The organism is Pseudarthrobacter sp. NPDC092424 (assembly GCF_044754925.1).
GTDB lineage: Bacteria > Actinomycetota > Actinomycetes > Actinomycetales > Micrococcaceae > Arthrobacter.
The window spans coordinates 111,704-168,831 of the sequence record NZ_JBIVQC010000003.1; the positions used below are offsets into that span (position 1 = coordinate 111,704).

Sequence of the window (57,128 nt, forward strand, 5' to 3'; positions counted from 1 at the left end):
CGGCCCGGCGAGAAGATCGCCACGGACGGTGTGGTGGTCGACGGGAATTCCGCAGTTGACGCCTCCCTGGTCACCGGCGAATCGGTGCCGGTGGAAGTGGGACCGGACAGCCGCGTCACCGGCGCCACCATCAACACCTCCGGCCGGCTGCTGGTCCGGGCAACCCGGGTGGGCAGCGAAACCACGCTGGCGCAGATGGCCCGGCTGGTGTCCCAGGCGCAGACGGGCAAGGCACCCATCGCACGGCTGGCGGACCGGATCAGCGCCGTCTTCGTTCCGGTGGTCCTGGCCATCGCCGTGGTGACCTTCGCGGCATGGCTGGTCACGGCAGGGCCGGACATCACCTCCGGTGAGCTGCGCGCGGCCTTCACCGCCGCCGTCGCGGTTTTGGTCATTGCCTGCCCGTGCGCCCTCGGGCTGGCCACGCCGGTCGGCCTGCTGACGGGGACGGGACGCGGCGCCCAGCTGGGCATCCTGATCAAGGGCCCGCAGGTCCTGGAGGACACCCGGACGGTGGACACCATCCTGCTGGACAAGACCGGCACGGTCACCACCGGCGTCCTTGCCGTGGACGGCATCATCGCGTTCGGGGGCCTCGATGCCGCCCGGGTGCTGCGCCTGGCGGGCGCGGTGGAAGCCGCTTCCGAGCACCCCATTGCGCACGCCATTGCGGCTGCAGCACGGAATGCGGCCGACGGCGGACGCCTGCCTTCCGTGGACAAGTTCAGTTCCGCGCCGGGCGGCGGAGTGGCCGGAACCGTGGAAGGGCAGCTGGTCGTCGCCGGCCGCACCGGATGGCTGGAGCAGAACAGCGTGGCCATCAGGGCGGAGCAGCGCAAGGCCCTGGCGGCGGCTGAGGATGCCGGCGCAACCGCCATCTGGGTGGCCGTCGACGGGGAGGTGGCCGGGATCGTGAGCCTCCGGGACTCCATTAAGGACGGGTCCGCGCAGGCAGTGTCCCGCCTCCGGGAACTCGGGCTGCGGCCCATCCTGCTGACCGGCGACAACGCCGCCGTGGCCGCCCAGGTGGCTGCCGCCGTCGGGATCGCTGCGGCGGATGTCTACGCGGGCGTCCTGCCGGAGGGGAAAGTGGATGCCGTCCGGAAGCTCCAGGCCGCCGGTGCCACCGTGGCCATGGCGGGCGACGGCGTGAACGACGCGGCGGCGCTGGCTCAGGCGGACCTTGGCATTGCGATGGGGTCGGGAACGGATGTGGCCATCGAGGCCGCGGACCTGACCGTGATGGGCAACGACCTTGCCCAGGTGGCGCAGGCCATCGAGCTGTCCCGGCGCACGCTGGCCACCATCAAGACCAACCTGTTCTGGGCGTTCTTCTACAACGCCGTGGGCATTCCGGTGGCGGCCCTGGGGCTGCTCAACCCGATGATTGCCGGCGCCGCGATGGCCGCGAGTTCGGTGCTGGTGGTGGCCAACTCGCTGCGGCTGCGGAGCTTCGGCAAGTAGCCACGTCCGCCGCTGCCGGCCGGCGCGTCAGGCCGTGCCGTAGCGTACCGCGGCGCGCGCCTTGGCCTTGGCGGCCTCGGTGTCGCGGTCCTTGGGCGGCGCCTGGGTGACGAGGGCGTCCAGGAGGTGCTGGGTGATGTGCGCGATCTCATGGACGGCATGGTCGAACGCATCCTGGTTGGCCTTGGACGGCTTGGTGCTGCCGCTGATCTTGCGGACATATTGCAGGGCCGCGGCGTGGACCTCCTCGGAGGTGGCGTGCGGCTCGAAGTTGTGGAGGGTTCGGATGTTCCGGCACATAACCCCATGCTAGGCCCGCGCCGGTGGATGCGTCAGGGGACGGGTTCGACGTCGTTCGCGTGCTCCAGCGGTGAGGGCTGCCCGGGTGCCGCCCGCCGGAGTTCATCCAGCCGGACCAGGACCACGCCGCCCACGATCAGGACGCCGCCCAGCAGCTGGATGGGACCGGGCAGTTCGCCCAGCAGGAGCCAGGCCCAGAGGACGGCGAACAGCACCTCGGTGAGGGAGACGAAGGACGCCACCTTGGAGCCCAGGGCACGGGCGGCCATGATTCCGGAAACGTAGGCGAACACCGTGGCCAGGACCACGAGCCCGGCCACGGAGACCCACCAGGGCGTGACCCATGGACCGAGCCGGGTATCGGCTGTGCTGAAGGCCATGGGGAGCAGGCCGGTGGCTGCGGCCAGCCACATCACGGCGGCGCCCACCAGGAGCCCGCCGGAGGCCAGGACCAGAGGCGGAAGGGTGTCGTTCTCCTTGGCCGTGATGAAGAAGTAGATGGCCAGGCATACCGCTGCTGCCATGCCCCAGAGGACGCCCACCAGGTCGATCCGGATGGCGCCGGTCAGGTCCAGCACCAGCACCAGGCCGCCAAGGGACAGCAGCGTGCCGCCGAACGTCAGGGCGCTGGGCCGCCGCCGGCTCGCAGCCCAGAGCCACAGGACGATGAGGACGGGCGCCAGGTATTCGAGGAGGAGGGCCACGCCCACGGAGAGCCGGGCCACGGCGTTGAAGTAGAACAGCTGGCAGGCCGCGACGCCAATCAGGCCGAACAGCACGATGGTGAGCCAGTTGTCCCGCAGCTGGTGCCACCTGCCCCGCAGGGCGGGGAGGGCGGGCACGGCCAGGATCAGCGCCGCACCCGTAAGCCGTGCGGTGACCGCCGCCCCGGGGGACCAGCCGGTCTCCAGCAGCGCCTTTCCGAAGGACCCGGAAATCCCAAAGACTGCGGAAGAGAACAGCGCGATGCCCAGGCCGGACGCCAGGAAGCCGCCGCCTGGCTGCTGCAGCCGGGCGGAAGTGGACTTGTTAACGGCTGGCACCGCGGCCTCCTGTCAGGAGTAAAGTGGGGTAATGCCCCTGACATTACGCCTGCAGCCTGTAAGGAGTCAAGATGGTCTTTGCCCCTGACACTGAAGTGGCACTGCGCACGGTGGTGAACCTGATCAACTCCGCGGCCAACGGCACCGAAGGGCTTGCTTCCGCGGCCGATCTTGACGCGTTCCTGGCGGCGGAGGGGTTTACCGGTTCCCGGACGCACGACGCCACGGAACTGGCCAGCGTGCACGGGCTCCGCAGCCAACTGGCGGAGCTGTGGACCGCGGACCAGGATGCCGCGGTGGAGATCATCAACCGGCTGCTCCGGGAGGCCAATGCACTCCCGCAGCTGGTCCGGCACGACGGCTGGGACTGGCACCTGCACGCCACCACGCACGAGGCGCCGCTGGCGGACCGGATGGGCACGGAAGCGGCGATGGCCCTGGCGGACGTGGTCCGCGGCAAGGAGATGGACCGGCTGCGGAGGTGCGAGGCGGAGGACTGCAACGCGGCGGTGCTGGATCTCACCAGGAACCGGTCAAAGCGCTACTGCGACACCGGGAACTGCGCCAACCGCGTGCACGTCGCGGCCTATCGAGCCCGGCAGGCGGCCGCGGGCTAGGGGCTGGCGGATTGAAAACCGTCCCCTCGGGCCGCCAAGGGGCAGCGAAGTAAGGGCTAGCGGCCGGCGGGACCTGCGGGGCCGCCGTCGGACGCTGCCGGCGGCTCCTGGCCATCCTGAAGGCCTTGGTTGTCCCGGGTACCCTGCGCGCCGAATCCGTGGGACGGACGCTTGGCGGAGGAGAGGTTCACGCCGGAGCCCTTGCCCAGGTGCTCGGCATTTTCCTTGTAGCTCATGGATAACATCGCGGCAATCACCAGGGTGACGATGAAGGCAATGCCCGCTCCGGTGAACGCAAGGTCGAAGCGCGGCTCGCGGGCGCTTCCGCCAGACGCGAAGATCAGGACCGCCACGAAGGCCACAACGGCCCAAAAGGCGGAGAACATCAGCGGCCCCTTCACCGAGGTCCGCAGGTTGCGCGGTTTGCCTGGATGCTGGTCTGCCACGGTGGTTCCTCCCTGCAGGCGGCGCACGGCCAACCTGGATTGCGTGATGTGGTGGTGTTTCCCGGCGGTGTTTCTACAGGAAGTAGAACCGGTCCCCTCCTAGTTTACGGGTTACCCGCGGCGCCGCGGGCATCGTGCCGGAGGGTCAGGCCGGCCAGGATCCACAGGACGCCCGAAATGATTGCCCCGCCGCCGGTAACCCCCAGCAGCGCATGGGCGCCCAAGGCGGTAAAGAAGGGCAGGGCAGCAGCCGTTCCGAGTCCGATGACGCCGGAGGCGATCCAGTCGCGCGCCAGGACATGCCGGCCGCGGAACCTAAGGCCACACGCCAGTTCCAGGGTGCCGGCAACGCCCAGGCCGAGCGCGGCGATCACAGCGTAGAGCAGGTCACCATTCAGGAGTACGACGGCGAAGCCCGCTCCGGCGAGCACGGAACCGGTGGCGGACAGCAGCTTCCCCGGGGTGGACTTCGGGGCGAATCCCGCCGCCGGGACGCCCCGCAGGACGGTCAGGCCGGTGGCCAGCAGGTAGAGCCCCCCGACCCAGCCCATCACTTCGATGGAGGGAGAGGGCCAGAAGATCGTCACCGCGCCGAACACCAGTGCCGCTGCGGAGCGGAGCACGACGGGCTTCCAGAGGTCCGGGCGGGGGTCGGTGCCGGCTGCCATGCCTGCCGGGGTCAGTGGTTGTGTCACCGGTTCAGTTTAGTGCGCCCTCACCGGGCACCCACGCCTTGAAACTTTCCCCTGGCTTTGCGTGGTATTCACTTGGGCTCTCACTTCCGTTGGTGCGTTCTGGTTTTTCTTGATGGAAATGGGAGGTTTTGATGGTTTTGGAAATACCCGCACTACGGCTTGAGCGGTTGAAGGAACTGATTACCGACGGGGGTGCACTGTCCGTGCGGACGGCCATGTCCGTCCTCGATGTTTCCGAGATGACCGTCCGCCGGGATTTCGCCGCGCTGGAAGACCAAGGACTGGTGCAGCGCACCCGCGGAGGGGTGGTCGCGACCGGGCGTATCGCGGCCGACGTCTCCTACAGCCAGCGTGAGCAGCATGAAGCTGCCGCCAAGATGGACATCGGCGTCAAGGCGCTGGGCCTGGTCAAGGACGGGGACATCCTCTTTATCAGCGGCGGAACCACCTGCCTGGCCTTCGCACGGGCACTGCGTGGCAGGCGGCGCGTGACGGTGATCACCAATGCCGTCACGGTACTTACGTACCTGATGACAGACCCTGGCATGACGGTGCTGGCCACCGGCGGTGTGGTTTCCGCTCAGGACCAGGACATGACTGGACCGGTGGCCGCGGCTGCCCTGGCCCGGTTCCGCGTAAACAAGGCGTTCATCGGCGCCTCGGGCGTCAGCGCGGAGGGTGTCTTCAACTCCAACCAGGCCAGGGCCGCCACGGATGAGCTCATGGTCAAAGCCGCGCGGCACGCGTATGTCCTCGCGGACCGAACCAAGCTCGAAGCCGTAGCACTTGCGCTGGTTGCGGGACTGGAGTCAATCGACGGGCTTGTAACCGACTCAATCCCCGCGGACGCCACCCTTGAATGGCTGGACGACGCAGGCGTGCAAACACTCATCGCGGGCGGGGAGGGTGCCACCCCAAGCGAGGGAACCAACCCATGAGCGTGTTTGAACAGTCGAAGCGTATGAACGTCCAAAGTTCCGTTGACTTCTCCACAGCAGTTCGGCTCTCGGCGGAGGAGGCGGCCCTCAACGTCAGGGAGTTGCTCTGCGAAGGATTCCGCAGTCCGGGATCCCCCGACCTCAAGGGCGATCCCCACGACCTTGTCACCAAATATGACCGGCTGGCCGAGGAATCAATTAGGGCCACGATACTCAACGCGTTTCCCGAAAGCCGCGTCGTCGGCGAGGAAGGCGGCTCACGGGGCGGAGGCGACCTCACCTGGCACGTTGACCCCATCGACGGTACATCGAACTTTGCCGGCGGAGTGCCCTTCTTTTGTGTCTCCATAGGCGTCGAATACCACGGATCCCTCATTGCCGCCGTCGTTTTTGATCCGCTGCGGCAGGATCTCTTTTCCGCTGATCTGGCCGGCGCGTACCGCAACGGCGTCACCATGAAGTCCTCGGGAGCCGGCAGGGACCGCGACGCCGTCCTTGCCACGGACTATCCCGACCCGCGGCAGCGGGGTTTCGATACGAATGGGCGTCCCGAGACTGAGATCTTTGGTGAGCTCACCCACGCTTTCAGGACAGTGCGGCGCCTGGGTTCAGGAGCGCTGACCCTGGCCTACGTGGCCGCCGGCCAACTTGACGCGACCTTGGGGGTCAATGCCAAGTCCTGGGACGTAGCCGGCGGGATCATGCTGGTCCGGGCCGCCGGAGGCCAGTTCCATCCCGCTTCCCTCCCTGCTCTGCCCGCCGCGCCTGCATGGGCGTGCGAGGCATACGTCGCAACTGTCCAGGAGCTGGACATTAACACCTCCATCCTCAACACCGTCCTCGGGGGCCTCCATGCCTAGTCAGCTCTTCAACCGCCACAGCGGCACCGAACGACCATTACTGGTCGCGCACCGCGGCGATCAGTACGGGGCTCCCGAAAACACGATGGCCGCGTTTAGGCAGGCCACGGCTCTTGGCGCGGATGTCATAGAGCTGGATGTCCAGCTTTCGCGGGACGGCGTCCCCGTCGTCATCCATGACGACACCTTAGACCGCACGACTAACGGTTCGGGAGCGGTCAGGTGCATGGACTGGGACCAGCTGGTGCAGCTCGACGCGGGCAGCTGGTTTGGAAGCGGCTTTGCGGGAGAGGGCATCCCCGCACTGGGGGACGTCCTTGCGTGGGCCGCGGACTGCGGGGTTGGGCTCCTGATCGAAATCAAGACCCATCCGGTTCACGATCCCGACGCCGCGGAGCTGCTGGCCGCGTTCTTCGGGGCCCGGCAGCTTCCCAATTGTGCGATTTACAGCAGCGACCACGTCCTTCTCCAGGACCTGGCCACCGCTGTTCCGGAACTGGCGAGGGGCGCCGTCGTGAATGAACGAACACCCTTCCTGCCGCAAATCCTCCGCATCACGGAATCGAAATTGTTGAGCCAGTCCGTCTGGGTCCTCACACCGGACACCGTGCGGGATGCCCAGGAGGCGGGCGCCGTCGTCTGTTCGGAAGCCCGCTATCCCGCTGACGTTCGCATGCTCGCCGGCTGGGGAGTCGACCTCATCGTTTCCAACCGCATCCCGTTGGTCCACCTCGCCGGGGAACTCCGGCGTGTCAATGAAATGAGGCACCATGACACTGCCCGCCTTTAAGGTTCCGGTCGACGGCCCTCCGCTGATCTCCGCGCATCGGGGAGCCGGCAACATGGCGCCGGAAAATACGCTCGCCGCATTTGAAGCAGCCCTGGAAAAGGGGGCGACGATGATCGAGCTCGATGTGCACCTGAGCTCGGACGGCGTCCCCATGGTCATCCACGACGTCACCACGGCACGAACGACCGGAAAGAACGGATACGTTTCTGAGCAGACCCGCGCGGAACTGCAAGGTTTGGATGCAGGCTCATGGTTCGGGCCCGGCCACGCCGGGCAGCGGATCCCCTCATTTGAGGACATCCTCGACTGGGCCAAGGACCGTGTCTACCTGAACGTGGACGTCCGCAACTACCCCGGACTCAGTTCCTACGACACGGGTCTGACGGCCCGCGCCGTTACCGACGCAGTGGCACGCACAGGGATGCTGGAGCAGGCCGTCATCCAGTGCCTCGACCACCAACTGGCAGTTGAAGTCCGGCGGAGGCGCCCGGATGCCATCACGGGCATAACCTTTCATGGCCGGGCCGCCGATCTCGCGGGAATGGCCCGGACTGCCGGCGCCACCCTCATTAGTGGTGATGCGGCATTCAGCACCGGGGAGGTGGTCGCCGGCCTGCATGCAGCCGGTATCGGCTGGATGACCACTGCCGAGCTTCGGCTCCCGGGCCTCGCCGACAACCCCGACCTGATTGCCGCTTCTTCGCGGAGGTTGCGGGATATCGGCACCGACATCATTGTGACGGACGACGTTGACGCCACGCTGGCGGCCCTGCGGGAGGGCACGGCGTGACGCTCATGAAGGCTCCCGGCGCAATGCATGGAAGCGGAAATGCAGCCCCGTCCGCGCCGGCCAGGCGCAGAAAGCCGCGGACGGACTGGAGCGCGTACCTCTACGTGTTCCCTGCCACCGTCCTGCTGCTGGTATTCAGCATCTGGCCGCTCTTCTTTGGCTTTTGGATCAGCCTGTGGAAGTGGGGGATCGGGCCGCAGAAATTCGTCGGATTCGCCAATTACGCGGCCATCTTCACCCGCGACCTGGTCCAGGACAATGGTGCGGGCACCCTGGCTCCCGGCCCCATCGGCCAGGCACTCCTGAACACTGCGTACTACGTTGCCGGATCGGTCGCGGTTTCCATCGTGCTCGCCTTCGTACTCGCTTATCTCCTCTTTCGCATCAAGACGTTCCGGAACACGCTGCAGTCGCTGTTCTTCCTGCCGTACGCCACGACCATCGTGGCGAGCGCGCTTGTCTTCATCTGGATCTTCGACCCGCAGCGCGGCATCGCCAATGCCGTCCTCAAGGGCCTTGGCCTGCCTGCCCAGACCTGGCTGCTGGACCCAACCCCGGCAGCTGCCCGGTTCATCAGCCTCGTCACCGGAACTCCCGCCGCGGAGGTGGCCAATCCTTATATGGGACCCAGTGTGGCCATGTGCGTGGTCATCCTGTTCAACATTTGGAACACGCTGGGCTTCAGCATCATGATCTACCTCTCCGGGCTGGCATCACTGCCGGCCGAACTTCTCGACGCGTGTGCACTGGATGGTGCCGGCGAGCGGCAGACCATCCGACACATCGTGCTCCCGCTCATGAAGCCCACAACGCTCTTCCTGCTCATGTACAGCACCGTCCACTCGTTCAAATCCTTCACGCCAATTTTCTCCCTGACCCAAGGGGGCTTCAGCGGGGGCAACGGCACCCAGGAAGCGGGCGGTCCGTTAGGAACCACCAACGTCCTGACCACAGAGATCTTCAACAATTTCTACCAACGGCAGGACCAAGTGGGATACGCCTCAGCGGTGTCGTTCCTCCTCCTCGCGCTTCTCATCACGCTCACCCTCGTTCAATTCCGCCTTCTCGGCCGGAGGTCCGACTTTGACTAGTTCACCAACGCGGCGCAGGCCCCTTACGTCGCCGACCCTGATCCCACTGCTCATTCTGGTGCCGGCCGCCATCATCATGGTGTTCCCGTTCATGTGGATGGTGCTCTCTTCACTGAAATCCAGCTCCGAACTCACCCAGGTGCCACAAGCCCTGTTCCCCGAGACTCTCCTCTGGTCCAACTTCGCTGAAGTCTGGAATCAGCCGCCCCTTACCTTCGGGAGGTTCTATGTAAATTCCTTCGTCCTTGCCTTTGTTGGCACCATCCTTAAAGTCACGACGTCGGTGCTTGCCGCCTACGCATTTGCAACGATGCGCTTCCCAGGCAGAAACGTACTGTTCGTACTCTTCCTGGCCACCACGATGATTCCCGGGGAAGTAACCCTGATTCCGAACTTCATCACCATTCGGCACCTGCCGTTCCTGGGCGGGAACGACTGGACGGGCGCCGGCGGCCAGGGCCTGTACAACAGCTACGCCGGCATGATCGTGCCAGGCGCAGCGGACGCCTTCAGCATCTTCCTGCTTCGCCAGGCCTTCTTGTCCATCCCGGGCGACTACTGGGAAGCGGCGCGGCTGGATAACTGCGGACGGTTCCGCTACCTGGTCTCCATCGCTCTGCCGATGATCCGGCCTGCCCTGGCGGTGGTCATCATCCTCTCCGTCTTTGAGTACTGGAACTCGCTGCTGTGGCCCTTGGTCTCCACCGACAGCGATGAAATCCGCCCAGTGCAGGTCGGAATCCTGTACCTCCAGGGCCAATTCAACGCCCAGCCCAACCTGGTGATGGCGGCGGCTGCGCTCAGCATCATCCCAATTCTTGTCCTCTACCTCTTCGTCCAACGGCAGTTCCGCGAGTCTGTGGCGCATTCAGGCCTTCGCGGCTAAACAACAATCAAAGGAAAATCGATGCGATCCCCGAAATCCAAAACTATTGCCCTGGCTCTCACGGGCCTCCTGGCCCTCACAAGCGCAGGCTGCAGCATGGTGTCACCGGTTGCCCAGGAATCCGCCAGCGCTGCGGCCATCCCGTCCGAATTAACCGAACCGGTGACGGTCACGTTCTGGGAGCGGTATTGCGACGACGGCGTCAAGCAGGCCGTTGAGCGCTTCAATGAGATCCACAAGGGCAAGATCACCGTGGACAGCGTCTGCGTAGGCGGCGGAGAAAGCAACTTGGCCTCCAAGATCCAGGCAGCTGCGGCGGGCGGCGGCCTTCCCGATGTCGCCACAGCATCCGAGCAGTACGTTACCCAGTACCGCAAAGCCGACCTGCTGGTGCCGTTGGACCCCTACATCGAATCATCCAAGTGGGGCATTGGAACCCCGGAAAAGGATGATTTCCTCCCGGCCTCGCTGGCCAGAACGTCTCTTCCCGCGTACGGGGGACAAACGCTTACCTGGCCATTCGGGAACACCGCGAACGCCCTCTACGTCAACATGGACCTGCTCAACAAAGCCGGTGTCACGAAGGCTCCCACCACGTGGGATGAATTCGCCGCCGCAGCATCAGCCATCAAGACCAAGACCGGCATGGCAGGCTGGGCAGCGGGCCCCGGTGACGGCCCGGACCTGTTGAACGCTGTCTGGTCTTCTGGTGTCCCCTGGGTCAGCGAAGACGGAACCAAGGCGCAACTGGACAGCCCGGAAACAGTCAGCGTCCTGACGCAGTGGAAGGACCTGTTCGCCGCGGGCCACGCGGAGGTTTCGAGCAACTACAAGTCCATGTTCACCAGCGGCAACGCGGGGATGGTCTTCGCCAGCACCGGATACACCACCACGTGGGCCAAGGACCTTGGCAAGACGGAATGGGACATCGCCATGTTCCCCCACGGAAAGGGCCAGGAACCCCTCACTGAAATGTTCGGGTCAGTCACGGAAATGTTCCGCAGCACTCCCGAGAAGCAGCTCGCCAGCTGGCTCTTCATGAAGTATCTCGCGTCAGCTGAGAACCAGGCAGCGATGTGCCCGGTGGAAGGCTGCCTTCCGGCAACAAAGTCCAGCACGGACTCCGGCGAGATCGCCAAAGCGGCGCAGGCGGTTCCACAGTTCGGAGCAGCCATCACCGAGATCGCCCCGCATGCCCGGCTGCTGCCGCAAAGCCCCGCGTTGTCCGAAGTGCGCGGCAAGATCGCTGGAGACATCCTGGACCAGGTCCTTGCGGGAACACTGACTCCGGAACAGGCCAGCCGGCAGCTCCAGGCTAAAGCCCAACAGGCCATCGACAGGAACAACGGCTGACGCCAGATTGACCCGGCCGCGAATTCAGTTCGCTCCGGAACCGAGCACCATCCACCGGTCCGACCGGGCCCTGAATCCCAGGGTCAGGGCCCGGGCCGCCATGTAGCCCAGTGCGAAGGCGGCCCAGAGCCAGCCCAGCCCGGCCGGGCCGGTGGTGCCGGCCAGGGCGACGGCGCCCAGCAGCGGAGCGTACGCGGCAACGTTGGCCAGGCCTGCAAGGGCAAGGTAGCGGGCGTCGCCCGCGCCAATGAGCACCCCGTCCAGAACAAAGACATACCCGGCCATCGGCTGGCCCGCGGCTACGGCCCACAGCGCCACCGCGAGGGCCCACTGCACCTGTGGGTCCGGCGTGAAGAGGCGGCCCAGCCACGGGGCCGCGGCGGCCAGCAGCAGCCCCGTTGCCACGCCCAGGCCGATGCCCCAGCGGGTCATGGTCCGGGTCAGCAGCCCGGCACGGGCCGGGCGGGCGGCACCCAGCTCCTTGCCGATCAGCGCCTGCGCGGCGATGGCCAGGGCATCCAGGCCGAAGGCCAGGAAGGAGAAGATCGTCATGGCCAGCTGGTGGGCCGCAAGGTTGACCGCACCCTGCGCGGTGGCAACCAGGACGGTGGCCAGAATGGCCACGCGCAGGCTGAGCGTACGGAGCATCAGCCACGATCCCACCTTCGCCATTGCCCGGATGCCGCGCCATGAGGGGCGCAGCGGCACTCCATGGCCGGCAGCGTAACGCCTCACCATCAGCACATACACGAGGGCCATGGCCCACTGGGCCACGCTGGTGCCCGCCGCGGAGCCCGCCACGGACCAGCCCAGGCCGTAGACCAGCCAGAAGTTCAGGACAATGTTCAGTCCGAACCCGGCGGTGGCCACCACCAGCGGAGTCCGGGTGTCCTGCAGCCCCCGAAGCACGCCGGTCCCTGCGAAGACCAGCAGCATGGCCGCCAGGCCGGGCATCGACCAGCGGAGGTACTCCACCGCGAAGGTACGCACCTCCCCCTCGGCTCCGAGGAGGTCCACGAGCGGTCCCGCAGCGGCAAAGCCGGCCACGGCGAGGGCCGAGCCCAGCACCAGCGCCAGCCATACGCCGTCGCGCCCTGCAGCCAGTGCCTTGCCCGGCTGCCCCTCCCCCACGGCGCGCGCCACGGCGGGGGTGGTGGAGTAGGCGAGGAACACCATGAGTCCGACGGCGGTGTGCAGCACCGCGGATGCCAGGCCCACGCCTGCCAGTTGAGCCACGCCGAGGTGTCCCACGATGGCCGAATCCGCGAGCAGGAACAGCGGCTCGGCCACCAGTGCTCCGAACGCCGGAACGGCCAGGCGCAGGATGTCCCGCGCGTGCCCACGGGTGGACTGCGAGGCGGTAGCGGGAGGGATTGGCACGGTGCCAGCCTAAACCGTGCCGGCTGCCGGCACGGCGGAAGGTGAGAGAGCGTTCCGGTTCAGGGCGCATTAAGTGAGAGAGCGTCACAAGTGGGGCGGAGCGGGGCCACGTCCTACAGTGGGCACCATGACTGCGACCGGCCCCGCCAACTCCGTGACCCTCCGCTTCCTGGCAGCGCCCATGGACGTGGGACACAGCGGATCCGTCGACGCCGGGACCGTTCTCGAATGGGTGGACAAGGCCGCCTATGCCGCCGCCGTCGGCTGGGCCAAGTCCTACTGCGTCACCGCCTACGTGGGCAACATCCACTTCGCCGACCCCGTAAACAGCGGCGACATGGTGGAGGTGGAGGCAACCATCGTCTACACGGGCCGGTCCTCGATGCACATCCGCACCGTGGTCTCGTCCGGGGATCCCAAGGGCGGTCCGGCCAGGATGCGCAGCCAATGCCTGGTGATCTTCGTGGCCGTCGGCGAGGACGGCAAGCCCATCCCCGTCACCCAGTTTGAACCGCGCACTCCGCAGGAGATCGAGGAGCGCGACCATGCCCTGGCGCGCATCAAGGTGCGCGAGCAGATCGTCGAAGCCATGAACCGTCAGGAATATACCGACGCCGGGACCGCCGAGCGGGTGACCCTGCGGTTCATGGCCGCCCCCACCGATGTGAACTGGGGCGGCAAGGTCCACGGCGGCATCGTGATGAAGTGGATCGACGAGGCCGCCTATGTCTGCGCCTCCCGCTATTGCGGCCGGGACACGGTAGCGGTCTTCTCCGGCGGCGTCCGCTTCTACCGTCCACTGCTGATTGGCCACGTGGTGGAGGTGGAGGCGCGCCTGGTCTACACCGGCACCAAGGGGATGCACATCGCCGTCCATGTCCGCTCGGGCGACCCCAAGGGCGGGGAACTTCAGCTCACCACGTACTGCCTCACCGTGATGGTGGCGCGCGACGACGACGGGAACTCCGTGCCGGTCCCGGCCTGGGTACCGGTAACCGAGGAGGACAAGCGGTTGCACGCCCATGCCCGCGAACTGCTCGAAATCCGCGGCACCGCGCCGGGAAACAGGCTGCCCAACCACCTGCTGGCGCAGGCGGGCGAGCCCTAGAAGCCGCCTCCGCCGGCGTCTCCGGCCATGTTGGCGAACCGGGAGTAGTGGCCCTGGAACGCCACCACGATGTCCTTGGTGGGGCCGTTACGGTGCTTGGCCACCAGGATGTCCGCCTCCCCGGCGCGCGGAGACTCCTTGTCATACACATCTTCGCGGTGCAGCAGGATGACCATGTCCGCGTCCTGCTCGATGGAGCCGGACTCACGAAGGTCCGACACCATGGGGCGCTTGTCCTGGCGCTGCTCCGACCCACGGTTCAGCTGTGACAGCGCGATGACCGGCACCTGAAGTTCCTTGGCGAGCAGCTTGAGGGCACGCGAGAATTCGGAGACTTCCTGCTGGCGGGATTCAACCTTCTTGCCGGAGCTCATCAGCTGCAGGTAGTCGAGGATGACCAGCTTGAGGTCGTGCTGCTGCTTGAGCCGGCGGCACTTGGCCCGGATCTCCATGAGCGACATGTTGGGGCTGTCGTCGATAAACAACGGCGCATCGTTCATCCGGCCCATGGTGGTGGCGATCTTGGACCACTGCTCGTCCTTGATGGTGCCTTTCCGGAGGTCTTGGAGCCCGATGGTGGCCTCGGCGGACAACAGGCGCATGGCGATCTCGTTCCGGCCCATTTCGAGCGAGAACATAACCGTGGACAGGTTGTTCCTGATGGCCGCGGAGCGTGCGAAGTCCAGCGCAAACGTGGACTTACCGACGGCAGGGCGGGCGGCGATGACGATCATCTGGCCGGGGTGCAGGCCGTGGGTCAGCTCATCGAGCTCGTAGAAGCCGGTGGGCACACCGGTCATGCCCTCGCCCCGGTGGCCGGACGCTTCGATCTCATCGACCGTCGATTCCATGACGTCCTTGAGGACCACATAGTCCTCCGCGGTGCGTCGCTCCGCCACGGCGTAGACCTCAGCCTGGGCCTGGTTGACCAGATCCTCGACCTCGCCGTCGGAGCCGTAGCCCAGTTGGACGATCTTGGTGCCGGCATTCACCAGGCGGCGCAGCACCGCGCGTTCGGCCACGATCTCGGCGTAGTAGCCGGCATTGGCGGCGGTGGGAACGGTCTGGATAAGTTCGTGGAGGTAAGCCGGGCCGCCGATCCGGTTGATCTCGGCCCGCTTGGTCAGCTCATCGGAAACCGTGACGGCGTCGGCGGGCTCACCGCGGCCGTAGAGGTCGATGATCGCTTCGTAGATCGTTTCGTGTGCCGGCCGGTAGAAGTCCTGGCCGCGGAGGATTTCCACCACGTCCGCGATGGCGTCCTTGGAGAGCATCATGCCGCCCAGCACGGACTGCTCGGCGGCGATATCCTGGGGAGGCTTCCGGCCCGCGTCCGATCCCCGGGTGGTCTCGACCGTATCCAAGTGCGCGATTGACAATGCTGCCGTCCTCAATTTGTACCGGCCCCGGAGGCGCCGATGGTTGTCCATCCTGCCGGGCCGGCCCTGGTTTCCCGCCTCCGGTTCACCGCGCCAGCCCTACATGCACAGCTATACCCGCCTCCACCGACAACGGCCGCTGCCTGCCGGCGGGCCAGTTATCCCCAGTCTCCACAGGTTTTCCACAGAGGCTGCTTCGCCGGTCCGCAGGGGGTGCCCAAGACCGCCTTTCGGCAGCTGGGGCGGCAGCGTAAAACGAGTACCCCGCAACGGTAGCCGCCCTACAGTCCCCTGCAAAGCCGGGAAGCCGGGCAACGTGTGGATAACCTGTGCACTACAGGGCATACCTTGTGCACAGTCTGTGGGAAAGGCTGTGGACAAAGAAAAACTTTCATCGCGGACTCGGCGCTGACCTGCGGAAACGTCCCCTCCAGCATGTGGAGTAAATATTTCTTTTGTGGAATTTCATCCACAGACCGGGGGCGCCAGGAGCGCGCCGCGAGGGCAGCCTCATCGCCCTGACCCGCTGCCCGGAGGGGGCAGGCGGCCCTATATGCTTTCCATCGACCACATGGATGCGGGCCGGCGCATGAAGGAGCCGCATCCATGCAGCGCGGCGAATATTGCTGTGGAAAACCCTCACTGGCTTAAGCTTGGAGTATGGGTGAAACGCTTGTAGTCCCTGTCCTGATCCTCCTGGCAGTGGCTGCGGGGGTACTTCTTGTTGCCCGCGCCGCGGCGAGGCGGCAGCCGGCGGCGGGACCTCCGGCACCTGCCCCCAATACCGCGGAACTGGCCCGCAGCGCCGCCGCCAAACTGTCAGAAGATGAACACCGCCGGCTGTACGCCCTGATCGCGCAGGGACAGGCCATGGCTGCCATCAAGCTGTACTACGAAATCAGCGGAGCCGGCCTGCGCGCCTCGCGGGACGCCGTCGGCGCCCTCGCGGCCCATCCCCAGCCGTACCGGAGCCCCGAAACGGCCCCACCCGCCGTCGACGATGACGCGGACGAACCCGAGCGGTTCCCCTACCGGTACCGGGCCATCGCCAGCAAGGGCGACGTGACCCGCGAAGTGAGCAGCAACATGCTCAATGCCGAGATCTACGGCAGGATCCGCACCCTGGCCCGCAGCGGCGACCTTGAGGCCGCCGCTGCTGCCCTCAGCCGGCACTCGGACATCACGCTGGTCCAGGCGCGCGAGTTCATCTCGCTGCTGGAGGACTAAAAGAACGGCCACGGCCCCCGGAACTGGTGCAGTTCCGGGGGCCGTGGCGTTAGGGCCGGTTTGCTTAGCCCATCACCAGGTTGAGGATGAACAGCAGCGGAATCGAGCCCGCCCACACGGCCGTGGTGATGCCGGACCAGCCGCGCAGCGCCGCCGTCCCGTCCAGGCCGGTGAACCGGGTGACCACCCAGAAGTAGGAGTCGTTGAAGTAGCTCAGGATCATGGATCCGGCGGTGCAGGCGACTGCCGCCACCAGCGGGTCGATGCCAAGCGTTCCCACCAGGGGTGCGGTGACGGAAGCAGCGGTAATCATGGCGACCGTACCCGAGCCCTGTGCCAGCCGGACCAGCGTGGCCACGAGGAACGGTACCAGGAATGCCGGCAGGGCAGTCGCGGCAATGGCCTCGGCCAGCGCATCGCCCACCCCGGAGGTGCGCAGCACCTGGCCAAGGGCGCCGCCGGCACCGGTGATCAGCAGGATGAGGCCGGCGGAGGCGGCGGCATCGGCGAACCAGTGCTGCACCTTGTTGCGCGGGGTCCAGCGGGGCAGCAGGACATAGACGGCGAGCAGCACACCGATGGTCAGCGCGATGACGGGGTTGCCGATGAACGCGAAGGGGACCACCCAGTCGGAGGGCTCGTATTTGCCGCCCACAACACCCTGGGCGTTCTGGTCAATGGCGCCGGTCACCGTGTTGAGGATGATCAGCAGCAGCGGCACCAGCAGCGGCAGCGAGGCCAGGAAGGCGCCTACGCGGTGCGGCTTGGCACCTGCCGGCGGCGTGCCGAGCTCCAGCTCGGGATCGTCGGGGAGATCGGCAGCGTTATCCGCGTCGACGTCGTGATCTGCGATATCGACGGAGCCTCCGCGGTGCGAACCTTCAGCGGCACCAACCAGCGCCGCACGGCCATAAACTGCGGCGCGCACTTCTTCGCTGACCGAGGATTCCAGCTTGGGGCCAATCCACTTGGCGTAAACAACCACGATGGGCAGCAGCAGGACCGTGAAGGCAAGGCCCGTAAGAATGACCGCACCGAGGTCAGCGCCGAGGAGGCCGGAGACGGCGAGCGGGCCCGGCGTCGGCGGCACCAGGTGGTGCGTCAGGGTCATGCCGCAGCCGAGTGCCAGCGCCAGGGTCACGTAGCCGGCGCGCTTAACCCGTGCGATGGAGCGTGCCAGCGGGTTCATGATGACGTAGCCGGAGTCGCAGAACACCGGGATGGACACCAGCGCGCCCACCGTTCCCAGCGCCCACGGTTCGCGTCCCTTGCCAAAGAGGCGCAGGAAGGCGAGGGCAAGTGCGTTGGCGGCACCGGAGACCTCCAGGATCTTGCCGATGGCAACGCCCAGGCCGATCACGATGCCGATGGAGGCAAGCGTGTTCCCGAATCCGGTGGTGATGGCCTTGGTGATGTCCAGTGCGGACTGACCGGCCACGAGGCCTGTGACCAGTGATGCGATGAGCAATGCCACGAAGGCATCCAGGCGGGTGCGCAGGACCAGGACGACGATCGTCGCGATGCCCAGAACCAGCGCCAGTAAGAGTTGTAGATCCACGTTGATTTACTCCTTGGGGAAAGACCGACGGGCGACGTGCCCGGCCGCTCCTCGAAGGTGCCGCGACGTTTCGGCAACGAATTGACTCCATCGAGTGACTGGTGCCACACTACTTGCACATAAGACATCTGACAAGTGCAGCGATGGAGGTGCGTCGATGAGCCGGAATACGCTGGCAGTTGCGGTGTTTGAGGACCTTCTGGAGCGGATACTGAACGGGGAGCTCAAGCCCCGCGAGCCTCTGCCGTCCGAGCCGGAGATCGCCCGGGAGGCGGATGTCAGCCGCCTGACCGTGCGGGAGGCGCTGAAGACCCTTCAGGCGCAGAACATCGTCACGGTGCGCCGCGGCCTGGGCACATTCGTGAATCCCGTGGAAGAGTGGACTGGCCTGGAAGCCATCCTCCGGGCCGCCTCCCGCGGGACCGGCGGGGACGAGGTGGCGCTGCGCCTGCTTGAGGTGCGCCGAATGGTGGAAACGGGCTCTGCAGAACTCGCCGCCAAGAACGCCCGCCCGGAACACCTGGCGGCCATGCACGAATCGATCCGCGAACTGGAGGACGCCCACGCGGCCGGAGACCTGGACCGCGTCACGGTGGCCGACCTCGCGTTCCATGACATCGTGTTGCGCGCCTCGGCCAACCCTTTCCTGCCAGCACTTCTGGGGCAGCTGGGAAACCTGCTCTACTCCACGCGACGAGAGACCTCCGCCTTCGTGGAGGTGCAGCGCCACGCCATCGAGCACCACCACCTGGTACTGGCCGCGATCGAGACCGGAAACCCGGAGACGGCGCGCAAGGCCATGGAAGACCACATCAACCAGACATACGACGACTACGAACGTTTTATCAACAACCAGGAACCCGACACAGGAGCTGAATAGCATGACCGAAACGGCAACTTTCCCCGCCCAGCGCACCGCGGTACTCACCGGTGCGGCCTCGGAGCGCGGCATCGGCCGCGCCACTGCGGACCGCCTGGCCAGCGAAGGCTGGAGCATCGCCATCCTCGATATCGACGGCGAAGCTGCCGCGCAGGCGGCGAAGGAAATTGCGGAACGCCACGGCGTCCAGGCCCTTGGACTCCGCACCGACGTCTCCGACGAGGCGTCCATTGACGCAGCCGTCAGCCGCGTTGAGGCCGAGCTTCCGCCGATCGTTGGCCTGGCCAACATCGCCGGCATCAGCTCCCCGCGCCCATTCATGGAGGAAACCAAGGAGGGCTGGGAGCGGGTCTTCGCCATCAACATGACGGGCACGTTCCTGGTGACCCAGCGCGTCCTGGGCGGCATGATCGACCGGAAGCTCGGCCGCGTTGTGAGCATCTCCTCGATCTCCGCGCAGCGCGGCGGCGGAACCTACTCCAAGGTGGCCTACAGCTCCGCCAAGGCCGGCATCATCGGCTTCACCCGCGCGCTGGCCCGGGAGATGGGCGAGCACGGCATCACCGTAAACGCCATCGCACCGGGTCCGGTGGATACCGACATCATGGGCGGCACCCTCACGGACGAGCGCAAGAAGGAAATGTCCCGCGACATCCTGGTGGGCCGGGTGGGCACTGTGGGCGAGATGGCCGCCCTCATGTCCTTCCTCATGGGCGAGGACGCCGGTTTCATCACCGCCGCCACCTACGACATCAACGGCGGGCTGCAGGTTTCCTAGCGTCCATACAGCCTGCGCCGCTTACCGGCCTCCGCTGATTCCCGCCAGGAGTTCTTCGAACGGCAGGGATCCGGCGGGGGCCGGTTTGCGGTTCGGCTGGACACCTTCCAGCAGCCGGGAAAACTCCCCGGCGGCCCGGTCGATGCGCGCCGAAAGCGAGGAGCCGCCGTCGCCCGCGGTGCCCCAGTCCTGCGGCCCCGCGAAGACAGACGTGGCAGCCATCCTGGTGCGCAGGTAGGTGAACAGCGGCCGCATGGCATAGTCAAGCACCATCTGGTGGCGTTCCGTTCCGCCGGTTGCACCCAGCAGCGCTGCCTTACCGTCCAGCGACGTCGGATCGAGGACATCGATGAAGGACTTGAAGAGGCCGCTGTAGGAGGCGCTGAAGACCGGGCTTACGGCGATGATGCCGTCCGATGCCTCGACGCCGGCGATGACCTCGGCTAACCGGGGCGCGGCGTAACCGGTCACGAAGTTGTTGGCGATGTCCACGGCAAGATCGCGTAGTTCGACCGTCTCCACCTGCACGGCGTAGCCTGCTGCCGACAGCTGCCTTTCAGCTGCCGCGGCGAGCTGGTCGGCCAGCAGGCGGCTCGACGACGGGACGCCGAGGCCGGCGGACAGTACGGTGATGCGGCGGGTTTCCATGGGGCGCTCCTGGTACTTGCTCTGCCTTATATGCATATGCATCTACGTGGAGAACCCGCGCTCCGCCGGAAGTATTCCCGGCCATGAGAAAACCCCCGCCGCCGGAGTCCGGCGACAGGGGTTTTCGCGTGCAGCAGTAAAAACTACTTGCCAGCAACCACGTTGAGGTCGATCACAGCGGAAACGTCCTCGTGGAGACGGACGTTGGCCTGGTAGGAACCAACCGACTTGATGTGAGCCGGCAGTTCAACCTTGCGCTTGTCGATGCGGCCGAGGCCAGCGGCCTCAACAGCGTCAGCAACGTCGGCCTGCTTGACGGTGCCGAACAGGCGGCCCGTCTCACCGGCCTTGACAACCAGCTGGACCGGCTTGGCGGAGAGTGCAGCGGCCTGCTTCTGAGCGTCTTCCAGGGAAGCGTGCTCGCGGGCGGCGCGGGCGGCCTTGATGGACTCAACCTGCTTCTCGCCACCCTTCGACCAGGTCAGGGCGAAGTTGCGGGGCAGCAGGTAGTTACGTGCGTAACCGTCCTTGACCTCGACAATGTCGCCAGCAGCACCGAGACCGGTAACTTCGTGGGTCAGAATGAGCTTTGCCATGTTAGTTAATCCCTTTCCTTAACCGCGGCCAGCGCCGGAGTAAGGCAGCAGAGCAACTTCGCGGGCGTTCTTGATTGCCTGTGCGATCTTGCGCTGTTCCTGGACCGTAACGCCGGTGACGCGACGGGCGCGGATCTTGCCGCGGTCGGAGATGAACTTGCGCAGCAATGCTACGTCCTTGTAGTCGATGACAGTGATGTCAGCGGCCTTCAAGGGGTTGGACTTTGGTTTGGGCTTACGGAGTTCAGCCTTAGCCATCGTGGAGCTCCTATTCTAGGGAGCCCGTGGATGTTGATCCACGGGATGGTGGTGGTCCGACGGCGGCAGTCACCTTGGGCGCCTCAGGCACCCGGGCGGTCCCGGCGTCGGGCCTTAATAATGGTTTTTAGAAGGGAGGTTCGGAGTCGGGGCCGTTGCCCCAGCCGCCGGCGTTGGAGACACCGGGCGTGGCCCAGGGATCGTCCTGGCCGGACTGCTGGCTGTTGCCGCCGCCCCACCCGCCGGAGTTGCCGCCCTGGTTTCCGCCAGGGTTGCCGCCTCCGAAGCCACCGCCGCCGTTACCGCCACCGAAGCCGCCGCCACCCTGTCCGCCGGAGCGCTGGGTACGGTTGACCTTGGCATTGGCATAGCGCAGGCTGGGGCCGATTTCGTCGACCTCAAGCTCGATTACGGTGCGCTTTTCGCCTTCTTTGGTTTCGTAGGAGCGGCTCTTCAGCCGGCCGGTCACAATCACGCGCATCCCCTTGGTCAGGGATTCGGCGACGTTCTCGGCCGCTTCGCGCCAGACGGACGCGCGGAGGAACAGGGTTTCCCCGTCCTTCCACTCGTTGGACTGGCGGTCAAAGGTACGCGGGGTGGAAGCAATGGTGAAGTTCGCTACTGCCGAACCGGACGGGGTGAACCGCAATTCCGGGTCATTGGTGAGATTACCGACGACCGTGATAGTGGTTTCGCCTGCCATCTACTGCCTCCTTGGTTCCTGGGTGAAGAGTACGTTTCCTGCGGGGTAAAGAATGAAGATGGCGCTGAATTACTCAGCAACAACCTTCTGCTCTTCGGGGCGGGTGATCTTGGTGCGCATGATGGTCTCGTTAAGAGACAGCTGGCGGTCAAGTTCCTTGGCGGTTTCCGGCGTAGCGGTGAAGTTCACCACGGCGTAGATACCTTCGGACTTCTTCTTGATGTCGTAAGCCAGGCGACGACGGCCCCAGATGTCAACCTTTTCGATGGTTCCACCATCGTTGGTGATGACGTTCAGGAACTTCTGAAGCGACGGCTCAACGGTACGCTCTTCGACCTCGGGGTCGATGATTACCATCAATTCGTAAGGACGCATATGTGAACCCACCTCCTTTGGGCTAAGCGGTTACGGCATTTCCGTAACAGGAGGTTCATTTGCGATTCCGTGCCATGGCCGGCCACCGGAACGGAAGCAGGACGCAGCACAGACTTCAATATCTTAGTCCATTTGGACCCCATAACGCGATTCGCGCTTGACTCGAGCCTAGCCTCCGTGCCACACAGCCGCCCGCCGAGGCTCCGGCTATGTGGATAACGTGACGCAAGCCATGCCGGCGTCCGCTTCCCGCGGCCCACCCCAGCGTCCCCGGTCGCGCAGGAATCCAAGTAGTAGGGCGCCGAAAATAGAGTACCCGGGGGCCAGGAGTTCGCTGGTGCGCCCGATGATTGCCCACTATATTGACGTGACGGCTGGGTACCGCGCTGGACGCAACGAGGCGGCCAGGAACAAATAGGCCCGAACGGCCAGACCAATGGCAGCAAGGGTCATAACAACGTACGAAGACAGCATCGGTCTCCTTCTTCGATGAGTGGGGGCCCCATGCCGTTGGTAGGTCGAAGCAAGGAACTGGACCGCATTCTTACCGTGATTCGAGGGCCGCGGGATTCAGCTCTCGCCGTGGTGGGTCCGCGCGGCGCCGGAAAATCCGCCCTGCTCGCCGAGATCCCCTCGGTATGCGATTACCGGACCGTATTCCTTAACGCCAGCGCCTCTGAGTCCGAGTGGCCACTGTCCGGTCTTACCGCTCTGCTCAACGGCCTGGATGACCCCGTCCTGAACCGGGTTGCCGAGGAAGTTCTCAACGATGCCACGGGCTCAATGGACCTGGCGACTGTTTCCACCATGCTCCTCAACGCAGTCCACCAGCGGTCGTCGTGCCGGACGGTCATCGTGATCGATGATGCCGATCAGCTGGACCCGGGCAGCCAGGCCGTGATCGGATACCTGGCCCGCCGCCTGGCCGGCACGGACATCGCATTATTCGTCGGGCTCCGCACCGACGCTCCGGGCAGCGCGTTCAGCGGCTTGCCGGTCATGCAGCTCGAGGCGCTCGGCCACAGCGACTTGGTCCTGATGCTGGAAGCGATCCCCGCACACCACGCAACGCCGGCATCGGCCCATGCAGTTGCCGCAGTGGCTCAAGGGAACCCCCTTGCCGCCGTCGAGCTTTATCAGCGGCTGCTGGAACGGCAGGCGGAGGGGGAGTATGCGCTGCCCGTACCACTGCCCGGCAAGGGCTGTTTCGAAGGGGAGTTCGCGTTGGTGGTGGGCCGCCTTTCCCCCATCGCCCGCCGGGTGCTGGAGCTCCTGTCGCTTTCCTACCGAAGCGAGATCACCACGCTCGAGAAGATCTGCCCCGACGTGTGGGCGGGCGTGGAAGAGTTGCTCACCAGCGGCGCGGTGAGCCGATCCGGGTCCTGCCTTCAGATATCCAACCAGCTGCTGCGGGGGCATGTATTTGCCGAAACGCCGCCGGCATCCCGGACTGCGGATCATCGCGCACTGGCCGAGGCTGCTGAAGACACAGACCCCTACGGCAGGCGGTGGCATCTTAGCTTCACCGCCCTCGAACGGCAGACAGCTTTTGGCCTCCTGCGCTACGCCATTGAGCTGATTCGCGCCGGAGAAGTGCCGTTCGCGCTGGAATATGTCGAACGCGCCCTGACGATCAACCCCTGGGAAGCGGAGACGGCTGCCCGTCTGACAACCGTGGCGGAACTGCTCTTTAACCGTGGCCACCTCGCCTACGCCCAGCGCTACCTTGAATGGGCGCAGCGGGTCACCCGCAATCCGGCGCTGGTCCTGAGGTTGACAGGCCTGTCCTTCGAAATCGCCTTTATGCAGGGCGCTCCGGTGCGCTCCAGCATGGTACTGCGCCTCGTGAAGGAGTTCGGCCGGCACGACCCGTCCTATGCCGCCACCCTGCTGGCCCTTGCGGCCCTTTATTTCGCTGAGCGTTGGGAATTAATGGATGCGGTTGAGCTTCTCCGCTACCCCGAATTCCAAGTCTCGGCGTCGCCTGAATGCCTGGCAATCACCGAACGGGCAAAACTGATTGTCGAGTCCATCAGGGGCGAAATGGGAGCATTCGGCCGGGTGCATGAACCGCCCGGGAATGCGATCCTGCCCAGTCTCCTGGTCCAGGGTCGTGCCCTCAGCTACGCGGAGCGCTACGCCCCGGCGAACGAGGCGTTCACGATGGTTCTCAACTCCACCGAAGCGCATGGCGTCAACTGGCGGGAGACGGCTGCCCTCCTTGCAGCGGACAATGAAATCCGGGCCGGCCACGTCCGCACCGCCGTCAACCTGATCGGAGAGATCGAACGCCGCGACGATGGGATCAAGTATCACCGCGGGCTCCGGCACGTCTTCCGGCTCTGGCGGGCCCATGCAATGGGAGACGAGGCATCGGCACAGATCTGCGCTGCAGACGCTCAGCGCTACATAGGCGCCGCCAGCCACCCTGCCCTCACCGCCCAATTGGCTGCCTGGCAGGGCCACTTTGCACTCCTGCGGGGAGACCTGGCCGAGGCCTTGGCCCAGTTGTCCCGGGCGACGGAGATCGGGATGGGCTTCGGCAATCCTACGCTGTTGAGGTGTGAGCCCGACCTGGTGGAGGTGCTGATCCGGCTGGGTCGGCACCGCGAGGCTACACAGACCCTCCGCCGCCTGGAAAGCCGGTCGGTAGGGTTGCGCTCACCGTGGCTCATCATGGCAATAACCCGGAGCCGGGCCATGCTCGCGGACGGCGAACAGTCCCTGCAGCTCTTCACGCAGGCCCTCGAGTCCAGGCCAGGCCGCGAGTCTGTACTCGAACGTGCCCGGACTCTCATGTGCTACGCGGAGCGTTTGAACGCCTTCGGACGGGTCCGGGAAGCGCGTGACGCGCTGATGCGGGCCAAAGTGATGTTCGACGAAATAGGGGCGCATGCCTGGGTCCAGCACATCGACGCGCTGTTGCTCGACGAACGGGTGGAACCTGCCAACCCTCAGGGAAATCCAGCCCTGCTGATCCTTGCCGACCATGAACGGGCGCTTGCAAAGATGGTGGCGCGTGGAATGCGCAACAAAGAGATCGCGGCCACGCTTTTCGTTTCCGTCAGGACGGTCGAGGTGCGGCTGACCGCGATCTACCGCAAGCTCGGAGTTGAATCGCGGGCGCAACTGACCGCCCTGGCGGCAAACAAACAGCAGAGCTCCCCGGAGCCCTACGCACTACCTATCTACTAGAGTTCGCCAGCGGCTTCGGCGGGCACCCGCATTTTCCACAATGATGCCTATACGGACCCACAGCCTCCCTCCGGTATTGGACCCCTAATGCGGCGCTGCCGCTAAGTTTGCTTCACGGTGCCAGTGCCGGCAGACACTCGGGAAGGGGTCAGGATGACAGGCGTATCTGTGGCACGGAGCCAGCAAGGGGTTCTCCGCCGGGAGATACGTCCGGTCCAGTCTGTACGGGCGGAAACACCGCCAGCGCTAAGTCGAAAAGAATCAGCGGAATGGATCTCCACCCACATCAGCCTGCTGCGCCTCGCCGACTCTGTGCTGGTCGCGCTGGCGGTCTTGGCCGGCTACCTGTCTGCCGGCCCGGTGTCCTTTCCCGCCGGCTCCACGGGCGCCGGAACGGGAACCATGGATGTCGGGATCGCTGCCAGCGCCGGAGTTGCCCTGCTGTGGATGGCAGCGCTGGGGGTCCACCGCACCCGTGACTCGAAGGTGCTCGGTGTCGGCGCGCACGAGTACAAGCTCGTCGGCACCGCGACATTCCGGACGTTTGCAGCCGTGGCCATTGCCTCCGTCGTTTTTTCCGTCGACGGCGGAGCAGCCCTCGTCACGGTTTCTCTTCCACTGGGCATCTGCGCTCTCACTGCGAACCGCTGGGTCTTCCGGCGGAGGCTCGCTATGGAAAAGGCCAAGGGCCACCACCTCTCACGGGCCATCGTGGTAGGCGAACCCGAAGACGTCCGCTACGTCGTCCACCAGATCGAGAAAAAGTCCGGCGTGGTCTATGAGGTACTCGGTGTATGCCTTCCCGGGGCACGCCGGGGGGCGAAGTTCCGAGTTGATGATCATCACGTGTCGGTTCTGTCATCCACCGACGACATCGCCCGGACGGCAGGCACGGTTCAGGCTGACGCAGTTATCGTCGCCGGACCGCTGCCGGGCGGGAATAACTTCATCCGCGAACTGGGCTGGAAGTTGGAAGAATGCGCGGCGGAAATGGTTCTGGCGGCCACCCTCACCAATGTCGCAGGCCCTCGCATCCACTGGCGGCCGGTGGAAGGCCTGCCGCTTATGCACGTGGACATACCGCAGTACTCCGGTGCGAAGCACAGCCTGAAAAGGGTCATGGACATAGCCACGGCGGGCTGTGCGCTAGTGGCTTTGGCTCCCTTGTTCCTGGTTCTGGCCATCATTGTCCGGCTGGACAGCCCGGGCCCCGTCATCTTCCGGCAGGACCGCGTGGGAAAGAACGGCCGGACGTTCGGGATGTTCAAATTTCGGTCCATGGTCGCCGATGCGGAAGCCCTCAGGCCCGGCCTGGAGAAGGAAAACGAAGGAGCAGGAGTCCTGTTCAAGATGCGTCACGATCCACGGGTTACCCGGTGCGGCCGGTGGATGCGAAAGTACTCGCTGGACGAACTGCCGCAGCTGTGGAACGTCGTCATGGGCGACATGAGCATGGTTGGTCCGCGTCCTCCGCTCGCCAGCGAAGTCGAAGGCTACGGGCGGCACGCTCTTCGCCGCCTGTTGATCAAGCCCGGCCTCACCGGGCTGTGGCAGATCAATGGCCGCTCGGACTTGGACTGGGACGAAGCGGTCCGCCTGGACCTGTACTACGTGGAAAACTGGTCGATCGCCGGTGACCTGCTGATCGTCTGGCGGACGTTCCGCGTCATACTCCGGCCCGCCGGCGCCTACTGACCATGGAGCAGGAGGACGAAGGATGAATGCGGACGCAGGAAAGTCCATGGGGAGGGCCACCGATCCCGGCAAACTCGGCATCGCCGTCATCGGGGCGGGCGTGCGGGGAAGCAGGCTTGCCCGGACGCTGCAGGAGAGCAGTGACTGGAACCTGGCCGCTATCTGCGATCCGGACGCCCTGCGGGCCACAGCGCTTTCCAGGAAGCTCGGCGGCGCCCCGCGCTTCGGAACCATCGATGAAGCCTTGGACTGCGTGCCGCTGGACACGGTTGCCGTTGCCACACCACTTCGTTTCGTCCACGGAACGGCAATGACAGCGCTGCGGGCCGGTAAGCATGCCCTGGTTGAAAGACCGTTGGGAGACAGCCTGGAACGCGGTCTTGAACTGGTTGCAGAGGCAGAGTCCAACAGCGTCGTCCTCATGGCCAACCATGCCCATTCCTTCACCCCTGCGGTCCAACACATGAGAACGCTCGTCCTCAACGGCTCCCTTGGGGAACTGCTGTTCGTCGATGTCGTGCGGACAGGGCCACTTTCCGACCACGCACAACGGGATGTGTTTTGGGACTTGGCGCCGGAGAGCCTGGCCATCCTGGATCGCGTGCTTCCCGAGGGCTTGAATTCCCGGGAAGTCTCGGCATTTGGAGGAGATCCTCTCGGAACGGGCCGTGACTGCGTGGGCCACGTCAATTTCAGGCTTGGCAATGATGCCCTGGTCCATTTGTATGTGAACAGGCTGAGTTGCGTTACAAGGCACCAGGTGGTCATCGCAGGTTCCCGGCTGACTGTTTTGTGGGATGGCATGCGGCCCGGGAACCAGCTCTCTGTGATCGCCTCTACGCCGGGGCGGGATACAGGCATGCTTCCCGGTCACCGGTGTGAATCCGGGCAGCCCTATGACATGGAAATATTTCATGACGCGGTCCATGGACAGGAGACCCATCTCGTAGCCGAGTTCGCCCGGCGTATTCGCGAAGCGGACGGACTCGCATCACCTGACGCGTCAGCACTGCGCGTGCTCGCCATGCTGGACGCGGTGGCAGTCAGCTGCAGCAGGGAGGGCACGGCGTCGCCTGTTAAACCGCCGGCCGCTGCCGGGAAGGCCGTGGAACCATGACGGTGGAAACAGCACTCGCCCGCATCGATGTCACGAAACCTTGGCTCGGACATGAAGAGAGCCTTGCCCTCGCTTCCGTCATCGCCTCGGGGCGCCTCAGCCAGGGCCCCCGGGTAAAAGAATTCGAAGACGCTTTCGCTGTGGCACAGGAAGCCCGCCATGCAGTCGCCACCTCGAGCTGCACCGCTGCCCTGCACTTGGCGCTGCTAATAGCCGGTGTTGGCCGAGGGGATCACGTGGTGGTGCCATCCCTCTCCTCTATCGCCGCGGCAAACGCGGTGACCTACGTAGGGGCCCGACCAATCTTCTGCGACGTTGATCCTGCCACCGGCAACGTGACGGCTGAAACCATCCATGCCGCAATCACAATCGATACGCGCGCAGTCATCGTGGCGGACCACGGTGGAGTCCCGGCTGACCTTGAGCAGATCCGCCTGGTCTGCGACAGGCACGAAATAACCGTCATTGAAGACGCAGCCTGCGCTGCGGGCTCCAGGTACCGGAACCGGCCCGCCGGATCCGGTTCCGAAGTAGCCGTCTGGTCTTTTCATCGCACCAGCATCCTCACAACGGGTGAAGGCGGAATGCTCACCACGAACCGGTCGGACTGGGCAGCCCGGGCACGCATGCTCCGCGAACATGCAATCAGCGTTCCAGGCTCCTCCCGTGACGCCTTCCTCTCCCCCCGGAAAGTTTGCGTGGAGGTCGGGTATGACTACCGGATGACGGACCTTCAGGCGGCCGTTGGGACTGTCCAGCTCAAGCGGCTCCCGGAGATGGTGGACAGGCGACGGACCATTGCGGCGGCTTACTCAAGAGCCCTCGAGAACCTCAAGTTCCTCCGACTGGTGACCGACCCACCCTACGGCACCACTAATTTCCAGACACTGTGGCTGGAACTCCTGCCCGGCTTCCCTGCCAGCAGGGAGCGCCTGTTGGCGAAGCTTGCCGATGCCGGCATATCGGCACGGCGCGGCACCGCTGCCTGCCATCGGCAGCCTGCCTTCCGCTGGCGGAGTACTGATAACGTCCGGCTCCCACACACCGAACGGCTCAGCGAGCACACCCTGTCCCTGCCGGTGTTCCACGAGCTTGATTCCGCCAGTATCAACCGCGTGGTCAACGTCATCCGAAACACGGCGACGCCGGTGACGCCATGAGTGAACTGATCCTGATCTCAGCGAGCGGGCTTGCCCGGGAAGTGCTGGCCATGGTGCGGAGCAGTGGACAGTACGACATTGTGGGGCTGCTGGACGACGACAAGGAATTGGCCGGCGTGACGGTGGACGGGGCACCGGTCCTGGGCGGCATCGACGATGCGGTCAGCTTCAGTCATGCCTTCCTGCTCGTGTGCATGAGTTCCGGCCGGCGAAGGCAGGCTGTAGTCGAGCGGCTTGCGCGGCTGGGGCTCCAGGAATCCCGGTATGCGACGGCGATTGACCCCTCTGTCCAATACCCTGAGGGATGCCGTGTAGGGCGGGGCAGCATCCTCCTCCGCAACGTAACCCTCACCGCAGGTGTGACGCTGGGTGCCCATGTTGTCGCGATGCCGTCGGTGACCTTCTCGCATGATGACGACGTAGCGGATTTCGCAACCTTCGCCGCCGGCGTTTCGTTGGGCGGCGGCGTCCGGATAGGCCGCGCCGCCTGTCTGGGCATGCATTCCAGTGTGCGTGACCGCACGTCCGTGGGCGACTACGCCTCGGTGGGGATGGGTGCAGCCGTTCTAAGCAACGTGCCGGACGGTGAAACCTGGGTGGGCGTTCCAGCCCACGAAAACGACGTACAGGTTTTCGCGCAGGGCAATCACTGAGGAGGGACCGTCATCAATGGCACGCGCAGCTACGGTCCCTTCGCAAAGGAAGCAACCGCGGGCCGTTCCCCCGGGGAACGGCCCGCCGCATCGTAAACCCTATGCGGGCAAGAGCCTCCGGCCCAGGGCGGTTGACCTGAACTCGTTGAAATCGCGCACCACCAGCTCGGCGCCCGCTTCGACAAGCCGTTCCTCCGGGCAGTAACCGCTAAGCACGCCCACGGGGACGCAGCCGGCTTCGGCCGCACAGCGCATGTCGTACTCCGTGTCGCCGAAGTAGAGGGCTTCGCCCCCATCCCTCAGCTCCGCCAGTACCTGGGCTTTGTCCGCAGCCTCTGTGACAACAGCACCAAAGCGCTCCTCCATGTCAAAGGACCGCAGTTCGGCCAGCAGATAATCAGGGCCAGCGGCCGAAATGACGGCACAGGCCTCACCGGCTGCGGCCAGGTCAGCCAGGAACCCGGCCGCCCCGGTCCGAAGCGGGGCGGCGTGCGCAGCCATCGCTGCGTTCCATTCCGCAATCGCCGCCGCAACGTCGCCGGCCCCCACCCCAAGCCTCAGGAACATCTCATCCATCGGCAGCAGGAATGTCCGGTCGAACAGGTCCGGGCTGATTTCCGGCAGCCCCACCAGCCTCAGGGCCGCGTTGGTGGCATTACAAGCCCGGCCGGCGTCGTCCGCGATGGTGCCATTCCAGTCGAACAGATACTTCATACGGCAGCCGACAATGCTGCTGCAGCCAGTCCCAGCCCGGACGCCATGCCGGCCCGCAGCCCGTTGGGACCGTGGAAGACATGAATGGTCTCCGGAGAGGCCCAAATGGAGACACGGGAATGCAGCTGCGGGCGCTCAGCCGAGCGGCAGGACAGCAGCAGCACAGAGCCGCCCAGATCGACATGCACGGTACGCAGCGGACCGTTGGGTTCCACCAGGATCACTTCACCCTCCGCCGTCCAGGCATCGCCGCGCCCGCCGGCTCCGAGGCGGACGTCCTCCGGCCGGACTCCCAGGACAACGTCACTTTCAAGGCTGGTGCCGCGCGCAGCCTGCGATACCTGGCCGAACGGCGTCTCCAACAGTCCTGATTTCGTGCGGGCCGAGGCCAGCAAATTCATTGGCGGAGCCCCGATGAACCCGGCCACGAAGGCTGAGACCGGTGCATCATAGAGCTCGTCCGGCGTCCCCAGCTGGACGATGCGCCCCCTGTCCATCACGGCGATCCGGTCTGCCATGGACATGGCGTCCTGCTGGTCGTGGGTGACAGTCACGCCGGTGGCTCCCTCCTGGCTGATGAGCTGGTGGATTTCCGCCCGCAGTGAGATATGGAGCTGGGCATCAAGCCCGGACATGGGCTCATCCAGGAGTACGACGCCGGCGTGCCGGGCGAGTGCCCGCGCCAGGGCAATGCGCTGGCGCTGGCCGCCCGACATCGCCTTGGGGCGCCGTTCCAGCAATTCCTCCACCCGCATCCGTGAAGCAACCTCGCGTGCCCGCTTTTCGGCTTCCTGCCGGGACAGACCCAGGCCGTGGCGAAGTCCCAGGGTGATGTTGCCCAGGGAGGTCAGGTGCGGGTACAGGGCGAAGTTCTGGAATACGATCGACACGTCGCGCTGATGGGCCGGAACGCCCGCCTGGTCCTTGCCGTCCAGTTCCACAGTGCCTTCGTCGGGATCCTCAAGCCCCGCGATGATTCGCAGCAGGGAAGACTTACCCGATCCGGAGGGCCCCAGGATAGACAGGCTCTCACCGTCGCGGATGGAGAGGCTCACGCCGTCGAGCGCCACAACCTCCCCAAAGCGCTTGGTGATGTTCGTCAGTTCAATGGCTGTCATTGCTACTTGCCCAGCATCGAGTTGATCGACTTGGCCGTGGCCGGCACGACCTCGTCGGCCGGCTTTCCGGTAGCAAGCTGCTCCATCATGTTCCGGACGGTGTCGATGATCTGGGCGGTCTGCGCGCCCTCGAATCCGCCCCATACGGTGAGCGGCTTGTCGTAGGTCCAGGCGTAGCGCATCTGGGGAGCAATGTTGTCGCCCTTGAGAAGCTCTTCCGTGGCGAGCTTGTTGACCGGAATGTAGCTGTAGTCCTTGCCGCTGCTCAGCAGCGAGGCTTCCTTGGTGAGCATCTCGGTGACCATGGCCTGCGAGAACGCGGCCTTGCAGGAGTCCTCGGAGATGACAACCCAGCCGTTGCCGCCTGCGGGCAGTTCACCCTCGGGCCCATTCAGTCCGGGAAGGTCGATGGGCATCCAGTCCAGGTCCTTCGGAGCCTCCTTGACGACCTTGACGATGCGGGACGTCGTGGCCATGTGGAAGGCCAGGTTGCCGGCGACAAACTGCGCCTGGCCGTCGTCCATGCGCACGTTCAGGGACGTCTTGTCCTTGGCAAGGCGGGCGAGCAGCCCAATGGCTTCCCGGCCCTTGGGGGTGTCAAAGCCGAACGAGCCGTCCTCGGCCACGTACTTTTCGCCGGAGGACTGCACCAGTGCCTGCGAGAACCAGTCCGGCAGGTCGTCCGAGGAGATGTTGATGCTGGGCTTGCCGGTCTTTGCCGTCACCTTGCGGGCCGCGTCCTCGAGGGCTGCAAAGTCCTTAATGGAGGACGGGTCGGTGATGCCGGCCTCGGCCAGGAGTTTCTTGTTGACCAGCAAGGTAGGTGTGGAGATCTGGAACGGAGCCAGGTACGTGGTGCCGTCCACCTCCCCTGCGGTCAGGAACTGCTTCTGGTATCCCTCCGGCAGGGTGGCCGGGTCAAGCGGTGCGGGGTTGTAGCTGTCGGTCCAGAACCGGAGCTGGCCCAGGCCGGTCATGATGAGGTCAGGCCGCTTTCCCACGGCCGTGTCTGCCACGACCTGTTTGGTGAGATCCGAATAGTTGCCGCTCTGGGCAGCAACCGCGTCGATCTTGAGGCCGGGGTACTTTTCCTCCATGATCTTCTTCGCATGCTCCACCGCGGGTGTGCCCTGGGGGGCGAACGCCAGCTTGAGCGTGGTTCCCTCCGGCTTGCACTGGTCGATGGCGGCAGCACTGGCCACGGCACCGCCGGAGCCGGATTCGGCGCCGCCGCAAGCGGACAGGCTTAGGGCTGTAACGGTGGCCAGGGCAGCCGTTGCAAGGATTTTGGAACGCATTGGGGATTCCTTCGTTTGATTGGTTCTGCAGTTAGGGGAGGGGGGAGGTTTCGGGGTTAGCCGGCCACTTCAGTTCCGGCCATACCGCGGACGAAGTGCCGCTGTGCAATGAGGAAGAGGATGACCACCGGCCCGGTGACTACGACGGCGGCAGCTGCCAGAGCGGGGTAATCGAAGCCCGTATCGGCGTTCTGGAAAATGGCCAGGCTCAGCGGCGGCGTCATGATGTCCGGGCTGCGTGCCACCAGGAGCGGCCACAGGTAGTCATTCCAGTGCGTAAAGACCGAAAGAAGGGAGAAGGCTGCAATTGACGGCGCGGAGATCGGGACCACCACTGAGACCAGCGTCCGCAGCGGTCCGAGCCCATCTGTCCTGGCGGCTTCCATAATGGCGGCGGGTACAGTCATCATCTGCTGGCGCAGCATGAAGATGCCGATGGCACTGGTAACAAACGGGAGGACAAGCCCCAGCCGCGTGTCGCCCAGCCCCAGGAGGTTCAGGCCGACGAATGTGGGGATCATGGTGGCCTGGTGGGGAATCAGAAGGCACGCCAGAACCAGGCTGAGAATGACGCCGGCACCGCGGAAGCGGAACTTGGACAGCGCATAGGCCGCCGGAATGCAGGTGAGCAGCTGAAGGACCAGAATCCCCAGCGTCACGGCGATTCCGTTCAGGACGGCCTGGCCCAGGTTGGCCTTCTCCCACGCCCGGCCAAAGTTTGAGAAGTCGAACTCGGTTGGGATCAGGCTCAGCCCTGTGGTCGTCAGGCCCTCAGCGGGGGCAACAGCCGTCCGCATCATCCAATAGAAGGGAAACAGCGCCAGCGCGGCCGCCAGGATGCCGAGTGCGGTGACCAGGGCTGTGCGGACTTTGTTCGGTGATGTCATTGGTTTTCCTTGGTACGCCGCTGACGGCCGATGATGCCGACAATCAGCAGCAGAGCGATCAGGATGAAGGAGATGGCGGATGCCTCGCCGATCCGGAAGTACTCGAAACCCACCTTGTGGGCGGCCGTCATGGCGGTTTCCGAACTTCCCAGGGGCCCGCCCTTGGTCATGACGTTGACGATTTCGAAGACCTGGACTGCCCCGGTGATGGACAGGACTGTCACAAAGACGAGGGTGGGCCGGAGCATGGGCAGAGTGATGGTCCGAAGCTTGGTGAAGCCCCTGATGCCTTCGACCGACGCTGCTTCGTGAATGGAGGAGGGGATAGTGGTCAGTCCGGCCATGAAGAGGAGCATGCACAAGGATGTGGCCCGCCACAGCCCCAGCAGGATGACGGTGAACAGGGACGTCTCCGCTTCACCGAGCCAGTTCACCGGGGCCAGCCCGGCCAAGCCAAGGATCTGGTTGGTGAACCCGCCCTGGAAGGCGAAGATCCATTTGAAGACCACGGCCATGGCCACCATGTTTGCCGTCATTGGAAGGATGAGCGCCGTCTTGGCGAGCCAGCTTCCACGGCCCATCTTTTCCATCAGGAGTGCCAGGAGCAGTCCCAGGACCATGGACGGCAGGATGGTCGCCAGGGCGTAAACCAGCGTGTTCATGGCGGCCTGATGGATCAGCGGATCGGCAAACACCTTGAGGTAGTTGTTGAAGCCGGCGTACTTCCACGGCCCTCCGGACAGCGGAATGATGAAAAAGCTCCCAATCAGGGAAAGCAGTGCGGGACCATAGACGAACGCCAGCAGGGCCGCCAGGGCGGGCAGCAGGAGCAAGTAAGGAGTCAGGGACAGCCGCGGCCGGACCTTTGCCGGAGCAGCTGTTTTCTGCGCCGGGCGCGTCAGCAGGCTCATGATCCGGCCCCCAGGTCAAGCGAAAGCAACCCGCCGTCGACACCCACGGTGAGGTAGCTGCCACCTCCGGCGGCGACCAGGGGCGCGGCGAGGGGAACCCCGACGTCGTACGTCCCCGCCTGGGTGCCGTCCAAGCGGAAACGGCGGATAACGCCATCGAGCCCCGGCAGCAACAGCGTTGCGCTGGATTCTTCATAGGAAGGCGCCGCCATGACGGGGTTGGCCCTCATGCGGTAGGCGGTCATGGGGAAGGGTGCCACTCCTTCCACCGGCACGTCCCAGAGCTGCGCGCCGCTGTCCTTGGCCAGCATGCGCAGGCCCTTGCCGGTCACCGTGACGACGTATCCATCGGGGGTGATGACCGGCGTGGAGGGACTGTAGCCACCCTCATGCTGCACGGCCCATTGCACGGCTCCGGTTTTCCGGTCCAGCTTGGCGGTGCTGGTGATCGCAGGCACCAGGAAACTGTCCTGGCCGGCGTCGTAAGCTGCCGTTCCGGTGACCCGGAGGTTCCGGGCTGTGTCCCAGGGGTCATCCTGCAGTTCAGGCATGTGCCAAATGGACTTCCCGGTGTGAAGGTCGACGGCGATGGGCGAGTTGGGCGTTGGCCAGAACCCCACCATGACCAAGGCGCCGACGATTGCCGGGCTCGAGTGGGTGACGATGTTGTGATGCGGGGAAAGATCCGTGCGCCGCCAGAGGACTTCCCCGGTGGCCGCGTCCAGTGCCCGAAGGTCGCTCTGGTCCCCGAGCACCACGATGCCTTCGGATTCCACCGGCGACTGCCATGCGAACCGCCGGTAGGGGTCGGTAGAGGGCGTCGTCCACAGCCTGTTTCCGGATGTGGCGTCCAGCCCCGTGACCGCGCCGTTCACTTCAGCCACCACCACAACGCCGCCAGCCAGGACGGGCCGTGTTTTGACGGCGGACGAGGTTGGGGCGGACCACAGGAGCTCGCCGGTGACGGCGTCGACAGCTTCTACCGTGCCTGACGGGCGGTCCTCGATCTGTGAGCCGGCGTAAATCCGGTCCCCGGCAAGGGTGGGACCCGCACGGTGGCCAGCGCCCGCAAGCTGGTGGCGCCAGCGGATCAGGGAACTGCCGGACTTGGCGTCGTAACCGGTAATAGTGGCTTTGTCGACGTCGAATGCGTGGTCCGGATTATGCAGGTAGCGGGCGGGCATGGTTCGGGAGTTCAGCTCCAGGCCGCTGCCGTCCCACATGACTTCCCGGAACATCGGCGGCGAGTAGTCCAGGCCGGCGAAAAACGGCGTGGGGCTATTGACGTGCAGGACGCCGTCAATGTCCACCACCCGGGACGTGTGCCAGTGGCCGGAGAAAGTAGCCAGCGGCTTGCGCGGAAGCCGGTCCATGATCGGGTGCCCGGGCTGGTCGTGCATGCACAGGATGTATGGCGTTTCCTCCCCCGCTGCCGCGAGGTCGTTACGGAGCCATTCCTCCTGGACAGCGTGGTCCAGCCCGAGCTCGTGGGTGTGCCAGTCCATCACTACGACATGCAGTCCCGCCACATCGTACGAGAACCACCGGGGGCCCACGAGCTCCTCGTAAAGTTCCGGGTTGCCGTCGTTGACGATGTAGTTGTTTCTGGAAATTCGACCGGACCGGCCGGCATGCATGTGGTCATGGTTCCCCGGCACCAGGTTGACGGGCACTGGAGCATCAGCCACCGCGTCCAGCAGGCCGGCGAATTCTTCGGCGGTTCCGTTGTCCACCAGGTCGCCGGTCACGATCACGGACCGGCTTGCCGGAGACAGCTGCGGGAGGTCCTGGATGAACTCCTTCAGCTGGTCAGGCGTCGTCAGGCGGCCTTTGTCGAACGCCCATTCGTCCGGTGCCGCCATGTCGATGTGCGTGTCCGTGATGTGCATGAACTGATATGGAAGCGGCTGCTCCACGGCCTGGAGTTCGAAGACAAGCTCCGTTCCGCCCGCTGCGCCGACTGCCGGAAGCCGCTTGAACCAATGGTCCGTGTGCCAGCCGGTGGGGCGGGTCAGGGTGATGAAGGCACCGTGAGGTTCGACGGCAAAACGGCCGTCGCCTCCTGTTGCCACGACATCGCGGCCGTTTGTAACAGCGATGCCCGGGAGGGGCAATCCGTCAGCCGTGATGACACGTCCGGTGATGATTTTGGGCATGAGGTCTCCAGGATTGGGTCAAACAGTGTCGGGCAGGGTGGGAAGTCCGCTTAGCTGCGGTGGAGCTTGGTGAGAATGTCGTTGCTGGCGGAGAGGGCAGCCATGCGGCGCGGCGACCCATGGGTCAGGAGAACCACGATCGCGTCCAACACAGCCAGGTGCACGACGCGGCTGATCATGGCGTCCACCCGGTACGCCGTTTCCTGGCTGCCCGCCACGATGGACAGGCCGGCCAGATCCGTCAGGGGAGTTCCGGTAAAACTGGTCACCGCCACCGTGGCGGCCCCGGCGGCCTTTGCCGCACCGGCTGCGGCCAAGGTTTCGGTGGTGGCTCCGGTGTGGCTGATAATCAGGCAGACGTCTTCACTGGTCAGACGGCTTGCCATGATGTTCTGGACATGGGCATCTCCGGCGAAGACAGCGTCCACGCCAACGAGCGCCAACCGATAGGCAACATCCGCGGCCAGTGGAGCCGACGTTCCGACGCCCAGCACCAGGGTCCGCCTCGCAGCGCCGATCCGTGCGGCCGCGGACGCTACGTTCTCGTGATCGATGTTCTCCGCCGCAGCCTGGAGCGCCTGGGCGGAGCCCAGGACGACCTTTCGGCTTACGGTTGCGCTGCTGTCGCCCGCTTCAATGTCGGCCAGCTGCACCGTCGTCGAGGGCGATTCACGTGTCAGCACGAGCTTCAGAGCTTGAAAACCGGCCAGGCCCATGCTTTGGCAGAACCGAACCGCCGACGCGGAGGAGACCCCGGTTTCAGCGGCGAACTGGCCGATTGAGCTGTTGATGATGCTCTGCGGCCCGGCCAGAACGGCGCGGGCGATGCGGAGCTCCACTCCTGAAAACGACGCAAGATTTTCGCGGACCGCCTCAAGGAACTCTGCCCTGTGTTGCGGCGCTGGTTTGAACGGTTGCGTGGTCACAACTTGAAATTAGCGGCCCGGTTAAACGGGAGAGAGCCTAAAAGGTTAACGAAGAAACAACTTTTCATAGCAATGTGCGCCATGAAACTCACATTCATCCCGGGGGCCGGCGCCCCCCTACGCAGCCGTCCGGAAGAACAACTCCGCCACTGCCGCGAGATAAGCCGGGTCCTGCACACCGCACATCTCGCGCGCGGAGTGCATGGACAGCAGCGGGATGCCCACGTCCACTGTGCGGATGCCAAGCCGGGTGGCGGTGAGCGGGCCGATTGTGGACCCGCACGGCATCACGTTGTTGGACACGAACTCCTGGTACGGCACCCCGGACTCCGCGCACAGCCGGGCCCAGAAGGCCGCGCCCGGGCCGTCCGTGGCGTACCGCTGGTTCGCGTTGATCTTCAGCAGCGGCCCGCCGTTGAGGACGGGGTGGTTGGCGGGGTCGTGCCGCTCGGGGTAGTTGGGGTGCACGGCATGGCCGGCATCGGCGGAAATACAGAACGACGCCGATATCGCCTGCCGCCGCTGACCCGCCGTCGCGCCGAGGCCGTCGGAGATGCGGACCAGGACGTCCTCCAGGAACGGCCCACAGGCGCCCGAGCGCGAGTTCGAGCCGATTTCCTCGTGGTCGAAGGCAGCAAGGACAGCGATGGGCGCACCCGGGGAACGAAGCAGGGACCCCGCGTGTGCGATCAGCGCCGCCAGGCCGGCGTGCGTGGAGGAAAGGTTGTCCAGCCGCCCTGACGCGAAGAACTCCCCTTCGCCGCCGAAAACCGCTGGCGCCTGCGTGTCCGCCATGACGACGTCGAACCCTCCGATGTCCGCCGGGTCCACTGTGGCGCCCTGCACGTGCGAGGCGAGCACGGCCAGCACGTCCGACCCGCCCGGGCTGCCCAGCCCCCACACCGGATTCATGTGCCGCTGCTTGTCCAGCACGAGGCCCTCGTTGGCGGCCCGGTCCAGGTGGATCGCCAGCTGCGGGAAGCGGAGCATTGGCCCGGTGGCGGTCAGGTGCTCGGTGCCGTCGCGCAGCACCAGCCGGCCGGCCAGCTGCAGCTCACGGTCCAGCCACGAGTTCAGCAGCGGCCCGCCGTAAACCTCCACGCCCGCCTGCAGCCAGCCGAACGCGCCCGTAGTGGGCCTGGGCTTGAGCTTGAAGGACGGCGAATCGGTGTGGGCGCCCACGATGTTGAAGCCCGTGGTGGCGCCGGCGCCCCGCGGCACCACCCATGCCACCAGCGCACCGTCGCGGACCACGAAGAAGGAGCCCTCGCCGGCCTCCCACGGCTCCAGCTCATCGAGCCGGGTGAACCCGGCGTCAGTGAGCCGCCTGGCGGCCTCATGAACGGCGTGAAAGCTCGACGGCGACGCGCTGACATACGCCCCGAGGTCCTGGATGTGGGCGGCGGCTGAGCTGTGAAGAGGCATGCTGTCGAGTCTAGCCAGCCGCCTACACGTCCCGGCGTTTCAGGAGCACCGCGGCGAGCACCAGCGGAACCACCACCCACGTGCCCAGGACGAGTCCGGCCTGCCACGCCTCGAATGTTTCCGGCACATGCTCCACGGCCGTCAACGGTTCAACCGTGTTGCCGGGCAGATACTTGCGGGTCTCCTCGAAGAACTCGCCGGGGATCAGCTGGAAGGCAATGGGCGCCACGAAGAAAAGGCCTACCAGGCTCATGATGCCGCCGGCGGAGTTCCTGAGCAGCGTGCCCAGCGCCAGGCCGATCGCTGCAACAGCCGCAACGTAAACGCTGCTCACCAGAAGGAGCTTCAGGGACTGGGAACTGCCCAGGTCCAGCTTGAGCCCGTAGTTGTCCAGGATGGGCACGGCCACCAGGCCGGCCACCCAGGTGGATGCGGCGGTGACCGCGAAGGACGTCACTGTGACGACCACCAGCTTGGCTGCGAACGCGGGAAGCCGCTTCGGCACGGCGGAAAAGGTGGACCGGGCCATGCCGGTGGAAAATTCGGAACTCATAAGGAGTACGCCCAGGGACCCGAGGATCAGCTGGGCAAAGGCGATCCCTGAAGTGGGCACGCTGACTGCCAGGTCGCCGCCCTGGGCCGCCAGCCGGGCGGCCGCCTGCGGGTCCTCGGCCGCTGCATCGGCGAACTGGCCCGTGCCCCAGGCGGACAGTGCGCCGAAGCCCACCATCACCGCCGCCGTGGAAGCGATCAGGACCAAAGTGGAAAGAAGGGTGCGGAACTTGATGCCTTCAGACCTGAGCACGCGGAAGAAGCTGGGGCCGGTCAGGGCACGTTCAGGGGCAGTAGTGCTCATTTGCTGACCTCCGCAGCGGGAAGGGAGTGGTATTCGACGTCATCCTTGGTCAGTTCCATGTAAGCCTCCTCGAGGCTCGCAACCAGGGGCGTTAGCTCGTAGACCATAACCTGGTGGCCCAGCGCCACGCCCGCGATCTCCTTGGAATCCAAGCCCTTCACTTCGAGCAATTCACGCTCCGGAGATTCAACCGTTGCACCCCCCGCGGTGAGCAGCTGTGCCAGCCGCTCCGGCTCCTCGGTCCGCACCCGGACCCGTGCCTGGCCTTTGCCCGTAATGATGTCCCGGATGGGGGCATCGGCGATCACCCGGCCGCGGCCGATCACAATCAGGTGATCGGCAGTCTGCGCCATTTCGCTCATCAGGTGGCTCGAGAGGAACACCGTGCGCCCCTGTCCGGCCAGGTACCGAACCAGGTTACGGACCCACACCACTCCTTCGGGGTCCAGGCCATTCACCGGCTCATCCAGGATCAGGACCTGCGGGTCCCCCAGCAAGGCACCGGCAATGCCCAGCCGTTGGCCCATGCCCAGCGAAAACCCGCCGGCCTTCTTCCGCGCCACCGCCTCCAGCCCGGTCATCCCGATCACTTCGTGCACCCGCGCTTTGGAAATACCGTGCGTGGCGGCCATGGCCAGCAGGTGATTGTAGGCGCTGCGGCTGGTGTGCACCGCCCTGGCCTCCAGGAGCGCGCCCACCTCACGCAGCGGGGCCCTATGCCGGACGTAGGGCACGCCGTTGATGGTCACGGAGCCCGACGTCGGCCGGTCCAGCCCCATGATCATCCGCATCGTGGTGGATTTCCCGGCGCCGTTCGGTCCCAGAAAGCCTGTAACCCGCCCCGGTTCAACCGTGAAACTCACTCCGGCCACGGCGGTCTTGCTGCCGTATACCTTCGTCAGGCCCTGTGCCTCAATCATGGATAAGTTCCTTTGGACGGCAGCGCGGGGCTGCGGGGGTGGGCAGTGCAGGTTCAGTCCCTACGCTACCCACCAACAGACAGCTTGAGCGCCGGTTTCGCCACGATTCAGGGGTGATTCAGGGACTGTTCAGGGGGCAACCCCCTTCACGGCCGCGGCGAGTAGTACGTGAGCGACCTCGGTGCCACCCGGTACCGGACCCTTCGCACGCCGGCCAGCGCTTCACCGTCCACCGCCAGCGCCATAGGTGCGCCCCCGGCGTCGATCTCCACCTCGGTGGCCTCCCGCAGATGGGTGATGCGGGAGCTTGCCACGGTGCCTGTCAGCACGGACCACAGCAGCCGCACCCTGGCGAACCGCTCATCGGCGGTGATGAGCCGGACGTCCAGCACCCCGTCGTCGAGGACCGGCCGGAGCAGTGGCGCATGGTCCCTCGGATAGTAGCGGCCACGCCCCAAGTACGCGATCCACACCCGGTGCCGGACGCCATCCACTGCCAGGGTCACCGGAGTTCCCGCGGCGAATGTCCGGAACATGGCTACGACGCCGGCCAGCGGCTTGCCCAATGCCGGCGTCAGCTGCTCGCGGCGCCTCACGAGGTTGGGATAAAGCCCGATGCTGGAGGTGTTCAGCATCAGCAGCTCCGTCGTCTCCGTCCCGTCCGGCAGGCCCCGCTCCACCTCCACTACCCCCGTGTCCGCCAGCGCCGCCTCACCTTTTCCGGCGGCCACCACGGCGTCCTTGAGGCTCCCGGTGCCGGCGTCGCGGGCAAAGTGATTGAGCGTTCCGCCGGGCAGGACCAGCAGGGGCAGTGAATGTTCGACGGCGGCCGCAGCGGCAGCGCCCACGGTCCCGTCGCCGCCCCACACACCCAGGGCTTTGGTACCTGGGTGCTTCAGCGTTAGCTCGATTTGCTCCCTCAGATCCGCCTCAGGCCGGACAGCATTTATATACGCATTGGGGAATACTTCCCGGAGGGCGTTCGCGGTTTCCTCCTTGAACGACCCGCCCAAGGTGTTGACTACGATGCTGAGACCGCCACCGCCGGGGAGTTCGGGAGCCTGGGTCCAGGTCCTTGCCGTTTCAGGCGTGGGCGGCTTGACCGGCCACCAGTGGCGCGTCACCAGCGCGGCGCCGGCGCCCAGTGCCGATCCGAACACCACGTCGGACGGCCAGTGCGCACCAGTATGCACGCGGGAGTATGCGACCCCCGCAGCGACCGGCGCCAAGGCGGCCCCGAGGCCAGGATGCACCAGGCCCGCTCCCGTGGCAAAGGCGACGGCAGAGGCCGAGTGGCCGGACGGCATGGACGAACTGGTGGGCTGGGGGTGGACGAACCTGAAAACTGGCAGGTGCTCCGGAAGCGGTCGGGCCCGGGGAAGCAGTGTCTTGAACCCCATGTTGGTTACCGCGGACGCCACGGCCTGCGCTATCAGGCCGTGGAGCGCGGCGCGGCGCGGCTTCCCGGGGAAGGCAGCCATGACGGCCGCCGCCGCCATCCACAGCTTTCCATGGTTGGCCGAGGCGGAGAGCCGCCGGAAGAAGCCGTCGTGCCCGCCTCCTGGGAAACGAGAAACATGCCGGACCAGGTATCTGTCCAGCCTGGCGATCCTCCGATGGCTCCGGCGCCACATGCTCTGCATGCGATCACCCTACTCCCACCGCCGGAGCCGGTTACCTTCCGGTGCCGGTTTCCGCGGTTTTCAGTTCTACGGGAAGCGGCCGGGCTGCGCCCGCCAGCAGCAGTGCGAGGAGGATGGGTGCCAGGATGGCCAGCAGCGCGAGGTGGATCCCGGTGAGATCGCCCAAGTAGCCCAGCAGGGGAGGCCCGGCAAGAAACGACACGTATCCCAAGGTGGAGACAACGGATACCCGGGCCGCCGCATGCTGGGGGTCGTCTGCCGCGGCGGACATTCCCATGGGGAACGCCAGTGCTGCGCCCACGCCCCAGAGGGCGGCTCCCACTGCAGCAAGCCCCACATTGCCTGCGAGGACGAACAGGCAGAGTCCGGCCGCTGCTGCCGCCATGCTGGCCCGGAGAACCGCCACCCGGCCGTATGCGTCGATGACGCGTCCCCCCAGGAAGCGCATGGCTGTCATGGCCAGGACGAACAGGGCAAACATCAGCGCCCCTGTGGAGTCCGAGGTGCCCAGGCCGTCGACGGAGGCCTTGGCGATCCAGTCGTTGCCGGCGCCTTCGGTGAGCGTCGCGCCCAGGACCACGACGCCGATCAGCAGGGTCCGGCCATCGCGCCAGGCCGTGGGGCCGCTGGCAGGCTTCGGTTCACCCGCCGTAACGGTCCGGGCAAGGTGGGGGAGGAAGTAGCGGGGAGCCACCAGTGTGGACAGCAGCACGACTCCCGCAATGGCCAATAAATGTACCGGCAGGCCGACGCCCAGGTTGGACAGGCCCGCGCCGACGATCGCCCCGATGAACGCGCCGCCGCTGAACGCCGCATGGAACTGGGGCATGATGGTCCGGTTCATTTTGTGTTCCACGTCGGCGCCCTCGATGTTCTGGGAGACATCCCAGAGGCCCACCGCGATCCCGAAGAAGAAGAGGGAAACCGCCGTCCCGGGAATGGATGCCGCGAAAAGCGACCCCGCGACCCCCACCGCCGCTGCAGCAGCGAGGATGCCGCCGGTACGCACCGCATTGGCAGTGCCGATCCTGCCCACCACGAACCCCGCCGTCGGAAGCGCCAGAAGCGATCCGACCGCGGTGCACAGCAGCAGTGTCCCCATCTGTCCGGAACTGATGCGCAGCGTTTCCGTCACAGCGGGGATGCGCGCGGCCCAGCTGGCAAACGCCAGTCCGTTGATTCCAAAGACCACGAAGGTGGCCGCCGCCGCGGCCTTCAGCCCCTGGTGCCGGCCGGTTCCGATGCTCATGCTTTGTCTACTTCCACTGGGAGATTGCGGGTGGCGTCCTGCAGACGCTCTCTCACTTAATGGAGGAAAACAACCAACCCTCTCTCACCCGGCGAGAGAGCGTGCGGCCAAAACGTGCATTAAGTGAGAGAGCGTGGGGTCAACGGGCGCGTTCCACGCGCTTTTCGTCCCAGACCGGTCCGGCAGACTCATAGACCTTCCCGTCCGAGCCGAACACCAGAAACCGGTCAAAGGTCCGCGCGAACCAGCGGTCATGTGTGACGGCCAGGACGGTGCCTTCAAAGTGGTCGATGGCCCGCTCCAGCGCCTCGGCCGAGTGCAGGTCCAGGTTATCCGTGGGCTCGTCCAGCAGCAGCAGCGTGGCGCCGGAGAGCTGGAGCAGCAGGATCTGGAAACGCGCCTGCTGCCCGCCGGACAAGGACTCGTATTTCTGTTCCGACTGCCCTGCAAGGCCGTACCCGTCCAGCGCTCCGGCGGCGGCCTCACGGCCCAGGCCGGAGCGGTGCTCGTCGCCGCGGTGCAGGATCTCAAGCAGGGTCTTGCCCAGCAGGTCCGGGCGGACGTGCGTCTGCGCGAAGAAGCCTGGCCGGATGCGCGCCCCCAGCTTCACGGTGCCCTCGTGCGGGACTTCGGCGATTTCGACGTCGGAAACGGGAAGGTGCTCACGCTCCGGGTCGGTGCCTCCCGTGGCCAGGAGCCGCAGGAAGTGTGACTTGCCTGAGCCGTTGGAGCCCAGCACGCCAACCCGGTCGCCGAACCAGACTTCGGTGGAGAACGGCTTCATCAGCCCGGTCAACTCGAGCTTCTCCGCGACGATCGCGCGCTTGGCGGTCCGCCCGCCTTTGAGCCGCATCTGCACGTTCTGTTCGACGGGCAGCGCCTCAGGCGGACCAATCTCCAGGAACTTGGCCAGGCGGGTCTGGGCTGCGTGGTACCGGTTGGCCATGTCGGAGCGGAACGCGGCCTTGTTCTTGTACATGTTCACGAGCTCTTTGAGTTTCACGTGCTCCTCGTCCCAGCGCTTGCGCAGCTCCTCGAACCGGGCGTTGCGGTCTGCGCGGGCCTCGACGTAGGAGCCGAAGCCGCCGCCGTGGATCCAAGCGGACGCCCCGTTGATGCCGGGCTCCAGCGTTACGATCCGCCCGGCGGCGTTGTTCAGCAGCTCGCGGTCGTGGCTGATAAAGAACACGGTCTTTCTGGACTCGTTGAGCTTCTCTTCGAGCCAGCGCTTGCCAGGGACGTCCAGGTAGTTGTCCGGTTCATCCAGCAGCAGGAGCTCGTCCGGGCCGGCGAAGAGCGCCTCCAGCACCAGGCGCTTCTGCTCACCGCCGGAAAGCGTCGACGCCGCGCGGTGCTGGGCGCGGTCGTACGGCAGTCCCAGCGCGGCCATGCAGACTTCGTCCCAGACGGTCTCGACGTCATAGCCTCCCGCGTCTCCCCAGTCCACGATTGCCTGGGCGTACCGCATCTGGCTTGGCTCGTCGTCGTGCTCCACCATGGCAAGCTCCGCGTCGTCCACCTCGCGCGCCGCGGCCGCAAGGGCGGGCGGCGCCGCCGAGACCAGCAGGTCCCGCACCGTGGACCCGTCCCGGACCTGGCCCACGAACTGGCGCATGATGCCCATGTTTCCCGAGCGTCCGACCACCCCTTCGTCCGGGACGAGGTCGCCGGCGATGATGCGGAACAGCGTGGTCTTGCCGGTGCCGTTGGGGCCGATCAGCGCGGTCTTGGTGCCGTCCGGGACCTTGAAGGTCACCCCGTTCAGCAGCTGGGTGCCGTCGGAGAGGAAGTAATCTATGCCGGAAACGTCGATATGGGCCACACGTTCAATACTCCCACGAACCCCTCCCTACAGCGGGGGGCGGCGGGTCCACGGCAGCACGGCTTCCAGCGCTGCCCCCACCCGGAAGACGGTCGCGTCATCGAAGGGATGCCCCACGATCTGGACGCCGGTGGGAATTCCGCAGTCGGCCATGCCACTGGGGACGGCAAGCACCGGGCACCGGTTTGCAATGTTGAAAGGCGCCGTCATGTGCCCTTCCCAGTAATGCTCGAGGTGCACCGTGCCGGCGTCTATGCCGTCAAGGTACTGTCCTTCCGCCTCCAGGGCCGGAACTGCGGACACCGGGCAGACCATCGCGTCAAACCCTGCCATCGCCGCCGCCAGCCCGGCCTGCAGCCGGGACTCGGCGCGGATGCCGTCGAGGTAGCGGTTCTCCCCGGCTGCCCGGCGGGCGTCCGCCATGAACCGCCGTGTGTAGGGAGCCAGCTGGTCCACCGATTCCGCTGTCTCGTCCTCCATTGCCGGTCCCAGAAGGTAGCCGAAGTGGGTGAAAATGGTCCGCCTGATGCTCTCCGTGGTCCACGGGAGCTCGATTTCCTCCACCGCCGCGCCGGCCTGGCGAAGTGCCTCTGCGGCGGTGCGGGTATTGGCCTCGATATCTGCCGCCACCGGATAATTGCCCAGCCGGACGCACAAGGCGATCCTCATGCCGGCCACGGTACTCCCGCCGCCGGCCATGCCCTGTCCTGGCCAGCCCGCCGGGAGATCCGCCAGCGATGCATGGTCCGCGGGAGACTTCCCCGCCATGATCCCGGCCAGCAGTGCCGTGTCCGCTACTGTCCTGGCCATGGGCCCGTCTCCGCGATAGTGGTCCGCGGCGAGCGGCCCCAGCCCCGGGATGCGTCCGTAGGAGGCCTTGAACCCCACGGTCCCCGTGAACGACGCCGGCAGCCTGGTTGAGCCTGCGATGTCCGAAGCCGTGGCCAGCGGGGCCAGGCCGGCTGCCAGTGCCGCCCCCGAGCCGCCGGAGGATCCGCCGGGAGAATAGGTCAGGTTCCATGGATTCCGCGTTACGCCCCACAGCGGGCTGTGGGTCACGGTGGCGCAGCTGTACTCTGGGGTCGTTGTGCGGGCGTGGATGATGCCGCCCGCGTTCCTGATGCGTTCGATCACCGGATGGTCGGCCGCCGCAATGTCGCCTTTCCGCGCCAGGAGCCCCTGCGACAGGGTGCGGCCGCGGAGCCCGTGCTTTTCCTTGGCGGCCACCGGAAGGCCCAGGAGCGGGGCAAGGTCCCTGCCGCGCGCGTACCGGGTGGCGGCCTGCCGGGCGGCCAGCCTTGCTTCGGCGAAGAGCGTTTCGGTGAGTGCGTTGATGGCGCCGTTGACGGCTTCCGTCCGCGCAATTAACGCGTCCAGGAACTCCACCGGCGAAAGCTCCCGGCTCCGGAACAATCTCAGCGCGCCGGTGGCATCAAGGTAGTGCAGGTCCGTCATGCCAGCGCCGCCACGGCCGGCGCCGCAGTCCCGGCCAAGGCCCCCGCCACGAGCTCGCGGGCAACGCCGGTGAGCATGTCCACCCCGGCCACCATGTCGGCGTCGGTGGTGAACTCCCGCTCGCAGTGCGAAACGCCGTCCACGCTGGGAATGAACAGCATGACGGAAGGAGCCACGGTGTTCATGGCAACCGAGTCGTGGCCTGCCATGGTCTGGATGCGCCGGGCTGAGAGACCCAGGTTCGCCGCCACCTTGTCCGCGAGTTCCAGGCCGGCCTCCGGAAAGCGCCGGATGGGGCGGATATCGAAGTCCTTGACGTTCACTTTGATGTCGTGTTCACGGGCCAGGGTGTCGATGTCCTTCAGGAGTTTCGCCCGCGCCTGCTTGACGATGTCCGGATCGGCCGAGCGCAGGTCCGCGACGAGGTGCACCCGGCGGGCCACCACGATCGGTGAGTTCGGCTCCAGCGTCAGCTGTCCCACAGAGGAAACAATGGCCTCGTCCGCAAACTCCTTGGTGACATCGTGCACCATGAGGATGATCTTGGAGGCAGCCACCAGGGCGTCGTGCCGGTCAGCCATGGCCGTGGCTCCGGTGTGCGACTGTTCGCCCAGTACTTCGATATCCAGCTTCTGGGTGTACCAGCTGCTGTCCACCAGGCCGATGGTGATCCCCTCGCGCTCCAGGATGCGGCCCTGCTCGATGTGGATTTCAGCGTAGGCGGCGGCATCGGGCGCCTCGGCCGTGCCGAGGTACCCGATGCCGGCCAAAGCATCGCGGACAGTAACACCCTGCAGGTCGGCGACGTCGAGCATCTGCCCCCGGTCGAGCAGGCCCGCGTACACCGAGCTGCCCATGATGCTCGGGGCAAAGCGCCCGCCCTCTTCGTTGAACCAGTTGACCACCGCCAGGTTGAAGCGGGGCCGTGCCCTGCCGGCGGCAACCTCCTCTTGCAGCCGCCGGGCGGCGTGCAGCGCGGCGATGACACCGTAGGCGCCGTCGAAACGGCCTCCCAGCGGCTGGCTGTCCAGGTGCGATCCGATGATGACGTACGGAGCCCCGGGCACCCACTCCACCAGCCCGAACATGTTTCCGATTCCGTCCACCCGGAGTTCCCACCCGGCGTCGTTCACCCAGGCCGCGAACCACTGGCGGGTGAGCGCGTCCTCGGCGGTTGCGGCCTGGCGGTCCACACCGTTGTTCGCTGTGGCGCCGATGGTGGCAACGTGGTGGAAGTCGGACAGGAAAGCTGCTGAATTCATGGGGGAAGTCCTTAGGTCTGGCTGTGGAGAGGAAAGAGGGCGGGGGCTTCTAGCCCATCCGGCCGCGCGTCTCCGGCACCCGGGTGAAGAGGACCAGGAGAAGGACGACGGCGGCCGCCGCGGCCATGTAGAAGCCGGGGGCGTGCGGTACGCCGCTGCCTCCCACCAGGGCGGTGCCGATGAATGGTGCGGTCCCGCCAAAGAGTGCGTACGCGCCGTTGTAGCTGATCGCGGCCGACGTGAAACGCGTCTTCGTCGTGAAGATCTCCACAAAGAACGTGTAACAGCCGCCGCCGTAGATGCACAGCGCCACAACGAACAGTGCCTGGCCCAGCAGTGCGAGCGGCAGGCTGCCGCTGGTGACCAGCATGAAGCACGGTACGGAAACGGCGGCCAGGACGGCAGAGCCCGCGATCAGCATCGGCTTGCGTCCCACGCGGTCGCCGACCCGGCCGCCAAGCGGCAACAGCACGGCGTAGAGCGCCAAGGCGGCTGCGTTGACCAGCAGGGACTGTTCGCGGCTGAGCCCGCCCGAGGTCTGGACGTAGGACACGAAGTAGGCGGAGAGGAAGTAGAAGCCCATGGCGGTCAGGCCCATGACGAAGATGACCTGGACCATCCGCAGCTTGTTTTCGCGGAAGGCCTCGCGGACGGGACTGAATTCCTTGGTCCGGCTGGCTTTGGCCTCGTTGAAGGCTTCGCTCTCAACGGTGCGGCTGCGGATCCAGACGCCGAACAGTGCAAGGGGCAGGGCCAGCAGGAACGGGATGCGCCAGCCCCAGGCCATGAAGGACTCGTTGGACATGGACTGGCTGAGGACCAGGATCATGGTTCCGGCAGTCACAGAAGGCAGCGCGGTTGCGGCGATAGTGATGTTCAGCCAGAACCCGCGGCTCTTGACCGGGGCGTGCTCGAAGACGAAGGACGGGGCACCTACGGACTCGCCGCCTGCCGAAAAGCCCTGGACGAGCCGGCAGAGGACCAGGAGGGCCGGTGCCCATGCGCCGATCTGGCCATAGGTGGGCAGGAGGCCCATGAGGGCGGTGGCTGCGCCGATCGCGACGAGCGTGATGGTGAGGACCCGCCGGCGGCCGATCCTGTCACCAAGCGCGCCGAAGAAGAGGCCGCCAATGGGCCGCACTACAAACGCGACGCCGAACGTGGCAAAGGTGGCCAGCATCGCTGCAACGGGGTTGGCCGCGGGGAAGAAGAGCTGCGAGAAGATCACCGCGGTGAGGCCGTAGAGCGTGAAATCGTAGAACTCGATGAACTGGCCGATGCTTCCGCCCGCCAGCACGCGCTTCTGCATCTTCGTAACGCCGGGGCGTGCGTTGACGGCCGCCCCCGTTTCACGAACGGGAAGGTCCGGCGCAGGGGTCTGTACAACGTCAGGTGCCTGCTGGGGTTGGGGATGGATCTGAACCACAGAATCTCCTTTGATCAACATGGTTGTCCCGCCGGGGAGGTGGGGCGAGCGGTGTGGCTGGAGGGGCTTTCCCTTCCAGGAACCCCGCTGACATCCGCGCTGGAACAACCATGTGTGATCTGCCACACATGTGTCCAATTGATTGATTTGCTGCCATCAATAGATTTCGCCAATACCCGTGCCAGTCAGGTTTCAGGGCATTCACCCGCCTGCAGGTGCGTGGCCTGCGGCGGCTGCCGTGTAGATGCGGCGGCACGTCTCTTCGAAGGCGAGGGCACGGCGCGTAGGCTGCACCCCCTCCGGCCGGACCAGCATCACCTCGATGGGCGGGAAATTGTCCGTCAGCGCCAGCGCCACCACCTTTCCGCCGGAATACGTCATGTCACTGTTCAGCCGCTGGTTGAGCATGGCGTAACCATGGCCCTTCGCAACGAAGGACCGGACCGTCTCGTAACCCGCGAAGCGGTGCCGGACGTTGGGGACAATGCCGGCGAGTGCATAGAGCTGCTCGTAATATTCGCGGCTGTGGGGGAGATCCAGCACCACGGACGGTTCGCCGTCGAGCTCTTTGAGCGCAATGCTGCGGCCGGGGCGTGCTGCGGCCGGATGCCCGGCATGTACCAGGACGTGAGGCGGCACGCGTTCCAGCACCTTGTAGGTAAAGCCGCGCCCAAGGCCAAGGCCATACATCAACGCAACGTCGCACCGCCCGTCCAGCAGGGCGCTCTGGAGTGTGGCGAGATCGGCCTCAAGGAATGACACCTCCACGCCGGGGTGCTGGACTTCGAAGGTCTGGAGAATTGCCGGCAGCCTGAAGGGAGCCAGGGGCGCAAAGACCCCCACTTTCAGCTCACCCACGAGGCCAGCGGACAGACCGTGGGCAGATTCGTACAGGGCGTCCGCGTGCTCAAGCAGCACCTTGATGTCCTGCGAAAGCTGCCTGCCGGATGGCGTGAGCCTCAGCCCCCGGGTTGGCAGCCGCACGAACAGCTGCGTTGACAGGCTTGATTCCAGCTGGGCAACCGCGGTTGACAGGGTTGACTGGGTGACCAGCAGCCGTTCGGCGGCCGCCGTCATGTTCTCGAGTTCCGCAACCACGGCGAAGTAGCGCAGCTGCGTAAGGGTGAAGGGCTTTGCCATCGGTCAAAAACCACTCTCTACGGCACGTGCCGTTACGGAAGTCCGGTCGGTTCTGTGCTCATCGGACTCAAAGAGCCTGGAGCCTGTGGAGCAGGAGCGCCACGTGCAGCGAAGTCCGGGATTCGGCGTCATCGAGGTCCACGCCCAGGAGTTCCTCAAGCCGCCCGAGCCGGGCGTACAGCGTAGGTCTGCTGAGGTAGCCGCTGCGCGCCATGGCTGCCTTGTTGCCGCCCGACTCCAGGTACCGGGCGAGAAGTTCGAGGTGACCACCCCGGCCCTGGGCTTCATCCTGCAGCAGGACCTCCAGCTCCGACTCCACGAACTGCTGGACGCGCGGATCGTTCCGCAGCAGGGCCAGCAGTCCACGCAGCCGGACGTCCGTGGCCCGGTAGAACGGCTTGCGGACGCCGCGCAGGGTGGCCGAGGTTTCCGCCACGTGTGCGGCCTCGTCAACTCCGGCCGCGGCCTCGAGCAGGCTCCCCCGCGCGTGGCCCACCCCGACGGTCCATTCCGCGGACACGCTGTCGGGCTCCCGGTCCAGGGCATTGGTAAGCCGGTGCAGCATAGGGTCCTCCAGCTGCCTTGCCGGCAACGCCAGGATCATACCCACCGAGCCGGACTGGATACTTGCTGTCAGGGCGGTACTGGAGACCGTTTTTAGGACGCGACCCAGCTGTTCGAGCAGGATCCGCTCCTCCTCCTGGCCGGCGAGCGGATCGCGGGAGGGTCCGCCCGGCCGCTGTCCGGAGCGTGCCGCGGCGCCGGCTGACTGACCGATCCTTCGGAATACCACCGGTACGTAGAACGGTGACCGTTTCAGCCCCAGGGCTCCGGCACGCGCCAGCGCTTCCGCCTCGTCAAGACCGCGGGGTTGGCGCAGGGCGTTCAGCAGGCCCGCCTGGGCCTGCTGGCTGAGTTCGCGCCGATCGCGCTCGGCGAGCCGGTTGATCGCCAGCGCCTGTGCGGCCCGCTCCAGGACCATAGCCGCAGGGCCGTCGTCGTCCACGCCCAGGGGAACCACCAGCCTTCCCCACAGCTGGCGCCGCACCCCCACGGGAGTCTGGAGCCAGCCCTCGGCCCCGGCCCGGGCCGTTCCGGCAGGTGACGGGGTGGTCCGGGACCGGCGCTCCCAGTCCTCGAGCAGCTCCGCGGTGGGCCGCCCTTGGGCTGAGAATGCGAGCACCAGGTGGGACAGGTCTTCCAGGACGACCGGGGCCCCGATCATTTCGGCCGCCTTTTCCACCACTAGTTGGGTGCCGGCATTCTCCAGGCTGAGGAGCGTGAAAGCCTCGTGGACGTCCCGCGCGTGTTCCACGCGTTCCAGCTGCTCCGCAACGATCATGCGATGCACAATCTCGGTGACCTGCACGAACCGCACCCGCCGCTGGACCACGGCGACCGGAAGGGCGGTCCGCTGCGCCGCGGTGCGAAGCGCAGCGAGGCTGCGTTCACGGTTGCCGGTGAGCTCGACCACCAGGCCCGCTGCCCCTGCCTGCTCCAGCGACGCGACGAAACCGGCCGTGAGGCCCGGCTGCTTTTCCAGCTCCAGGCCCGTAGTAAGCACCAGTTCCCCCCCGGCCAGAAGGCCTGAGATGTCCAACACTTCGCTCACATGCACCCAGCGGACGGGAGAGTCCAAACCCGCGAAACCGCCCAGCAGCTGCGGTGCAGCTGCTTGGAGCACGGGAAGACCAAGAACGTCGCGGACCGAGGGAAGCATTTACAGAGTGTAAACGACTGTGTGATTTACCTTACACATCGGCCCTAACGGTGGTCCTTTGTGACGGCGAGACTGGACACAAATGCACCGACCTCAAGGAGAAACTTTGAACATCATCGAGCACTGGATCAACGGCAGCTACCTCCCCGTCGGAGACCACACGGCGCCAGTCACCAACCCCGCCACGGGGAAGGTCACCGGGCAGGTTGCCCTGGCCACCGCGCAGGAGAGCGACGCGGCTGTGGCTGCAGCCAAGGCCGCTTTCCCCGCCTGGCGGGACACGTCCCTTGCCCGCCGCACCCAGATCCTGTTCACGTTCCGTGAACTGCTCAATGCCCGCAAGGAGGAGCTCGCAGCGATCATCACGTCCGAACACGGCAAGGTCCTGTCCGACGCCCTGGGGGAGGTCACCCGCGGCCAGGAAGTGGTCGAGTTCGCCTGCGGCATCCCGCACCTGCTCAAGGGCAGCTACACGGAGAACGCCTCCACCAGCGTCGATGTCCACTCCATCCGCCAGCCCCTGGGTCCTGTCGCCGTCATCAGCCCCTTCAACTTCCCGGCCATGGTCCCCATGTGGTTCTTCCCGCTCGCCATCGCGGCCGGAAACACGGTGATCATCAAGCCGAGCGAAAAAGACCCCACAGCCGTCAACTGGATGGCTGAACTTTGGAAGGAAGCCGGTCTTCCTGACGGCGTCTTCAACGTCCTGCACGGTGACAAGGTGGCCGTTGACGCCCTCCTGAACCACCCGGACGTCAAGGCTGTTTCCTTCGTCGGCTCCACCCCGATCGCCAAGTACGTCTACCAGACGGCCACAGCGGCCGGTAAACGTGTCCAGGCCCTCGGCGGCGCAAAGAACCACATGATTGTCCTCCCTGACGCCGATCTCGACCTGGCGGCCGACGCGGCAATCAACGCCGGCTTCGGTTCCGCCGGCGAGCGTTGCATGGCCATTTCGGCACTCCTGGCCGTGGGGGACATCGCAGACGAACTGGTCGCCAAGATCGCCGAACGGGCCGCCGGACTGCGCACCGGCGACGGACTTCGCGGCTGCGACATGGGACCGCTGGTTACCGCCCAGCACCGGGACAAGGTGGCCGGGTACATCGACGCCGGCGAAGCAGCCGGCGCCACTGTCGTGGTGGACGGCCGAAACATCGCGGCCGACGCCGAGGGTGACGGTTTCTTCGTCGGGCCGACGCTCTTCGACAACGTCACGCCGGACATGTCGATCTACAAGGACGAGATCTTCGGCCCCGTTCTGTCGGTGGTGCGCGTGGACACCTACGACCAGGCGCTGAACCTCATCAACGGCAACCCATACGGCAACGGCACCGCCATCTTCACCAATGACGGAGGCGCTGCACGGCGCTTCGAGAACGAAGTGGAAGTGGGGATGGTGGGCATCAACGTCCCAGTCCCTGTCCCCATGGCCTACTACTCCTTCGGCGGCTGGAAGAACTCGCTCTTCGGCGATACCCACGCACACGGCACGGAAGGGGTTGGCTTCTTCACCCGGGGCAAGGCCGTCACCTCCCGGTGGCTGGACCCCAGCCACGGAGGCATCAACCTCGGCTTCCCGCAGAACGCCTAGGACCGGAACCACGAAAGGAAAATGCCATGACCTCCACCGTTGAGTCCGGACCGGTTCCGGCGATTGACGCCGAAAGCGCCCGTCGGGCGTATGAGCTGGACCGCAAGCACGTCTTCCACTCCTGGTCAGCACAGGACCTGCTCGACCCCATGGTCATCACGGCTGCCCAGGGCTCCTACGTCTGGGACGGGGACGGGAACAAATACCTGGACTTCACGTCCCAGCTGGTGAACACCAACATCGGCCACCAGCACCCCGCCGTGGTTTCCGCCATTGCGGCGCAGGCCACGAAGCTGTGCACCATTGCGCCCAGCTACGCCAACGACGCCCGCTCGGAGGCGGCACGCCTGATCTCCGCGCGGACCCCGGGAGAACTGGACAAAATCTTTTTCACCAACGGCGGGGCCGACGCCAACGAACACGCCGTCCGCATGGCCAGGCTCCACACCGGCCGTCACAAGGTCCTCTCCGCCTACCGCTCCTACCACGGCGGAACCCACCTGGCGGTCAATCTGACAGGGGATCCACGGCGCTGGGCCAGCGACAGCGGCAGCACCGGCACCATTCACTTCTTCCCGCCATACCTGTACCGCTCGGCCTTCCATGCCAGCACCCCGGAAGAGGAAAGCGAGCGTGCACTTGCCCATCTGGAGCAGCTGATCAGCCTGGAGGGACCGTCCACCATTGCAGCGCTCATCCTGGAATCCATCCCGGGAACTGCAGGCATCTATATGGCCCCGCCGGGGTACTTCGAAGGGGTTCGGGAGCTTTGCACCCGGTTCGGCATCGTCCTGATCGCGGACGAAGTGATGGCAGGCTTCGGCCGGACCGGCAAATGGTTCGCCGTGGAACACTTCAACGTGGTTCCGGACCTGCTCACCTTCGCCAAGGGCGTCAATTCCGGCTACGTCCCGCTGGGCGGAGTGGCAATCAACCCCGAAATCGCGGCCACATTCGGGCAGCGGGCCTACCCGGGCGGCCTGACGTACTCCGGCCATCCACTGGCCGCCGCGGCTGCCGTGGCCACCCTCAATGCCATGGAAGATGAACGGATGGTGGAGCATGCAGCGGCCCTGGGCGAAACCGTCATCGGTCCGGCACTCGACGGCTTCGCGGAGCGGCACCGGTCCGTTGGTGAAGTCAGGGGCGTCGGCGTGTTCTGGGCCATCGAGCTTGTCCGAAACCGCGAGACGCGCGAACCGCTGGCTCCGTACGGGGGTTCCAGCCAGGAAATGAACCAACTGGTCGCCGCCTGCAAGTCCAGGGGGCTCCTGCCGTTCACCAACTTCAACCGGATCCACGTGGTGCCGCCCTGCAACACCAGCGTGGCGGACACCAAGGCCGGCCTCGCCATCCTGGACGAGGTGCTGGACATCGCCGACGGATTCGCGGACTGATTCCGGAAGCCGCCGGCCGGGCCTCCCGGGGGGCTCAGCCGGCGGCCGTGAGGAACTGCTTCAGCAGCGGGCCCGAGGTGGTGGCCCCCAGGCCGCCGTCTTCCACGAACACAGCGACGGCGAGGTCCCCCTGCACCGCCACGATCCATGCATGCGTCTTGGGCGGGTTCTCGTCCCCGAACTCGGCGGTTCCGGTCTTGGCACCAACGGGCTTTCCGGGGACTTCGGCCAGGAACCCTGCATGGCCCGAGGTGACCACGGCGCGCATCATGTCGGCAAGCAGGGCCGCCTCCTTGGCCGTCACAGGCTCGCCGGCCGACGGCGCGGAAGACGCTGCCGGAGACGTGGCACCGGCGCCGGTTCCGCCGTCGGACGAGATGACCAGCTGCGGCGATACGGGGGCGCCCTTCGCCACCGAGCCCGCCATCACGGCCGCCGCCAGCGGCGAGAGGAGAACCCTGCCCTGCCCGATCATGGATGCCGCGTGCTCCGTGCCCGCGGCCTCACCGGGCACCGAGCCGAGGAAGGCGTCCGCACCGAGTGCCGGCGCGTCCACGGCAACGCCCAGCGCCGTCGCCGCCGACTCCAGCTGTGCCTGGGACACGGCGTCGCGCGCGGCAATGAAGGCAGTGTTGCAGGAATGCGCGAAGGCGTCACGGAGTGTCACGGATCCCAGCGACCCCTCCGGATACCCTTCGGCATTCTTGAAGCGGCGGCCGTCCACCGTGAGCGTCGGGGTGCACTGGACCTTTGAATCCGGCGTGAGCCCGTTGCGGAACATGGCCAGCGAATCCACGATCTTGAAGATGGATCCCGGCGCGTATTGCCCCAGCATCGCCGTGTTGTAGCCGTTGCTGCCCGGACCCGAGGCGGCCGCAAGGACGGCCCCGGTGGACGGGCGCAGGGCCACGATGGCGGAGGCCGGGGCCACCTTCTCCAGGGTCGTCTCGGCCAGCGTCTGCAGGGCAGGGTCGAGCGTCGTCTTCAGGGGCTTGCCGGGAGTGGGTTCGACTTCGAACAGCACCCGCCGCGGGTCCGTGCCGGCGGACTCGATTTCTTCCCGCGTCAGGTCTGCCCGCTGCGCCCGGATGACGACGGCGTCAGTTCCCCGCAGCTGTTCGTCGTACCTCTGCTGAAGGCCGCCTTTCCCGATGACATCTCCCGCCGTGAGGGCGCCTTCGGAGGCTTCGATCTCTTCGGCGGACGCCTCACCCACGGTGCCCAGC

At 65.9% G+C, this 57,128-nt stretch carries 51 protein-coding genes (2 of these 51 running past the window's edge); 20 read left to right on the forward strand and 31 right to left on the reverse strand.

Annotated features, from left to right (window positions below):
* Positions 1-1,464 carry the 3' portion of a heavy metal translocating P-type ATPase gene (locus tag ACIQCN_RS06265; protein ID WP_400609973.1) on the forward strand. The gene continues 834 nt to the left of window position 1, outside the view, so 1,464 of the gene's 2,298 nt are visible here — the last part of the coding sequence; its start codon lies beyond the left edge, outside the window; it ends in the stop codon at positions 1,462-1,464.
* Between the two features lie 27 nt (positions 1,465-1,491).
* Here the strand turns inward: ACIQCN_RS06265 and ACIQCN_RS06270 are convergent, their stop codons facing one another.
* Positions 1,492-1,764: a DUF2277 domain-containing protein gene (locus tag ACIQCN_RS06270; protein WP_400609975.1), complete on the reverse strand. Its 273-nt coding sequence runs from the start codon at positions 1,762-1,764 to the stop codon at positions 1,492-1,494.
* A 32-nt stretch (positions 1,765-1,796) separates the two neighbouring features.
* Positions 1,797-2,807: an EamA family transporter gene (locus ACIQCN_RS06275; protein ID WP_400607214.1), complete on the reverse strand. Its 1,011-nt coding sequence runs from the start codon at positions 2,805-2,807 to the stop codon at positions 1,797-1,799.
* A gap of 71 nt (positions 2,808-2,878) precedes the next feature.
* Between ACIQCN_RS06275 and ACIQCN_RS06280 the strand changes: the two genes are divergently transcribed.
* Entirely contained in the window at positions 2,879-3,424 is a 546-nt protein-coding gene (locus ACIQCN_RS06280; protein WP_400609977.1) for a CGNR zinc finger domain-containing protein, read from the forward strand.
* 56 nt (positions 3,425-3,480) lie between these two features.
* On the opposite strand, the gene ACIQCN_RS06285 is transcribed toward ACIQCN_RS06280, so the two are convergent.
* The gene (locus tag ACIQCN_RS06285) at positions 3,481-3,870 is read right to left on the reverse strand and encodes a hypothetical protein (protein ID WP_400607209.1); all 390 of its coding nucleotides are present in this window, start codon (positions 3,868-3,870) and stop codon (positions 3,481-3,483) included.
* Positions 3,871-3,974: 104 nt separating this feature from the next.
* Positions 3,975-4,565: a hypothetical protein gene (locus ACIQCN_RS06290; RefSeq protein ID WP_400609979.1), complete on the reverse strand. Its 591-nt coding sequence runs from the start codon at positions 4,563-4,565 to the stop codon at positions 3,975-3,977.
* A gap of 131 nt (positions 4,566-4,696) precedes the next feature.
* Here ACIQCN_RS06290 and ACIQCN_RS06295 point away from each other — a divergent pair, with 131 nt between their 5' ends.
* The 7 genes from ACIQCN_RS06295 (at position 4,697) to ACIQCN_RS06325 (ending at position 11,273) form a co-directional block, all read left to right on the forward strand.
* Positions 4,697-5,503, forward strand: a complete 807-nt coding sequence (locus ACIQCN_RS06295; RefSeq protein WP_400607205.1) for a DeoR/GlpR family DNA-binding transcription regulator — start codon at positions 4,697-4,699, stop codon at positions 5,501-5,503.
* On the forward strand, positions 5,500-6,363 hold the full coding sequence (locus tag ACIQCN_RS06300; RefSeq protein WP_400607203.1) for an inositol monophosphatase family protein: 864 nt from the start codon (positions 5,500-5,502) through the stop codon (positions 6,361-6,363). The genes ACIQCN_RS06295 and ACIQCN_RS06300 overlap by 4 nt, the downstream gene beginning before the upstream one ends.
* An 85-nt stretch (positions 6,364-6,448) precedes the next feature.
* Positions 6,449-7,153 carry a glycerophosphodiester phosphodiesterase gene (locus tag ACIQCN_RS06305; protein WP_400610273.1) on the forward strand — a complete coding sequence of 235 codons (705 nt, stop codon included), beginning with the start codon at positions 6,449-6,451 and terminating at the stop codon, positions 7,151-7,153.
* A complete protein-coding gene (locus ACIQCN_RS06310; protein ID WP_400609981.1) occupies positions 7,134-7,943 on the forward strand; it encodes a glycerophosphodiester phosphodiesterase in 810 nt (269 codons plus the stop codon). Before ACIQCN_RS06305 ends, ACIQCN_RS06310 begins: the two co-directional genes overlap by 20 nt.
* Positions 7,944-7,948: 5 nt before the next feature.
* A complete protein-coding gene (locus ACIQCN_RS06315; RefSeq protein ID WP_400610275.1) occupies positions 7,949-9,034 on the forward strand; it encodes a carbohydrate ABC transporter permease in 1,086 nt (361 codons plus the stop codon).
* The gene (locus ACIQCN_RS06320) at positions 9,027-9,920 is read left to right on the forward strand and encodes a carbohydrate ABC transporter permease (protein ID WP_400607195.1); all 894 of its coding nucleotides are present in this window, start codon (positions 9,027-9,029) and stop codon (positions 9,918-9,920) included. Before ACIQCN_RS06315 ends, ACIQCN_RS06320 begins: the two co-directional genes overlap by 8 nt.
* Positions 9,921-9,941: 21 nt before the next feature.
* Positions 9,942-11,273 (forward strand): extracellular solute-binding protein, encoded by a 1,332-nt coding sequence (locus ACIQCN_RS06325; protein WP_400607192.1) that lies wholly within the window; start codon positions 9,942-9,944, stop codon positions 11,271-11,273.
* A gap of 24 nt (positions 11,274-11,297) precedes the next feature.
* On the opposite strand, the gene ACIQCN_RS06330 is transcribed toward ACIQCN_RS06325, so the two are convergent.
* Positions 11,298-12,653 carry an MATE family efflux transporter gene (locus ACIQCN_RS06330; RefSeq protein ID WP_400609982.1) on the reverse strand — a complete coding sequence of 452 codons (1,356 nt, stop codon included), beginning with the start codon at positions 12,651-12,653 and terminating at the stop codon, positions 11,298-11,300.
* A gap of 127 nt (positions 12,654-12,780) precedes the next feature.
* Between ACIQCN_RS06330 and ACIQCN_RS06335 the strand changes: the two genes are divergently transcribed.
* Positions 12,781-13,761, forward strand: a complete 981-nt coding sequence (locus ACIQCN_RS06335) for an acyl-CoA thioesterase (RefSeq protein WP_400609984.1) — start codon at positions 12,781-12,783, stop codon at positions 13,759-13,761.
* On the opposite strand, the gene dnaB is transcribed toward ACIQCN_RS06335, so the two are convergent.
* Entirely contained in the window at positions 13,758-15,140 is a 1,383-nt protein-coding gene (dnaB, locus tag ACIQCN_RS06340; RefSeq protein ID WP_400609986.1) for a replicative DNA helicase, read from the reverse strand. The two genes, ACIQCN_RS06335 and dnaB, sit on opposite strands and share 4 nt — an antisense overlap.
* Before the next feature lie 660 nt (positions 15,141-15,800).
* Between dnaB and ACIQCN_RS06345 the strand changes: the two genes are divergently transcribed.
* Positions 15,801-16,367, forward strand: a complete 567-nt coding sequence (locus ACIQCN_RS06345) for a hypothetical protein (protein WP_400609988.1) — start codon at positions 15,801-15,803, stop codon at positions 16,365-16,367.
* Positions 16,368-16,431: 64 nt separating this feature from the next.
* Here the strand turns inward: ACIQCN_RS06345 and ACIQCN_RS06350 are convergent, their stop codons facing one another.
* Positions 16,432-17,925, reverse strand: a complete 1,494-nt coding sequence (locus ACIQCN_RS06350) for a GntP family permease (RefSeq protein ID WP_400607177.1) — start codon at positions 17,923-17,925, stop codon at positions 16,432-16,434.
* Between the two features lie 157 nt (positions 17,926-18,082).
* Here ACIQCN_RS06350 and ACIQCN_RS06355 point away from each other — a divergent pair, with 157 nt between their 5' ends.
* Positions 18,083-18,805 carry a FadR/GntR family transcriptional regulator gene (locus tag ACIQCN_RS06355; protein WP_400607176.1) on the forward strand — a complete coding sequence of 241 codons (723 nt, stop codon included), beginning with the start codon at positions 18,083-18,085 and terminating at the stop codon, positions 18,803-18,805.
* Position 18,806: 1 nt separating this feature from the next.
* A complete protein-coding gene (locus ACIQCN_RS06360; RefSeq protein WP_400607174.1) occupies positions 18,807-19,583 on the forward strand; it encodes an SDR family NAD(P)-dependent oxidoreductase in 777 nt (258 codons plus the stop codon).
* Between the two features lie 21 nt (positions 19,584-19,604).
* Here the strand turns inward: ACIQCN_RS06360 and ACIQCN_RS06365 are convergent, their stop codons facing one another.
* The 5 genes from ACIQCN_RS06365 to rpsF form a co-directional block, all read right to left on the reverse strand.
* Complete coding sequence (locus tag ACIQCN_RS06365) at positions 19,605-20,231, reverse strand: FMN reductase (protein ID WP_400607171.1); 627 nt, start codon at positions 20,229-20,231, stop codon at positions 19,605-19,607.
* A gap of 143 nt (positions 20,232-20,374) precedes the next feature.
* Entirely contained in the window at positions 20,375-20,827 is a 453-nt protein-coding gene (gene rplI / locus ACIQCN_RS06370; RefSeq protein WP_377216328.1) for a 50S ribosomal protein L9, read from the reverse strand.
* 18 nt (positions 20,828-20,845) lie between these two features.
* Positions 20,846-21,085, reverse strand: a complete 240-nt coding sequence (gene rpsR, locus ACIQCN_RS06375; RefSeq protein ID WP_003800144.1) for a 30S ribosomal protein S18 — start codon at positions 21,083-21,085, stop codon at positions 20,846-20,848.
* A 127-nt stretch (positions 21,086-21,212) separates the two neighbouring features.
* Complete coding sequence (locus ACIQCN_RS06380; RefSeq protein ID WP_400607169.1) at positions 21,213-21,788, reverse strand: single-stranded DNA-binding protein; 576 nt, start codon at positions 21,786-21,788, stop codon at positions 21,213-21,215.
* A 69-nt stretch (positions 21,789-21,857) separates the two neighbouring features.
* Entirely contained in the window at positions 21,858-22,163 is a 306-nt protein-coding gene (rpsF, locus tag ACIQCN_RS06385) for a 30S ribosomal protein S6 (RefSeq protein WP_377216330.1), read from the reverse strand.
* 504 nt (positions 22,164-22,667) lie between these two features.
* Here rpsF and ACIQCN_RS06390 point away from each other — a divergent pair.
* The 5 genes from ACIQCN_RS06390 (at position 22,668) to ACIQCN_RS06410 (ending at position 29,983) form a co-directional block, all read left to right on the forward strand.
* Complete coding sequence (locus ACIQCN_RS06390) at positions 22,668-25,358, forward strand: AAA family ATPase (RefSeq protein WP_400609990.1); 2,691 nt, start codon at positions 22,668-22,670, stop codon at positions 25,356-25,358.
* 153 nt (positions 25,359-25,511) lie between these two features.
* Entirely contained in the window at positions 25,512-27,053 is a 1,542-nt protein-coding gene (locus ACIQCN_RS06395) for a sugar transferase (protein ID WP_400609992.1), read from the forward strand.
* 22 nt (positions 27,054-27,075) lie between these two features.
* Entirely contained in the window at positions 27,076-28,170 is a 1,095-nt protein-coding gene (locus tag ACIQCN_RS06400; RefSeq protein ID WP_400609994.1) for a Gfo/Idh/MocA family protein, read from the forward strand.
* Positions 28,167-29,330 (forward strand): DegT/DnrJ/EryC1/StrS family aminotransferase, encoded by a 1,164-nt coding sequence (locus ACIQCN_RS06405; RefSeq protein WP_400609996.1) that lies wholly within the window; start codon positions 28,167-28,169, stop codon positions 29,328-29,330. Before ACIQCN_RS06400 ends, ACIQCN_RS06405 begins: the two co-directional genes overlap by 4 nt.
* Positions 29,327-29,983, forward strand: a complete 657-nt coding sequence (locus ACIQCN_RS06410; protein ID WP_400607157.1) for a NeuD/PglB/VioB family sugar acetyltransferase — start codon at positions 29,327-29,329, stop codon at positions 29,981-29,983. Before ACIQCN_RS06405 ends, ACIQCN_RS06410 begins: the two co-directional genes overlap by 4 nt.
* A 99-nt stretch (positions 29,984-30,082) precedes the next feature.
* On the opposite strand, the gene ACIQCN_RS06415 is transcribed toward ACIQCN_RS06410, so the two are convergent.
* The 18 genes from ACIQCN_RS06415 to ACIQCN_RS06500 all read right to left on the reverse strand — a co-directional run bounded on the left by ACIQCN_RS06415 (position 30,083) and on the right by ACIQCN_RS06500 (position 52,911).
* Entirely contained in the window at positions 30,083-30,697 is a 615-nt protein-coding gene (locus ACIQCN_RS06415) for an HAD family hydrolase (RefSeq protein ID WP_400607154.1), read from the reverse strand.
* A complete protein-coding gene (locus tag ACIQCN_RS06420; protein ID WP_400609998.1) occupies positions 30,694-31,815 on the reverse strand; it encodes an ABC transporter ATP-binding protein in 1,122 nt (373 codons plus the stop codon). Before ACIQCN_RS06420 ends, ACIQCN_RS06415 begins: the two co-directional genes overlap by 4 nt.
* Positions 31,816-31,817: 2 nt before the next feature.
* Positions 31,818-33,113 carry an extracellular solute-binding protein gene (locus ACIQCN_RS06425; protein ID WP_400610000.1) on the reverse strand — a complete coding sequence of 432 codons (1,296 nt, stop codon included), beginning with the start codon at positions 33,111-33,113 and terminating at the stop codon, positions 31,818-31,820.
* A gap of 56 nt (positions 33,114-33,169) precedes the next feature.
* Positions 33,170-34,000 carry a carbohydrate ABC transporter permease gene (locus tag ACIQCN_RS06430; RefSeq protein ID WP_400610001.1) on the reverse strand — a complete coding sequence of 277 codons (831 nt, stop codon included), beginning with the start codon at positions 33,998-34,000 and terminating at the stop codon, positions 33,170-33,172.
* Positions 33,997-34,911, reverse strand: a complete 915-nt coding sequence (locus tag ACIQCN_RS06435; RefSeq protein WP_400610003.1) for a carbohydrate ABC transporter permease — start codon at positions 34,909-34,911, stop codon at positions 33,997-33,999. The genes ACIQCN_RS06430 and ACIQCN_RS06435 overlap by 4 nt, the downstream gene beginning before the upstream one ends.
* Positions 34,908-37,067: a PQQ-binding-like beta-propeller repeat protein gene (locus ACIQCN_RS06440; protein WP_400610005.1), complete on the reverse strand. Its 2,160-nt coding sequence runs from the start codon at positions 37,065-37,067 to the stop codon at positions 34,908-34,910. Before ACIQCN_RS06440 ends, ACIQCN_RS06435 begins: the two co-directional genes overlap by 4 nt.
* 50 nt (positions 37,068-37,117) lie before the next feature.
* Positions 37,118-37,993, reverse strand: a complete 876-nt coding sequence (locus ACIQCN_RS06445) for a MurR/RpiR family transcriptional regulator (RefSeq protein ID WP_400607142.1) — start codon at positions 37,991-37,993, stop codon at positions 37,118-37,120.
* Positions 37,994-38,110: 117 nt separating this feature from the next.
* On the reverse strand, positions 38,111-39,418 hold the full coding sequence (locus ACIQCN_RS06450) for a M18 family aminopeptidase (protein ID WP_400607141.1): 1,308 nt from the start codon (positions 39,416-39,418) through the stop codon (positions 38,111-38,113).
* Positions 39,419-39,440: 22 nt separating this feature from the next.
* The gene (locus ACIQCN_RS06455; RefSeq protein ID WP_400610007.1) at positions 39,441-40,274 is read right to left on the reverse strand and encodes an ABC transporter permease; all 834 of its coding nucleotides are present in this window, start codon (positions 40,272-40,274) and stop codon (positions 39,441-39,443) included.
* Positions 40,271-41,194, reverse strand: coding sequence for an ABC transporter ATP-binding protein (locus tag ACIQCN_RS06460; RefSeq protein WP_400610009.1), 924 nt, complete (start codon positions 41,192-41,194; stop codon positions 40,271-40,273). Before ACIQCN_RS06460 ends, ACIQCN_RS06455 begins: the two co-directional genes overlap by 4 nt.
* 146 nt (positions 41,195-41,340) lie before the next feature.
* Complete coding sequence (locus tag ACIQCN_RS06465) at positions 41,341-42,837, reverse strand: bifunctional phosphatase PAP2/diacylglycerol kinase family protein (RefSeq protein WP_400607133.1); 1,497 nt, start codon at positions 42,835-42,837, stop codon at positions 41,341-41,343.
* A gap of 31 nt (positions 42,838-42,868) precedes the next feature.
* The gene (locus ACIQCN_RS06470) at positions 42,869-44,086 is read right to left on the reverse strand and encodes an MFS transporter (RefSeq protein ID WP_400610011.1); all 1,218 of its coding nucleotides are present in this window, start codon (positions 44,084-44,086) and stop codon (positions 42,869-42,871) included.
* A 139-nt stretch (positions 44,087-44,225) separates the two neighbouring features.
* Complete coding sequence (locus tag ACIQCN_RS06475) at positions 44,226-45,908, reverse strand: ABC-F family ATP-binding cassette domain-containing protein (RefSeq protein ID WP_400607128.1); 1,683 nt, start codon at positions 45,906-45,908, stop codon at positions 44,226-44,228.
* A gap of 27 nt (positions 45,909-45,935) precedes the next feature.
* The gene (locus ACIQCN_RS06480; RefSeq protein ID WP_400610013.1) at positions 45,936-47,363 is read right to left on the reverse strand and encodes an amidase; all 1,428 of its coding nucleotides are present in this window, start codon (positions 47,361-47,363) and stop codon (positions 45,936-45,938) included.
* Positions 47,360-48,625 carry a M20 family metallo-hydrolase gene (locus tag ACIQCN_RS06485; protein ID WP_400610017.1) on the reverse strand — a complete coding sequence of 422 codons (1,266 nt, stop codon included), beginning with the start codon at positions 48,623-48,625 and terminating at the stop codon, positions 47,360-47,362. The genes ACIQCN_RS06480 and ACIQCN_RS06485 overlap by 4 nt, the downstream gene beginning before the upstream one ends.
* Positions 48,626-48,674: 49 nt before the next feature.
* Positions 48,675-50,051 (reverse strand): MFS transporter, encoded by a 1,377-nt coding sequence (locus ACIQCN_RS06490; protein ID WP_400610019.1) that lies wholly within the window; start codon positions 50,049-50,051, stop codon positions 48,675-48,677.
* Positions 50,052-50,252: 201 nt separating this feature from the next.
* Positions 50,253-51,191, reverse strand: coding sequence for a LysR family transcriptional regulator (locus tag ACIQCN_RS06495; RefSeq protein ID WP_400607119.1), 939 nt, complete (start codon positions 51,189-51,191; stop codon positions 50,253-50,255).
* A gap of 67 nt (positions 51,192-51,258) precedes the next feature.
* Positions 51,259-52,911, reverse strand: a complete 1,653-nt coding sequence (locus ACIQCN_RS06500; protein ID WP_400610021.1) for a PucR family transcriptional regulator — start codon at positions 52,909-52,911, stop codon at positions 51,259-51,261.
* A 106-nt stretch (positions 52,912-53,017) separates the two neighbouring features.
* On the opposite strand from ACIQCN_RS06500, the gene ACIQCN_RS06505 reads away from it, so the two are divergent.
* Together ACIQCN_RS06505 and ACIQCN_RS06510 are read left to right on the forward strand one after the other, a co-directional pair.
* Entirely contained in the window at positions 53,018-54,505 is a 1,488-nt protein-coding gene (locus tag ACIQCN_RS06505) for a CoA-acylating methylmalonate-semialdehyde dehydrogenase (protein WP_400610023.1), read from the forward strand.
* 26 nt (positions 54,506-54,531) lie between these two features.
* On the forward strand, positions 54,532-55,902 hold the full coding sequence (locus ACIQCN_RS06510) for an aspartate aminotransferase family protein (protein ID WP_400610025.1): 1,371 nt from the start codon (positions 54,532-54,534) through the stop codon (positions 55,900-55,902).
* A 34-nt stretch (positions 55,903-55,936) separates the two neighbouring features.
* Here the strand turns inward: ACIQCN_RS06510 and ACIQCN_RS06515 are convergent, their stop codons facing one another.
* On the reverse strand, positions 55,937-57,128 hold the 3' portion of the coding sequence (locus ACIQCN_RS06515; RefSeq protein ID WP_400610026.1) for a penicillin-binding transpeptidase domain-containing protein. Its footprint extends 755 nt past the window's final position; only the last 1,192 of its 1,947 coding nucleotides appear in the window; the start codon falls outside the window, past its right edge; the stop codon is at positions 55,937-55,939.

Bases quoted from the DNA above. Each gene is read 5' to 3' on its own strand.
- ACIQCN_RS06360 (WP_400607174.1), top strand. From the start codon at position 18,807: ATGACCGAAACGGCAACTTTCCCCGCCCAGCGCACCGCGGTACTCACC.
- ACIQCN_RS06365 (WP_400607171.1), bottom strand. From the start codon at position 20,231: ATGGAAACCCGCCGCATCACCGTACTGTCCGCCGGCCTCGGCGTCCCG.
- ACIQCN_RS06400 (WP_400609994.1), top strand. From the start codon at position 27,076: ATGAATGCGGACGCAGGAAAGTCCATGGGGAGGGCCACCGATCCCGGC.
- ACIQCN_RS06415 (WP_400607154.1), bottom strand. From the start codon at position 30,697: ATGAAGTATCTGTTCGACTGGAATGGCACCATCGCGGACGACGCCGGC.
- rpsR (WP_003800144.1), bottom strand. From the start codon at position 21,085: ATGGCTAAGGCTGAACTCCGTAAGCCCAAACCAAAGTCCAACCCCTTG.
- ACIQCN_RS06295 (WP_400607205.1), top strand. From the start codon at position 4,697: ATGGTTTTGGAAATACCCGCACTACGGCTTGAGCGGTTGAAGGAACTG.
- ACIQCN_RS06510 (WP_400610025.1), top strand. From the start codon at position 54,532: ATGACCTCCACCGTTGAGTCCGGACCGGTTCCGGCGATTGACGCCGAA.
- ACIQCN_RS06455 (WP_400610007.1), bottom strand. From the start codon at position 40,274: ATGAGCACTACTGCCCCTGAACGTGCCCTGACCGGCCCCAGCTTCTTC.
- ACIQCN_RS06300 (WP_400607203.1), top strand. From the start codon at position 5,500: ATGAGCGTGTTTGAACAGTCGAAGCGTATGAACGTCCAAAGTTCCGTT.
- ACIQCN_RS06495 (WP_400607119.1), bottom strand. From the start codon at position 51,191: ATGGCAAAGCCCTTCACCCTTACGCAGCTGCGCTACTTCGCCGTGGTT.
- ACIQCN_RS06310 (WP_400609981.1), top strand. From the start codon at position 7,134: ATGACACTGCCCGCCTTTAAGGTTCCGGTCGACGGCCCTCCGCTGATC.
- ACIQCN_RS06460 (WP_400610009.1), bottom strand. From the start codon at position 41,194: ATGATTGAGGCACAGGGCCTGACGAAGGTATACGGCAGCAAGACCGCC.
- ACIQCN_RS06355 (WP_400607176.1), top strand. From the start codon at position 18,083: ATGAGCCGGAATACGCTGGCAGTTGCGGTGTTTGAGGACCTTCTGGAG.
- ACIQCN_RS06405 (WP_400609996.1), top strand. From the start codon at position 28,167: ATGACGGTGGAAACAGCACTCGCCCGCATCGATGTCACGAAACCTTGG.
- ACIQCN_RS06430 (WP_400610001.1), bottom strand. From the start codon at position 34,000: ATGACATCACCGAACAAAGTCCGCACAGCCCTGGTCACCGCACTCGGC.
- ACIQCN_RS06470 (WP_400610011.1), bottom strand. From the start codon at position 44,086: ATGAGCATCGGAACCGGCCGGCACCAGGGGCTGAAGGCCGCGGCGGCG.
- ACIQCN_RS06410 (WP_400607157.1), top strand. From the start codon at position 29,327: ATGAGTGAACTGATCCTGATCTCAGCGAGCGGGCTTGCCCGGGAAGTG.
- ACIQCN_RS06315 (WP_400610275.1), top strand. From the start codon at position 7,949: ATGAAGGCTCCCGGCGCAATGCATGGAAGCGGAAATGCAGCCCCGTCC.
- ACIQCN_RS06325 (WP_400607192.1), top strand. From the start codon at position 9,942: ATGCGATCCCCGAAATCCAAAACTATTGCCCTGGCTCTCACGGGCCTC.
- ACIQCN_RS06440 (WP_400610005.1), bottom strand. From the start codon at position 37,067: ATGCCCAAAATCATCACCGGACGTGTCATCACGGCTGACGGATTGCCC.
- ACIQCN_RS06280 (WP_400609977.1), top strand. From the start codon at position 2,879: ATGGTCTTTGCCCCTGACACTGAAGTGGCACTGCGCACGGTGGTGAAC.
- ACIQCN_RS06305 (WP_400610273.1), top strand. From the start codon at position 6,449: ATGGCCGCGTTTAGGCAGGCCACGGCTCTTGGCGCGGATGTCATAGAG.
- ACIQCN_RS06435 (WP_400610003.1), bottom strand. From the start codon at position 34,911: ATGAGCCTGCTGACGCGCCCGGCGCAGAAAACAGCTGCTCCGGCAAAG.
- ACIQCN_RS06270 (WP_400609975.1), bottom strand. From the start codon at position 1,764: ATGTGCCGGAACATCCGAACCCTCCACAACTTCGAGCCGCACGCCACC.
- ACIQCN_RS06465 (WP_400607133.1), bottom strand. From the start codon at position 42,837: ATGCAGAGCATGTGGCGCCGGAGCCATCGGAGGATCGCCAGGCTGGAC.
- rplI (WP_377216328.1), bottom strand. From the start codon at position 20,827: ATGGCAAAGCTCATTCTGACCCACGAAGTTACCGGTCTCGGTGCTGCT.
- ACIQCN_RS06485 (WP_400610017.1), bottom strand. From the start codon at position 48,625: ATGAATTCAGCAGCTTTCCTGTCCGACTTCCACCACGTTGCCACCATC.
- ACIQCN_RS06500 (WP_400610021.1), bottom strand. From the start codon at position 52,911: ATGCTTCCCTCGGTCCGCGACGTTCTTGGTCTTCCCGTGCTCCAAGCA.
- ACIQCN_RS06345 (WP_400609988.1), top strand. From the start codon at position 15,801: ATGGGTGAAACGCTTGTAGTCCCTGTCCTGATCCTCCTGGCAGTGGCT.
- ACIQCN_RS06390 (WP_400609990.1), top strand. From the start codon at position 22,668: ATGCCGTTGGTAGGTCGAAGCAAGGAACTGGACCGCATTCTTACCGTG.
- rpsF (WP_377216330.1), bottom strand. From the start codon at position 22,163: ATGCGTCCTTACGAATTGATGGTAATCATCGACCCCGAGGTCGAAGAG.
- ACIQCN_RS06425 (WP_400610000.1), bottom strand. From the start codon at position 33,113: ATGCGTTCCAAAATCCTTGCAACGGCTGCCCTGGCCACCGTTACAGCC.
- ACIQCN_RS06480 (WP_400610013.1), bottom strand. From the start codon at position 47,363: ATGACGGACCTGCACTACCTTGATGCCACCGGCGCGCTGAGATTGTTC.
- ACIQCN_RS06450 (WP_400607141.1), bottom strand. From the start codon at position 39,418: ATGCCTCTTCACAGCTCAGCCGCCGCCCACATCCAGGACCTCGGGGCG.
- ACIQCN_RS06335 (WP_400609984.1), top strand. From the start codon at position 12,781: ATGACTGCGACCGGCCCCGCCAACTCCGTGACCCTCCGCTTCCTGGCA.
- ACIQCN_RS06420 (WP_400609998.1), bottom strand. From the start codon at position 31,815: ATGACAGCCATTGAACTGACGAACATCACCAAGCGCTTTGGGGAGGTT.
- ACIQCN_RS06395 (WP_400609992.1), top strand. From the start codon at position 25,512: ATGACAGGCGTATCTGTGGCACGGAGCCAGCAAGGGGTTCTCCGCCGG.
- ACIQCN_RS06380 (WP_400607169.1), bottom strand. From the start codon at position 21,788: ATGGCAGGCGAAACCACTATCACGGTCGTCGGTAATCTCACCAATGAC.